The following is a 57671-nucleotide window of genomic DNA, read 5'->3' as shown; positions in this document are numbered from 1 at the left end:
GTAGCCATTGGTTTAATTTTAAATCAAATCTTTATAAGTTCTGGATCGGCATTAGCCATTGGAAAAGAGCATCTGGTGAGTATTCCTATTCTTTCTGGTGAAGGCGGATTAACTGCTGCTTTAAAGTTTCCGGATTTTTCAGCTTTTTCTAACTATCAAACCTATGTTACCACTATAACTTTGGCAATAGTTGCTAGTTTAGAAACCCTTTTGAGTATTGAAGCGGTAGATAAATTAGACCCGCATAAGAGACACACTCCTAAAAATGCCGAGTTAAAGGCGCAGGGTATTGGAAACTTTGTTTCTGGATTAATTGGAGGACTTCCTATTACTGCGGTAATTGTGCGTTCATCTGCTAACCTAGATTCGGGAGCCAAAACTAAAATGTCTGCTATAATGCACGGTATTTGGTTATTATTAGCGGTTGCATTTTTCCCAACTTTCATGAACCAAATTCCATTGGCCTCTTTGGCGGCAATATTAATTGTGGTTGGATGGAAATTAACCAAGCCGTCGATTTATAAAAAATTATTGGCAGTTGGTCAGCAACAGTTTATCCCATTTGTAGTTACCATTTTAGCTATTCTTTTTACCGATTTATTAATTGGTATTATCATCGGTTTGGTAGTTGGAATTTTCTACATCCTAAGAGCTAACTATAAAGTTCCTTATAATTATTCCACGGGTGAATTTAAAACTGATGATGGGAGAGAGGCTATTAAAATAGAGCTGAGTGAGCACGTTTCTTTCTTAAATAAAGCCAGATTGCAAACCACTTTAGATGGGCTTCCAAATGGCTGCCATGTAATGATAGACGGTTCTAGATCTAAGGAAATTGAGTTCGATGCCATGGAGGTTATCGAAGAGTTTAGAATAAATGCTCCTGAGCGAGATATTGTGGTAAGTGTTAAGGATCTTCCTGGTGGAAAAGGAAGAATGGCCTAAAGCTTAAACGATAAATTAAAATTTCGGGGATAGATTTCATTAATTTTATCCCCGAAATTATTTTAGGACTTTGAATCAGATTGCAGAATTTTTTAGCAAGTTGTTTTCTACCGAATCCTGGCCACCGAGATGGAGATGTGGAGATTGGACGGCATTTGAAGGGTGGGTGCAAATAATCAGCGATTTATTCATTTGGCTTGCCTATTTTCTAATCCCGGTGGTTTTAGTTTTAATAATAAGAAACAGACCAAGTTTTAGATTTACGCCGCTAGTATGGTTGTTTGCAGCCTTTATCGTTAGCTGTGGGCTTACCCATTTAATGGATGCTATAGTGTTCTGGCACCCCATGTATCGCTTGATGGGCTTGCTAAAATTGGTGACAGCAATTACAAGTCTTCTAACTCTTGTTTATTTAATTAAAGATTTACACTTATTACTTCCCGATCTGGGAAAAGACCAAGACTCGGTTACCATCCCTTCAGAGGAATACAAAAGACTAAAAAACACATCCAAACAACTTAAGGATGAAAATGAAGTCTTAAAGGAAATTATCAAGGGGTATAAGGATGCTTAAAACCAGCCAAGCCAATAAATATTCGTGGATCTCATTTTTTGTGTTGCTCTTCATCCACGTTTTGCTTGTTGTTGGAATTTTTGTGGGAGACTTATTGATTGAAGAGATTCCCGCTATATCCGTACTGTACACAATCGCAGTATTCTATTGCTGGGTATATAAAAAGCGGTGGATTACCATGGTAACCGCATTGGTATGTACTCTTTTAATACTGATAACAGTTGGTTTGTCCATAAACCCATTAAAGCCTGATGATTTAGATCCCATATCAGCGGTACTCAGTATTCTTCCACTTTGGTTGATTACGGGTTTAATAATGTTCTCTACAAAGGCAATGGATGCTCTGGAGATGGCGAGAATAAACCAGCACCTCAAGGTTAGAAATAAAACCATACAGTTCAAAAAGTTAGAAAAGGAGTTTCACGAAATGTTAGATAGCATGGTGAAATCTTCTGTAATGCGCTTGAGCAAAAAGGGGATAGTAGAAACCTGGCCAAAAAGTGCTGAAGTAGCTACTGGCTACAAAGCCGAAGAGATTATAGGACAGTCATATGAAATATTTTTCCCAAAAGGTGACAGGGAACTTCAACTTCCTCAAAAGTTTTTGGCTCATGCTTTATTCAACAATAAATCTTTAGCAGAGGGGTGGATAGTTACCAAAGCAGGAGGTAGGTTTTGGGCTGCGGCGTCCTTATTTGCCATGAAAGATCAATTAGGCTATGTTTCGGGCTTTACCTTAGTTGTACACGACCTTAGTTATCGTTTAAAAAATGAGGAATTAAAAAGGCAAAATGCGGTTTTAGAATCTAGGCGAAAGGAGATGGGGCAGTTTGTATTTGTTGCGTCACATGATTTAAAAGAACCTCTTCGCAACCTTAAATCCATAGCCTTAACCTTGGACCGAAAGTTGGATGTTGCAGGTAAAGACCCCTTAATAGCGCAATTAATAAGCTACCTCAAGTCGGAATCGGAACGCGCAGAGGACTTAATAACAGGGCTTACGGAATACGCAAACCCAGGTTGGAACCAAAATGTAGAGCAAATAAATCTGGCTGAAATGGTTGCGCTGGTAATTACACAGGTGAATAGGCAATTTCATAAAACTGAGGTTAAAGTAATTGGCCTTGATACCTTACCTCATGTGGAGGCACCAAAGGCTGAAATTAAGACGTTATTCAATCAGCTTATTACCAATGCTTTCAAGTTTGGAGCTGTAGATAATATCTTAACCCTTTCATTTTCATCTAAAACCCTGGGTGATAAATGGGTAATTGGTATTTCGGATAATGGCCAGGGTATTGTAGAAGATGCAAGAGAAAAAATCTTTGCGCCTTTTCAAATTGCCAATAAATCTCGAAAAAACAAGTTGGGTAGAGGTTTGGGTTTAGCTATTTGTAAAAAAATAGTGGAAAATATGTTTGGGGAAATATGGCTGGACAGTACATACAATGAGGGGTGTAAAATAGTATTTAGCTTACCTGTAAATTTAAAATCGATTTATGCCTTTAACGAGGATAATGCTGGTAGATGATGACAATGTGGTGAACCTGATAAATAGGGTTTTACTCAATGATTTTCTGCCCAGTGCTGATATTCTTACTTATAATTCATCGGTGGATGCCATTGCATTTTTAAAGGCTAATTCCACTAAGCCTGAGGTTTTGCCACAACTTATATTGTTGGATCTTAATATGCCAGAAATGGATGGCTGGGAATTTTGTGTTGCCTTTGAAAAAATATTTCAGGATGACAGTGAGATTATACCAGATATAAAATTTTTATCCACTAGTTCCCATCCGGAGGATATGGTGAAATCCTTAAGATTTAAATCTGTTTCTGAGTACCTGATAAAACCGCTTTCTGTTGAAGAAGTTGAAAGAAGGTTTAAATAAAAAAGGGAAACCCAAATGGATCTCCCTTAAGCTTAAAAAGATTCCTTTTTCTATTGAATAACCAATTTACTTACCGCAGTTCCTAGCTGTACAAAATAAACACCTGGCTGAAGGGTTGAAACATCTTCTTTTCTGTTGGTTGCAATGTTTTTAACCAATTTCCCTTCAGCGTTAAGAATGAAGGCTGGTTGGTTTTTTCCGTCTTCAATAAGAATATAATCCTGAGCTGGATTTGGATAGACATTCACAGTCAAATCCTGCTTATCAAAAATTCCTACGCTTCCATTTTCAACGGTAAAATCGTCTATAGCAAAGAAGTAAGGGGTGTTAGGACCAAAGGATCCAACGTCGGTTGTTTCTAATGTAAATAATATGGAATCTGCATTCCCGAAATTAGTGAGATCTACCCATTCCCAATCCTTTAGGATGTAGTCTTGTTGGTTATCAGAAAAACGGTAGTCCGCTAGGTAAGCCACAACCGAATCGGCACCTAAAATTCCTTGAGAATATGCCTTAACCACTAACCTGAAATAATCTGGATCGTTTCCGGTATCTCCTCCAAATCGCTTTGAAAACTGGTTTCCGTCTTTAACTACGTGGTATGCATAGGTTGTGTTGGTAAGGTAAAAGCCTTTTACGGTTCTGTTTTGAGCTTCCCCTTTTATTTTAATTACACTGTTGTGTTTAGCTACAGCAAAGCTGTTTGACATGTACCCAGAACCCGTGATATTTCCATATAGATTTGAAAAATCACCTGTGCTGGAGTCGGATATGTTAGTAATAGCAAATCCGTTGCTCCAGTAGCCGCCCCAGGCTGTGTCGTAATAATTTGGAAATATGGCAGATCCAGATTCGTAGGTAGTTCCCAGAGGAGATTCCGATCCATTTAAAAGAGAATCGCCACTTAAAACGTCTTCGAAAGTGGAGATGGTTTGACCAATTAGCCAAAATGAGCACAGAAGTACAGCAAGAGTAAGTAGTACTTTTTTCATATGTGTTGTTTATTAATTACAAAAAACAACGCACTACCAAGCAACAGGTGCAAGTTGGTTTTTATCCCGAAAACCCCTTGTAATGCTAGAAATGGCAGGTCTTCTGACTTTCTTACTCTGCATGCCTTCCCGAGAAATCAGTGGCTTAAAAAATGCAGGCTTTTATTAAGATTACAGCAGCGGGAACTGTTGACGATTTTCACATCATTCCCTTTTAATCTCCATTGGAGAACCAAATCTGCCGCGAAAATAGAATTATTTCTTATCGGAAAGTGATTTTCCACAACGATGGCAATATTGCGCTTCGGGATTTATAATTTCTGTAGCACAACCCTTACATGTTCGTAGCAATTTGCGAGCATCTTGATTTTGACTTTGCCTTACAATATCAGCAGTCACCAAGCCGGTAGGAACAGCAATTACTCCGTAACCTAAAATCATTAAAATCATTGCTAAAAACTGACCAAGCGGAGTAACAGGGGATATATCGCCATATCCAACGGTGGTTAAGGTCACTACCGCCCAGTATACCGACCTGGGAATACTGGTAAATCCACTGTCTGCACCTTCAATTACGTACATGGTGGCGCCAATAATTGTGCAACTAATTAAGACGTAGCTGAGGAATACGGTTATTTTATTCATGCTAGCCTTTAGAGATCGTAGAAGATTGCTAGCTTCTCCAATAAATTGTACCAACTTAAGAACGCGAAATATTCTTAAAAGTCTTACTGCGCGTAGGATGGCGAATGCTGCAGCTCCAGATACAAACAATTCGAGATAGGTGGGGAGGATGGAGAAGAAATCTATTAGTCCGAAAAAGGAAAAGATGTATTTCTTTTTGTGTTCGCTAGCCCAAATGCGAAGAATATATTCCAGGGTAAACAAAATGGTGATTATCCACTCGATTGTGTACAGTACACCGTGATACTTTTCTGAAATCGTTGAAACACTCTCGAGCATAACAACGACCACAGATATTAAAATCGCGATGAAAAGCCCTATATCAAAAAGCTTACCCAATTTAGTGTCAGCACCAAATATTACGATGTAAATAAATCGTTGAAACTTTGATTTTCCTTCCTGTTCGCTCATCTATATTTCGGCGTTTTCAGATAGTAAAATGGCAATTTTTTTGGTACTTGGAAATGCGGCACAGGTAATAACAATCCCTACGGTTATCGGTACACTTAGTATCATTCCGGTAACTCCCCAAATTGCGCCCCAAAAAGTTAAGGATAATATTACCACCAGTGCACTCAAATTTAAAGAGTCGCCCATTACTTTGGGTTCCACAACGTTACCAACAATCACCTGAATAGCCCCAACAACACCTAGCACCAAAAACATTTGATTGAGGTCGTTAAATTGCAGTAAGGCAAAAAATGCTGGAAATAGCGTACCAATAAGAGATCCAATGTTAGGTATAAAATTGAGAAGAAAGATTAATATGGCCCAAAACATTGCTGCGTCTACCCCAATAAAGAGTAAGGCAAAATAACTCAATCCACCCGTGATTAAACTAACCACCGTTTTAAGGGAGATGTATTTTCCTACCGATTTATCTATTTTCCTTAAAATGTCTTTTATCCGTAAATAATCCTCCTTTTCTGGGTAAAGCGCCTTAATTTTCTTCTGAAATACCCGTTCCTCAAGTAAAAGGAAAGTTAGGTATAGGATAATAAGAACGGCATTGCTAATAATATCTGAAAGGGAATTAATCACCAGCTCTATAATTCCAGCAAAGTCAATTGAAGAGGCATATTCCGAAAGTGTGTTTTTGTAATCTACCCCAACGTATTTTTCTAGTTCTAAACCAATATTCTGTAACTCCTTTTCGTAATCAGGTAAAGAAGAGCTCAGGTTTTTAATATTGTGGATTAGAATTTTACCAGTAGCGGTTAAAACAATTCCTATTAACACACAGGCAGAAACACTTAATACTCCAGATGGAATGTGTTTTTTGACCCATGAAATTTCCTGCGCTGCTTCTCGCAGTTCCTTAATGATAAACCATAGTAATACGCTTAAAATGAAGGGGATAATTAAGGATTGACCATAAATTAAGGTGATTACAATAACTACAGTAGTAAGTAAAGCGGCAGCTACACTTTTAATATCCATGTTTTATAAGTATTGTTTTCTGTATACCAGGTAGTAATTGGGGTTCGGGGTAAGTGACTCTACCGCTTTTTCCAATTTCAACTTTGCTTTTTTGGTGCCAACTGTAATTTCATGAATTTCACCGTTTACCGTAAGTTTTAAAGGAATTTGAAAACCCTTTTCTACGTTTTTAAAGCTCAAAAACACCTTGTTTTTCTTAAATCCATAATGTAATTCTGGAATTTTTGTGGTCCTTAAATAGGTGTTGAAAAATCCCTCCAAATCTAAGCCCGTTTTTTCCGCTAAAAATTGTTCTACCTGATAGCTAGAGACCGTTTGATGATAGAAAGTTGCATTTAATTCCCGCAAAATGGACCTCCACTTTTCGGTGTCATTTACCATGGTTCTTAGAGTGTGTATAATGTTTGCACCCTTGAAATACATATCTCCAGAACCAGGCTCATTCGCGTTGTAATCACCGATAATGGGTTTGTCATTCGCTATTTTACTGCGTGTTCCAATTACATATTCCGCGCCCGCGCTATCCCCAAAAAAGTATTCTAAAAAAAGCGATTCGCTGTAGGAGGTAAATCCTTCATGAATCCACATGTCGGCACGGTTTTTATGCGTTATGCTATTGGCAAACCACTCGTGCCCGCTTTCATGGATAATGATGAAGTCGAATTTTAACCCCCAACCAGAGCCACTTAAATCTCTACCCAAATATCCATTTTTGAACTGATTTCCATAGGTAACACAGCTTTGGTGCTCCATGCCCAAATAGGGGACTTGCACCAGTTTGTAGCCATCTTCATAAAATGGATAAGCACCGAACCAGTATTCCAATGCTTCTATGGTTCTTTGGGCATCCATAAACTGAATTTTCGCCTTTTCGATGTCTCGGGGAAGTACGTAGTAGGTGGCATCTAATGTGCCTTTCTCGCCTTTTAGGTCTTCTTTGAAATAAGTGTAATTACCCACACTCAAATTAACCCCGTAATTATTGATAGGGTTGGTTACTTTCCAAGTAAATTTCCTTTTGTTATCAGGGAGATCCTCAACCGTAGTTAACCTCCCATTAGCCACACCGGTATAAGGTTTCTTACAAATTATGGATACAGTAACTGAGTCTGCCTCATCGAGGGGGTGATCTTTGCAAGGCCACCATATACTGGCGCCTTTGTCCTGACAAGCAGATGCAATCCAGTCGTAACCTTCTTTATCCTTTGTAAATACGATGCCAGATTCCCATGGAGCTATTTTTGGCACATGCGGTTTTCCATTAAATTTTAATTCCAAATGGTTTAAACCAGGTTTAGCTTCGAAATTTATGAGGTAGTGGTCATCCACACGCTTAGGAAGAACAATCTTTTCGTTGGCCTTAACCTCTGTAATTTGCATAGGTTCCTGCAAATCTATCTGTAGGGTTTGCATCCCAACCTTACTTCCGGCATCAAGCGTTATAACATTGATTCCACTAATGCTGGAATCGCTCGGAAAGGCTTCAACGGTTAAATCGTAGTGCACCACATCCCACCAAGATCTATATTGATTATAGGTGGGATCTTTAGGTTCTTGAGCAAATAGAGTGGAGCTCAGTAAAAGAAAAAGGGGTAAAAAGGCTTTCATACATTTACTTTCTACGGTAAATGTAAGACCTCTTAAAATATTTGTCCCGGAAAATATTTAGAAACTAAACCGCTTAGTTTGGATTTGGACAAGGGTTTGCTGATGAATGCCTGAATTTCTGGTTGTTCAGCGGCTCTTTGCCTGTCTTGTGGGTTATCGCTTGTGGTTAGCATAACAACCACGCTGCCCTCGGTTAAATTTTTAGGAAGACGTTTAAACTGCTCAATGAATTCCCATCCATTCATCCGTGGCATGTTGATATCCACAAATATTAAATCGGGTTTATCGTGGCTGGCACCTTGAAACATTCCTGTCTTCGAGATATAATCTAAGGCATCCTGGGCTTTAGCAGCCACCTGAATGTGCGCTGTAATTCCAACCTTTTTGATGATGGTTCCATTTAAGAAATTGCTCGCCGGATCATCGTCGATCAGTAATATACTCCCTAGTTTATCGCCTGCAGTCATTGTGTTCAAAATGGTTTTAACTCACTAAAGTGTGCAAACCCTAATTGAATTTGCAAAATGTTCGACCAAGCTAAAAATTTTTCGATTGAAGTATGACCAACAGTCGCTATTCTTTACCTAGACTCCCAATTTCTGATGCATCTCAACAACTAGGCCCTTCAAGCATCAACCACTTTAGTTGATTAAAGCCCCTGCAAGAAACAATCTAAGCCATCGGTTAACATGTGTAGCGACAAGCCTAGGCCAATTAATCGAGTTTTAGGAAGTAGGAAAAGAATAACATAAATAGGAAATGCATAGTAGCTATGTAAGGGATGAAAATTTATAGAACAACGGTTTGGATCGAAAATGGGTGAAGCGAGTAGGTGGTCTAAATCTACCAGCATGGTTGAAAGCAATATTAACCACGCATTTTTCCAGATTTTGGACCAGAAAATTCTTGCTAGAATTCCAGGAAATAACAGGTGAAGAAAGTAGTGAATAAGGGTAGCGAGCACAATTGAAGCTTTGGGCAAATATAACTGGCTTATAGCCTATTAAGCCAGTAAGACCGGTATTTTCCGTCTGGATCGTAGTGTGCAGCCTGCCATTCTATATCGAAAATTTTCTTTTTTCCATCTGAAAAAACTCCAGCTATATATTGCCAATTCCCCCAATTAGCGCTAGGGTCGTAGTCAATTAACTGCTTCTCGAAATAAGCAGCTCCAGCGTCCCAGGGCTGCCCCAATTCGTGAATTAGGAAACTTGCCACATTTTGTCGCCCCCTGTTACTCATAAATCCAGTTTGATTCAACTCAATCATGTTGGCGTCCACAAAATCATTACCGGTTTCACCTTTGCACCACTTTTGAAATAATTTTTTGTTCCATTTTGGGTTTAATTCTACACCTGAAACTCCTTGTGAAACAAACATTTTACTGCCATATAATTCTGCGCAATACCTGAAGTATTCTCGCCAAACCAGCTCGAAAAACAACCAATAAGTTGATTCATTCGCTTGATTTTCTTCCTCGTATTTCTTTAACTCGTGGTAAATTCTCACGGGTGATATATTTCCAAAAGCAAGGAAAGGAGAAAGTTTAGAGCTATAATCCTCGCCGAGCATTCCGTTTCGGGTTTGCTTATAACTGCTCACTTTTTTAGAAGCATGTAGATAGTAGTGCAGGCGCATTTGAGCGGCAATTTCACCTCCTGGTAAAGAGAGCGCTCCGTATTTTGCACGACCCATGGTATCTGGAAAAGGATCTGACTTTAATTTTTGATTATTTCCAGGAAATGAGAGAGGAGTAGAAAGAGTAGGACGAATGTTTAGATGTCGCTCCACCTTTTTTCTAAATCCACTGAAACCCTTCGGGAACATATCCATGGAAAAGGGAAGTTGATCTATTAAATTCCCATCTCGTCTTTGGTGTATGGTAAGGGTTTGACCAACTTCTTGAAGCTCATTTCTTTCCCAAATTGCAGGTTCTGAACTGCAAACCAATTCTCTGATCCCGAGTTCTTTACAGGTAATTGGAATGATTTCTGAGGGTTTCCCTATTTTAAAAGTAAGCGCTGCACCTTTATTATTTAATTCAGTTTGAAGCGTTGTAAGGGATTCAACCAAAAAGGCTAAACGCCAAGTGCCCATTCTCGGAAAACTCCATGCGGTATCTTCAAATTGACTTGGGTCTAAGACATAGATGTAATGGAGTTCATCATAGTTATTTACCGCGAAATTTAGAGATGGATTATCATCCAACCTGTGGTTATTTCTAAACCAATACAATCCTTTTTTCATAGGGATTCAATGTTTTTAAGGTGTAATTCAGCTTGGTTTAGAATGTCTTCCTGGTTTTCCATTTTGTTCCAAACCTTGTACATCATACCCATCCTTGGGTTGTTCTGTAGTTTATCTTGGTTTCGGTTTATAAAGTGCCAGTAAAGACTGTTAAAAGGGCAAGCTTTATCACCAATTTTAATCTTCCTATCGTATTGGCAGTTTACACAGTGGTCGCCCATTTTATGCATATAGGATGCGCTAGAAACATAGGGTTTAGTCCCCACAATTCCACCATCGGCGTATTGGCTCATGCCGCGCGTGTTGGTGATCTCCACCCATTGAAAAGCATCCATGTATATGCCTAGGTACCAATCATCAACCTCGTCGGGATTTATGCCCGCCAAAGCGCAGAAGTTACCCGTTACCATAAGGCGTTGGATATGGTGCGCATAGCCATGCTTTAAAGATTGATTTATCGCCCTTTTTAGGCATTGCATCTTTGTTTTACCAGTCCAAAAATATCTTGGGAGCTTTCGCTGAGCGCTTAGGTGGTTTAAGCTTTCGTATTGAGGCATTTCTCTCCAGTATATACCTCTCATAAACTCTCTCCATCCTAAAATTTGGCGTATAAATCCTTCAGCTTGAGATATGTCAATGGTATCCTGGTTGTTTCTCCAGTGGCTTTCAATCCGTTTTAAAATCCATTTTGGAGAAAGCATTTTTAAATTTAGAGAAAAGGAAATCCTGCTGTGATAGATACTCCAGAACTCCTCGCTAAGTGCATCTTGGTAATCCCCAAAATGAGGTAAAAGGTATTCTAAAAAGTAATCGAATAATTGTATCGATTCTTGCTTATTAATCGGCCAGCTAAACCGTCTGGGGTCGATTTCACCCAGGGTTTTAACATTCTGTTCTAGAACTTCCTTATAAACCTGCTCCACATTATGCTCGAAAAGAAGTGGAGGTGGAGGGGTATGCTTTTTGGGCAATTTCTTGCGGTTGTATGCATCGTAGTTCCATTTACCCCCAGCCGGATTCTCACCATCCATAAGTACTTGATGTTTGTTTCTCAAGTGTCGGTAAAAGGATTCCATTAAGGTTTGCTTCTTACCTGCAAAGAATTCTTTTAGCTCGGTCTTTTTAGTTATAAAGTGCTCTGAATCAAAAAAATGGATATTTTTATTTAAAGTAGATTTTAGATTAAGAAAATATACTTGTAATCGGTACTCATCAGGTTCTTGTATTTCAATCTCCTTTATTTTAAACCGGTTGATTAGGAACCTTAAATTTTCTCCAAAGTCTTGTTTATTTATGGAGTCGCTAATTTTTAGGTAGACAACCTTGTGTCCAGCATTTTGGAGTTGTTCAGCAAATTGTCTCATGGCGGTGAAAATTCCCACCACCTTTTGGATGTGATGTTTTACATAGTCCGTTTCGGAACGGATTTCCATTAAGACATAAAGGTTATCTGCATTTAATTCTTTGAACCATGAATGGTCCGCATTTAATTGATCGCCGAGGATAAGTCTAAGCTTAGTATGCTTGCTTTTTATGTCGTCTACATTTTTCACTGCAATACTTTATCTCCTCCCAAATCTTTTCCCACTTCTTCCGCCATTGAAATGGCCTATTGCAAATGGGGCACATTTTGGTGGGAAGATGTTGTTTTTTCATCAAGTGATTTTATTGTTGCTAATTGCCCTTTGTCGACTGCATTTAAATCTACCCTCAACAAAGGAACGCTTAGCCAAATGTTTTGTATTTCGTCCACTTACACGTTTTCTCCATAACCTAAAGCTAGATGGCTTTAGGTGTTTACGCATAAGCTTTATCACCTCCTTTTCATCTATATCAAATTGGAATGCGATGGCATCAAAGGGAGTTCTATCTTCCCAGGCCATTTCTATCACTCTATTCAATTCTCTTTCAGACAATGGCTTCATGGTAATTGAATTCTGGAATTTCTGTAGGTCTGGCATACGGGAAAATCGCTCCTTTATCTGTGTTATGGTAGCGATTTAGCCCAGAAATAGTTTGGATATCCATTCTTGCTAAATCCAGCATTCCATTGCTGTGCAAAAAGCTATCGTCGATTATGATTTTTTCAACTTCTCCAACTATCAAACGAGTACTGTTTGCTTTAATGAGTATATCGTCCTTTAGGCTTAGTGCCATTTTTATCGGGGATTCTCTAACAAAAGGTGCTAGAAAGTCCTGTGAAAACTCTCTGCCAAAACCACAGGTATCAAATTCCGATTGGTATTTTTCGAATTTAGCCGAGGTGAAATGAGCTCTAGCCTTCATTTCATTTGTAATGGCGTTAATAGTGTATTTACCCGTTTCCAGAATGTTTTGATAGGTATGCCGGGGTACCACATTTGGACGTACGATAAGGCCTACAAAAGCTGGGTTGGAACCTAGGTGGGTAACTGAGGAAAAAACAGCCAAATTATCCTGGCCATTCTTGTCTGTGGTTCCTACCAAATTTGCCGATTTAAAACCGGTAACACTGTTAATGAGATTTAGTCTGAATATCTTATTCATGTCTTTAATCTCCGAGGAATCTATGGATCTGGTCATACTAGAGTTTAATTGTGGATAGGCCACCATCAACTCTCAGTGTCTGTCCGGTTATATTTTTTGCTTTAGATGAAATTAAAAAGGCAGCTAGAGCGGCAATTTCCTCACTTTGGATAACCCGTTTCATTGGATGTCTAGCACCTAATTTCTCGTAGGCTTCTTCATTCCGTAGGAGGGAAGAGGCTAATGGAGTATCTGTAACTGTTGGAGCAATCGTGTTTACCCTAATAGTAGGGGCAAATTCTGCGGCCAAAGACCTGCCCAATCCTTCAACCGCAGCTTTGGAAGCGGCAACTGATGCGTGGAAAGGCATACCCTGTGCCACCGCCACTGTGCTAAAGAGCAGAATGGAGCTGTTTTCTCCCTTCTTAAGTGCCTTGAAATAGTGTTTGATGGTTTTTACCGCGCCCAGTACATTGATTTCAAAATCAGCTTTAAAGTCTGCTTCATCTAAACTTCTGATAGGCTTTAAATTGATAGAACCTGGACAATAAATCAAGGCGTCTAGCTTTGAAATTTCAGGTAGTTCGTCCTTGATTATGTCCAACTTGTGATGCGTCGAATCACCCAGATATTCGGGTTCCTCTCTACTTATGGTAATAACTTCGTACTCTTCCTTTATTTCATTGAAAATAGCAGCACCAATCCCGTGGGAGGCCCCTACAATGAGTAGTTTTTTCATGTGGACTTAAATTTTTTGATTAATACCTGTGTTCTGTATTCAAAAATTTTCTTCAACTGAGGTTTGATTAGCAAAGGATGAAAAAGTCGTCCCAAAGCCCCTAAAGGCAGTTTGTACGACACTCGGTCGGTCATTAGAACTCCATTTTCGTGTTCCTCAAAATGGTGCTCGTGATGCCACATGGCATAGGGACCAAATCTTTGTTCGTCTACGAAAAAATTGGGTTTACTGACATGAGTTATCTCCGTAACCCAGTTGCTTTTAATTCCCGGTAGTAATCCTATTCGGTAGGAAATAATTTGTCCTGGAAACATGGACTCCGTTATTTTGGAGGTGATTTTAAAACCCATGTGTTCAGGGGTGATTTTAGCGAGATTTTTCGGTGATGAGAAGAATTCCCAAGCTTCATCAATGGAAATTGGAATAACAAGTTTCGTTTGCAGCGTGTAAATTCCGGAGTGTGAAGAAAACTGAATCATTGGTAATTGTTGTACCTACATGAAACAGTGGGTTTAGGAAAATGTTCTTAGGTCTTTGGAATGGTAAAATAAAAGGTCGCGCCTTGGTTTTCGGACGAATCAACCCAAATATCCCCTTTGTGGTGGTGTAGAATTTTTTTACAAATGGATAAACCTATACCGCTTCCATCGTATTCTTCGTTAAGATTTAACCTCCTGAAAACCTCAAAAATACGGGTATGATATTGTGGAGGAATTCCGATTCCATTATCACGTATGAAAAACCTGTAATCGTGAGGAGACTCGTTGTAGCCAATTTCTATAACCAGAGGTTTTTTATTATCGGAATATTGAAGGGCATTTCGAATTAATTGAAGCCAAAGAATTTCCATTTCATCCTTAAAACCATGAATAACCGGAAGTTCACTTAAAATAACTGAAGGAGCCATTTCTTCAATTTGTCTTCGTAGTTTAACCATGGTAACCTGAACAATTTGAAACATATCGACTTGGTCAAATTCTACATTGTTTCCTATTCTGATGTATTGTGCCAAGCTTTGCACCAAATCATGCATTTTGTTTACATGAGCATTCACAAATTTTAGGTAGGTTCTAGCATTCTCCGAAATTCTGGCATTTTCCTCAGTTCGGATGAGGTCTACAAAGCTCCTTATGGTTCTAATAGGTTCTTGGAGATCGTGACTAGCGGCATAAATAAATTGTTTTAACTCACTATTCTTAACCTCGAGTTCCTTGTTGTACTGCTGTATGGTTTCCTCTGCACTGTACAACTGTTTCGATTTTCCAGATAATTCTCTTCTTGCAAGTGTGCTTATTCCAACGGAGATAATTATTCCCATAAGGAGGATAATAAAACCAATAGAATTAAATATAGAGGAAGGATAAATGAATTCTAAATTCCAAATCCTTCCCTTTAAGGGAATACTTTTCGAAAAGCGGACCCCTCCGGTGATATTACCCCGCTGAACCTGGGTAAGGGTGTCAGTAATTCCATTTGTAATGTCTTTAATGGTTATTTTAAAATCATCGGGTAGGGAGAATCTGTATAAGGAGGATTGTATAAGTTTTTCTATTGGGACTACAGCATTAACTGTACCCGTCAGGCTGTCGTTATTATCCTTGATGGGCGAAACTAGAATAACCGATTTTTTGGTCAAGTCATCCTCCTGAACTAGGATAAGAGAAGGAGTAAGTGTGGCAGACCCGGTTTTATCTGCTGTTAAAATAGCCTGCCGCGTTTGAGGGCGGGAACCAATGTCATATCCCCATGCTTTTTGATTATCCTCCGTTGGATATATGTAGTACACAGGGAAGTATGGAGCTGCGTTTAAATTAGGAGAGAAAGAACCATCTTTATTTCTTTTAAATACTCTAAAACTTGTATCCAGTTTTTCTGCCCTTATTTTTTGTTGCTCACTTAATTTTTTAATCCAAGAAAGTGCAAATATGGCGCCAGATCTAGCTATTAGTCTTTTTGCTTGCTGCTCAAATTCCCCATAAGTTATCGTGTCAGCTTGTTTAAATTGATAGGTGAGAAACTCCAATGTTTCCCCGCATAATTTCATTTCACGTTGTATGGATGATATTATTTCTCGACCCTGGCTATCTGCATTTTGGACTTTGGAAGCATATTGGTTTTTCCAGTAATTGTTTACTGCTATTACGGAAAAAGATATCCCAGCAATTAATATAAGTCCGGCTATTATGTAGGGTGAGTATTTAGCAAAAAACCACCTAATTTTCCTGTATTGTAATAACCACGCTATTAATATTAACATGAATATAGTAAGGGGGATAATAACCTGAAATAACAGGGATATATTCTTGTTTTCCTGAATTTGATCGATGCGCCGAAGTACTTCGGAGTTTTGAAACTCATTATGGAATGAATTCCAAGGAAATAGCCTTTTGCCAGTTTTTTGGTCGTAGTACCATGCATTAGCAAAGTCTTCGTACTTTACTAACTCCCCGCTATCCTCATCTACCCAAATCTGAAGGAAAACATCCAGGTTAACGCCGTATTTGTCCGGCACATGTGGTAATCCAGTTAAATCCTTGGTTTGATCTGCCTTAAAGTAGGCCTCATACCGCTTAGCAGGGGTCTCGAATACATTTTCCGTTTTAACGTAATGCATCCAGATTGGCTGATTGTAGTTTACATGCCAGTACAAGAAGCTATCAGCCATTAGGTTCTTGGGTGGACCGAATACATACCCAACATCCCCACTATTAAAACTAGGGCTTAGTCGACCGTTACCATTTACAATGTATTCCTTGGTTTTTGAAAAAATGGGGGTGTCATTCGGAAGGTAAACTTGAAACTTTGAGTTGACGGTATACAAGGAATCGTTGAACTCCTTGCGAGTATAGGTTAAGGAGGATCTCGAAATTATTTCCCCATTAAACTGTCTGGATTCTGTGTTAAATAGGTTGTCTATTGAAAATAACTTAACCTCCAGGAATCCAGAAGGGCCCAGTATTAGCTCTTTTTTGTTTCCAATGGTCAGCGAAATAATCGCCATTAATAATGCGATGGTAGTACCGAAAACAAGACTCGTGCGACTGGATCTTTTGGTTAACAATGGGGTGCTTTAAGAATTAATATGCCAATTACCTCTTTAGGTTGCGTAAAATAATGTTTTATCGATTAAAGGAGTCATTTTCTTGACCATAGACAATTAGTTGGGTTTCGGAAAACCAAGAGTGCTGCCAATGCGTTGATGTTATACCATTAGGGTTTAAAACTTTATGTTATTATTACCCTTAAAACTAATAGATGGATAAGTACTACGACCCCAAGGACCTTAAAAAGTTTAAGGATATAGCAGAATTTGAGCCAGAGCTGGCTGAGAAGTTTTTTGATTGGTATGGATCTGTATTTAAGCCAGGAGCGTTAACAGCGAGGGAGAAATCACTAATTGCATTAGCGGTTGCTCATGCCGTGCAATGTCCATACTGTATTGATGCCTATACCGATTCATCCCTTCAAAAAGGAGCAACTGAAGCGCAAATGATGGAAGCGGTGCATGTTGCCGGAGCCATTAAGGGTGGAGCAGCTATGGTACACGGGGTTCAAATGATGAAAAAAGTAAAATCACTGGAGATGTAATCCAGCCAAAAAAACGATATGATCAAATCTCTTTCTGCAAGACAACACGAATTGGCAAGAGCCATTAAGCAAGTTGGTGTATTGTCTGAAAACAAATCTAAAATGACGCCTTTCGAGCTCAAATTGGGTGAACAGGGATTGTTTCCTTTAAAACCCACTGAGTTAGAAATATTTCAAATGAACCTTGGTAAAATGTGCAACCAGGTTTGTGCCCACTGCCACGTGGACGCGGGTCCAGATCGCAAGGAAATAATGACCAAGGAAACCATGGATCAGTGTATTGAGGTGCTTAGAAATACCAAGGTAAATACGGTGGATTTAACTGGAGGGGCTCCGGAAATGAATCCAAACTTCCGCTACTTGGTGGAACAAGTGTCAGACCTTGGGATTCACATCATAGATCGTTGTAACCTTACCATCATAGTTGCAAACAAGAAATACCATGATTTACCTGAATTTCTTGCGAAACACAAGGTAGAAGTGGTGTCGTCTATGCCACATTATACACCAGGCAAGACGGATAGACAGCGTGGAGATGGTGTTTTTGATAGATCCATAAAAGCTTTGCAAATGCTTAATGAAGCTGGATATGGAATGGAGGGTAGTGGTTTGGAATTAAACTTGGTTTACAATCCAAGTGGAGCCTTTCTTCCAGGCGACCAGGATGAAATGGAGGCTGAGTTTAAACACAACCTTCGTAGAGATTTTGGAATAGAGTTCAACAAACTTTTTGCAATTACCAATCTTCCAATAAGCCGTTTTCTAGATTTCCTTTTGCAAAAGGAACTTTTCGAAGACTATATGGAGCGATTGATTGATGCGTATAATCCAGCTGCTGCGAATTCGGTAATGTGTAGAAATACCCTATCAATTAGTTGGGACGGGTATCTATACGATTGTGATTTTAATCAAATGTTAGAATTAAAAGTGGATTCAGAAGCGAATCACATTAGTAATTTTGACTTAAAATCGTTAAATTCGAGGGAGATCATTTTAAATCAACACTGTTACGGTTGCACAGCTGGGGCAGGTTCTAGTTGTGGTGGCCAAACAGCTTAGTAAGATTTTACGGCTCCCTCTATATTCCTCAGACCCCGCGCAGCGGCGGGGTCTTTTAGTTTCTATCTACTCTGTCCTTTACAAACTCAACCTTAGTTTTTCCATGAGGCGCAGGATTTCCCTCCTCATCTAGATTTACCATTACCAACTTTTCTATGGTTAGTATAGGTTGTCTGGAGACCATGTTTCTTACTTCGCATCTCAGCGTTATAGAGGACTTTCCAAAGGTGGTGGGAACAATACCAATCTCAACGATGTCGCCTTGTTTAGCCGAACTTATAAAGTTTATTTCCGACATAAATTTGGTTACAACCCTTTTGTTCTCAAGCTGAACAATTGCGTATAAGGCCGCCTCTTCATCTATCCATTGAAGTAATCTTCCCCCAAATAAGCTTTCATTGGGATTTAAATCCTCTGGTTTTACCCATTTTCTGGTGTGAAATCTCATGTTTTTCTTTTTAGTCCAATTCGTCTATTGATCGCTCAAGAATTCTATCGTCCATAGACTTGGAGGTTTTTGCACCTAATTTTTTGAGGCTTTCCGCCTTTTTAACCAAGTTTCCGCGGCCTTCGGTAAGTTTATTCATTGCTTTACCGTATTCTTCTTGTGCGCCTCTTATTTTATGTCCTACGTTTTTTAGATCCTCTACGAAGCCAACAAATTTATCGTACAGTAAACCACTTTCCTTAGCAATTTTTGCAACGTTTTTTTGCTGATTGTCTTGTTTCCAAATAAATGCTATGGTTCTTAAGGTCGCCAAAAGGGTAGAGGTGGTAACTAGAACAATGTTCTTTTCTAAGGCTAAATCAAATAAACGTGGATTTTCTTTTAGCGCCAGTGTTAATGCCGGTTCAAGGGGCACAAAGAGCATTACATAATCTGGCTGAGTAACATCTAGGTTCTGATAGTTTTTTGCCGAAAGACTGGTTATATGATTGGTTAAACTGGTAAGGTGGTCTTTTAAATGCGTTGCCCTTTCAGATTCGTCAGAGTTAAAATACCTTTCGTATGCAGTTAAAGAAACCTTGGAATCTAGGATAAGATGTTTCCCTTCTGGAAGTTTTATCAAATAATCAGGACGAAGGTTTTTCCCATCTTCGCTCTTAAGATTAGATTGCGTTTCATAATGGGTGCCTTTTTCTAATCCTGCTCGTTCTAAAATTAGCTCCAACTGAACTTCTCCCCAGTCTCCCTGAATTTTACTGTCTCCTTTTAAGGCATTGGTTAACCTTTCAGCATCCTGAGACATCTTTCTATTCATCTCAACAATCTTGTCAAGCTCAGCTTTTAGAGTGGCCTTTTCTCGAGTTTCATTCCTGTAGGCCTCATTCACCTGCTTTTCAAAATGCTGAATTTTCTCCTTAAGAGGCTCAAGGATAGATCCAATTTTCTCATTGTTGATGTCTACAAATTTTTTGCTTTTTTCCTCAAGAATCTGATTGGCTAATACCTGGAACTCATTTTTAAACCTCTGATTTAAATCGCTTAGTTCTGACTTTTGATCCTCAAGTTTTTGAGCTAGGGATTTGTTTGTAGCTTCAAGAGTGGCCTTTTCTGCGGTAAGGGCTAAGTTATTTTCTCTTAGGAGATTAACTTCATTTTGGATGGTTTCCACCTGCTGCTCTGCCTTGCGCAATAATTCCTTTTCAGCTGTATTGTCTGGAACTACAAATTTATTAGCGAGTAAAGCTTTAGCTAAAAAATACCCACCAACAATTCCGATGGCGAGGCCTATTAGGCCAACAATAAACATTTCCATATTGCAATTTTAGGCAAATAAAAGAGGGATGCGCGTAATCTATTTGAGGTTTAGATTTTACCTAAATCCTGAGATTTTATCCAGCCCATATTGCCATTGGCTATTTTTATCTCTACCCAGCCATCCAAATTAGAACTTATGCTCACTTTGGCTCCTTCGTGTAATACAAAAGCAGTATTAGCATCTGCTTTGGGTTCGGTTTTTATATCCACTTTTTTAGTAAGGATAATACCTTCTGGAGATCGATTGGTATAGGTAGCTGCAGAAATGCTGAGGAAAACGAAAAGTCCAAAACCTATAAATGAGACAATTCCCAATGCAAAGCCAGTTTTTCGACTTGAAACTGATTTTCCTGTGATAAATAAGAAAATGCCCAACCCAATTAAAACAGAAAATAATATTGCCACAAAAGCAAAGCTTCCAGAGCCAATAGATAAGAGGAATTTATTCCACTTATTGTAAAATGCGATACTAGGACTACTTTCAACTCTGTCGGCAACTCGAGCATTTGCAAGTTTTAAATTGTATGCTGCTTTTTCGTAATCCGGGTTAAGCTTTAGTGCTTTCTCATAATACAGGATGGCCTTTCCTAAGTTTTGCGTTTTATAATAGGAATTACCAAGGTTGTAGAATAAAGCAACATTATTGCTTTGGTCTTCAATAAGCGACTCGTATGCTTTTATGGCTTCACTGTATTCCTCGGTTTTATATAAATCATTAGCCTCCTTAAATCGTTCATCAGCAGATTCACCGGCAAAAAGCAAAGGCAGACATAAATAAAAGGCGACTAGGCTTGTAATTTCTCTAACCATTGTAAAGTAGCTTTTGCTCGTTCGTACGTAGATTCCATGTTAACATTGGCCGATGGCGCATAACGTGCCATATCGCAATCATCTATCAACTCTTGTAATCGATTTATTTCTTCCTCCGCTGCTCCTTTAGCAAGGAGTTTTTCTTTGAGGGTATTCCTTGATAAGTCGGTTTTGCTAAACCCAAACTTATCTTGGATATACCCGTGAATGGCAGAAATAATCTCTATATAGAAACCAGCTTGGTCTTTTTGTGACAAATGCTTTTTGGCTTTTGCAAGTTTTTTATCCGCAAGCTTGCTAGCCTTTTTACGCTTGTATTCTTTTTGGTTTTGTTTGAGTGATTGGTCTTTTTTGACCTTTAAGGCAATTAGCAAGAAGATTAAGATTATCGCTGTGCTTAGAATCCAGAATAGGCCTCTAGTTGCCCCAAATTTCTGTTTTACAAAATTCGAATCCCAATGAATGTCAATAAATCTTATGTCTTCATTCAATAGGGCCACATCGGTTTTTGGATTCACAACCGTTCCATTGGTATTACTTATAGCCGAACCTTCAACCAATAGGTCTATCTCGCTAGTGCTGATTGTTTTATAGTTTTTGCTATTTAAATCGAAATAGCTAAAACTTACTTTAGGTATTTTGTAATCTCCAGGATACCTTGGGATTATTATGTATTCCCATTCTCTATAACCTGAAATACCATCCGCGTTTACTCTTATATTATCATTGGTTTTAGGTTCGTACACCTCAAAATCTGAAGGGAAATTGATTTCTGGTGGGTTGAGTAGTTTAAGATTACCTTGTCCACTAATTTTTAAGGTGTAGGTAACAGCCTCGTTAACATCAACCTTCTGATTGGAAATACCAGAGACAATTCTGAATTTCCCAGATATATTTGAGAAATTACCTGGTGCACTGGAGGGGTATGGCTTTACCCTAATTTTAACCGCGTTACTATTAGCACTTACTCTACTTCCAGGATTGAAAAAAGAGCGATTAACGACCACATTCTGTGTAAAGGATGGAATTTCAAGTTCTCCGGATCGCTGTGGGTAAAGAAGTTGTTTTTTTATAACCGCTCTTCGGTATTTGTTGCCGTTAATGGTGGCTAAATTATCATCCCACTGTACCGACCCCAAATTGATGTTTTCGACCCAAAACCCCGAAAGGGCAGGGTAATCTGTTTCGCCCAATTCAAGTTGACTATATCTGGAATATAAAATGTAGCTTACGGTTATGGGTTCACCTATATGTGCTGTGGTTTTGGATGGTGCTATTTGAATAATAACATTTCCATTTCCTTTTACAGAAGGCGTTTGCGAACTACTCTGAGGTTTTGAGGAGCTGCTTTGAGCAGTGTTGTTGTTGCCCTTTACAACTTCAAGTTTTATGGGGTCAGTTTTTAGCACCCCGTCTTTAGTATTGGCGGTTGCAGCAGGAATGGTGAAGGTGCCTTCTTCCTCAGCCAACATTACGTAGGAGATGGTAGTTGTTCTGCTAGACTTACCATTAATGAATGAAAAATTACTCGATTGGGAAGGGCCGAAAATGATGCGAAAATCCGAAATAGGGGGTGGTGTAATTTCACCGGAGGTGTTTTCTAGGGTAAAACTCAGGGTAAACCTACTTCCAACTGAAACAGGATTTTGACTTACCGAAGCCCTGAAATCCTGTCCAAAACCCAGTTGTCCTAACAAGAGGGTGAAAAGTATAATCGAATATTTAAATATTGCCCTCATCACTACCAATCTTTCTCAATATTAACTTTAGCAGACTTGCCTTTAGCCTTATTTACTTTTCTCTGAACACCTTTTTCTTGTTGATTTAAGGCATCTAACAGATTTTCAGCATTTTTTCTCTTCATCTGCTGCTGTTGCTGTTGCTGTTGCTGTTGTTGCTGCTGTTCTTGTTGCTGCTGTTGTTGCTCTTCTTGTTTTTGGTCGTTATCCTGCTGATCCTGTTCTTTTTGTTGGTCTTGCTGTTCTTTATTCTCCTGGTTTTGATCCTGATTTTGCTCCTGATCTTTTTTCTCTTCTTCCTTTTTTTCCTGCTCTTTATTTTGTTGCTGTTGCTGTTGCTGAAGCAATTTCTTCACCAAGCTGTAGTTATATCGAGCGTCCTCGTCGTTTGGGTTTAATTTTAGTGCCTCCTTGTAGGATTTAAGGCTTTCCTCCAGCTTTTTCATCTTTAACTGGGTGTTCCCCAAATTGTAATAGGCTTTTGCCTTTATATTTTTATCTGAAGCTTCGCTTGCAGCTGCAGTAAAGGCGGTTGAGGCGTTTTCAAAGTCTTCTTTCTGGTAAAATGCATTTCCTTTATTAAAAGCTGCTGCTTCCGCAACTTCATCTACCGTAGAAAGTGAATTGTATTGGTCTAAGGCCTTGTCAAAATCTCCAGACTTATATGCCTCGTTTCCCTTTTTTAATTCAAATTTCGGGGTTTGGGCAACTCCAATAAAGCCAAGCAATTGTAATCCGATTAACAGTAAGAATTTACTTTTCATGGCTAAATAAGTTTAAACGGTTTAACCATTTGTTTTTTCTACTTCCGAGTAATGCGTCTATTAGCAATAAGAGAACCGACGGAAGTAAAAACCATTGGAATCTGTCTTCGTAATCTTGGTATACAACGGTATCCAATTCTCCTTTTTCCATTTGTTGCAACTCCTCAATTAGTGCTTTGGTTGCCTGTTGAGAATTCGAAGCATAGATTGCAAGTCCATTTCCTTTATCGGCGATTTCCTCAATCAAAGCGGCGTTTAATTTAGAAACCACAATTTCGCCAGAATTGTCTCTTTTAAAATCTTTTTTGCCTTTATTAACGGGTATAGGAGCCCCGGCAATAGTTCCCATTCCCACTCCAAATACTTTAATGCCGTTATCATTGGCATATTTAGCTGCAAAACCTGCGTCATCCTCGTGGTTTTCACCGTCGGTAATTACGATAATGGCTTTTCCTACGGGTGATTCTGGATCGAAAGACTGAAAAGCTAAATCGATAGCAGAGCCAATGGCTGTTCCTTGGGTTGGTACAACATCTGGACTAAGTGATGAAAGAAAAAGGCGGGCCGCACCGTAATCTGTTGTTAAGGGTAGCTGAACAAAAGCTTCTCCAGCAAAAACCACTAATCCAATTCTGTCCCCGTTTAACTCGTCGAGTACCTTTTCTATCATCCTCTTTGCCTTTGAGAGCCTGTTGGGCGTTAGGTCTTCAGCTAACATCGAATTGGATACATCCAGACAGAAAACAATGTCCATTCCCTTGGTTTTGCCTTCGGCTAAGCGGGATCCAATTTTCGGGTTAATACAGGCAAAAGCTAGTAGGAAAAGCGCAACACGAAACAGCCAAAATTTAATGCTATGCTTACTTATAGAGTAGGGTTCTACCACCGCATTAAAAAGCTCTAAATCAGCAAACTTGTTAATCGCTTTTGCCTTCCATCGGGTGTAAAAAAAGTAAGCGAAAGTGATAAGTGTCCCAATTGGAATTAGGATAAAATATTGCTTATTGTCGAAACGCAAACCGGTAATCCACCTTTCTCCAAATTGAAATAATAGGAAAGCAACGCCTAGGAAAATAATTTCCATAACCAAGGCGAAGGCAATGAACTTACCAGGCGAATATGTTTTTGTTTTCTCCATTATGGAATACTTCTAAACCAGGTGCTTTTTAATATTATTTCGATACATAAAAGGGCCAAAGCAGCAAGTATAAAGGGGGCAAACTCCTCATTTCGCTGGGCATATTCGGTTACTTTTATTTCCGTTTTCTCCAGTTTATCGATGTTGTCGTAAATCTCACGCAGCGCAGCCTCAGACGTTGCCCGATAGTATTTACCTCCAGTTTGGAAAGCAATCTTTTCTAAAGTAAGCTCATCGATTTTCACGTCTATATACTCGTACTTATACTGGCCATTAGGATAAATAGAAACAGGGGATAGGGCTTTGCCTCGAGAACCTACACCAATGGTGTACACTTTAACTCCGAATTCCTTTGCTAACTCTGCTGAGGTTATAGGATCTATTTCTCCTCGGTTATTTACCCCATCGGTCAAAAGGATAATCACCTTGCTTTTAGCATCACTTTCTCGCAGTCGGTTAACAGATGTTGCCAATCCCATTCCTATTGCTGTTCCACCTTCTAATAGTCCCGTGTTTATTTCCTTTAGCATGGAATTTAACACGCGGTGGTCTGTGGTAATAGGACACTGGGTAAAAGCTTCGCCTTCGTACACAACCAACCCAATTCTATCGTTGGTTCGTTTAGAGATAAAATCCATAGCCACGTCCTTAGCGGACTCAAGTCGGTTTGGGGTAAAGTCCTTTGCCAACATAGAGGCGGATACATCCAGAGCTATAATTATATCTATCCCTTCTGTACTAACATTTCGATAAGAATCTTTGCTCTGTGGTCTTGCCAAGGCAATGATTAACAGGGTAAGGGCTATCCATTTAAAACCGTGTAGGCTGGTCCTGAAAAATCCTTTACTAAAGAGATTTTCCTTGGCTATAAAATTAAAAGAGGGGAGGTTTACCTTGGCAATTTGCTGGTTTTGTCGCCAAACGAAGTGAATGGCGAGCAAGGGAATTATTGGTAAAAACCAAAAGAATGCTCCATGCTTGTATTCAAATCGGTGGTAATAATATTGCCACAGTATAAAGCAGAGTAGCACACCAATTAGTGCAAAAACAATATTTCCAATTTTAGACTTACCCATTAATTTCTTCTTCGATTGGAGTGGTGCGTTTTACTAATTCAATTGCCTTTTCAACAGCCTCTTTCGCAAAAGCCTCACCGGGCTTTTCTTTAGCGTATTTGGCCATATCACTGAGGTTTAAAATGTAGGAGAGGTCTTCGTGCAAGGACTTAGGTTGAAGCTTGTACTGAAGTAACTGTGAGATTTCTCCACTGGTTTTTTCTAGGGCATGTATGTTATACCTTTTGCCTAAATAGCCTCTAATTATCAAAGAAATTTCGGTGTAAAATACCTTGTCACCCTTTATTTTCCAGATTTCCTCGTTCTGCAGTTTTCTAAGTTTTTCAAGAGCTTCTACATGTGGTGGGATAACTGGCTTAGGACTTTCTTTTACAGGAATGGTGTCAGTGTTTTGCTTTCTCTTTTTCCACCATCTATAAATCAGGTAGGCTAAAATAACAAGGATAGCCAGGGAAACAGGGAAATACCAATAGGCGGCAAGGTAATCTCTAAATCCAAGAGGTAACTCCTGAATGGCCTTTATAGGTTTTTCGGTAACCGAGGAATCGATTTTAACGGGGTAAACCGAAACACCAATGGAGTCGCTCACTAAATTTTTATCACCAAGTCCTAATGAAAAGGGACCAACAAAAAAGTGTCCCGAGTCGAAGCCGGAAATTGAGAATTGATACCGATAGTTAAATTGGAAATCATTTTCCGACTCGTTTACAACGGTATCAATAACCAGTTTGTCCAATAGCTCAAGTCCTCCAAGAGATTCCTCAAAGCTCTTATTAAAAAGGATTTCTCCCTTTTTATCCTTTGCATTTACCTTAACAATCAGCTGTCCGTTAATTTGCTCTCCAAATCTAATTTGCTGTTTATCCAGATTGAGTTGAAGCTCTTGGGCGTGGAGCGCAAAGCCAACAGTAATCAACGTTATTACGGCGCAAATTTTCTTAAGCATGTAAACTGCGTTTTTTGAAAAGGTTGATTAATGGAGCTACGTACGATCGATTGGGATAAAGAGAAACAAAATCCACCCCAGTCTTTTTAAAAAGTTTGTGGAGCGATTCATTCCATCTTGCTGCTTCTTGCTTATAAGCATTTCTCACCTTTTTGCTGGAACTATCCATCCATTGCCATTCGCCTGTTTCTGGATTAACCACAGGAAGCAATCCTACATTGGGAAGGCTTTCTTCTCTTTCATCCTTTATTTGCAGGGCAACAAGATCATGCCTTTGATTCGCCAACCTCAAACCATCTTTAAAAGGATGATCGTCCATGAAATCGGATATTAAAAAGGCTATTGCTCGTTTTTTAATGGCGTTATTTAAAAAAGTAAGCGCTTCAGAAATATTTGTGCCCTTAGACTCTGGTTCAAACTCTATTAACTCTCTAATGATGCGGAGAATGTGGCTCTTTCCCTTTTTTGGAGGGATGAACTTCTCCACCTTATCTGAAAAGAAAATTACCCCGATTTTATCATTGTTTTGAATAGCTGAAAAAGACAGAACCGCACATAGCTCGGTAATCAGGTTCTTTTTAAGCTTTTCCTTGGAACCAAAATTGTCCGATGCCGAAACATCGACTACCAAAATTACTGTTAGCTCTCTCTCTTCCTCGAAAATCTTTACGTAGGGCTGGTTAAATCGTGCTGTAACATTCCAGTCTATGGTTCTTATTTCATCACCAGGCATGTACTCGCGCACCTCGCTAAAAGCCATACCCCGCCCCTTGAAAGCCGAGTGATATTGACCGGAGAAAATCTGGTTGGAGAGGCCTCTGGTTTTAAGCTCAATTCGGCGGACCTTTTTTAATATTTCAGAAGTACTTTCCTTTTGCATACTGTGCTAAAACCTATGGTACCTCTACGCTATCTAAAATGATATTTATTACTTCGTCTGAAGTGATGTTTTCAGCTTCGGCTTCATAGCTAAGGCCTATTCTGTGTCTTAAAATTCTATGACAAACGCTTCTAATGTCTTCTGGAATTACAAATCCTCTTCTGTTAATAAAGGCTAGGGCCTTTCCAGCTATAGCTAAACTGATGCTCGCGCGAGGAGAAGCTCCAAAATTTATCATACCCTCAAGTTGGCTAATACCATTTTTAGCAGGGAATCTGGTTGCATCAACTATATCCACGATGTACTGCTCAATTTTCTCATCTAAGTATACTTCGCGAACAATCTCTCTTGCATTTAGGATGTCCTCTGGCTTCACCACTTTATCGGGAGTGGGGTAAGCTGCTTTAGAAATGTTATTGCGGATAATTAGCTTTTCGTGCTCCTTTTCTGGATAGGTAAGAACCACTTTTAACATAAAACGGTCTACCTGCGCTTCGGGTAAAGGATAGGTTCCTTCTTGCTCTACTGGGTTTTGCGTAGCGAGAACTAAAAAAGGTTCTTCAAGTTTAAATGATTCGGATCCTATCGTTACCTGGCGCTCTTGCATGGCTTCTAAAAGTGCCGATTGCACCTTAGCCGGAGCACGGTTTATCTCATCGGCCAAAATGAAGTTGGAAAAAATTGGCCCCTTTTTAACCAAAAATTCCTCTTTCTTTTGGTTGTATATCATGGTACCGATAAGATCGGCAGGTAATAAATCGGGTGTAAATTGTATTCTACTAAATCCTACGTCAGTAGTTTTGGATAGTGAATTAATAGCCAGGGTTTTAGCTAAACCAGGCACCCCTTCAAGTAGGATGTGTCCATTTCCTAATAATCCAATGAGTAAGCTTTCAACCATTTCCCTTTGTCCAACAATGGATTTATCCATTTCCTTGAAAATCAGGTCGATAAAGCTGCTTTCAAGCTTTATTTTCTCATTCAGCGCTCTGATGTCAGTATCCGTAGCGGAATTTGTTAATTCCATGATTAATTTATTTTGCGGTTGAAACTAGTTATTTGGTTGGTAAAATACCGCACAAATGTGCACTTTGCGCGATAAAGCAACCAATAACATTGCAGTTAAAGAATGTTAACCCTTAACATAGTTTTATGACAGAAAAATTGAGTATCGATGAGGCTTTGAGCATGGTGGAGGAATTTCACAATGCTTTTGGAATAGAAAATGGCGATAAGCCTACGAAACAGTTGACCGCAGAAGAGGTTGCTTTGCGATTTCGATTGATGGCTGAGGAAAATGAAGAATATAAATCTGCCGCAATTGATAACGATACCGTTGAAATAGCTGATGCCCTTGGCGATATGCTGTACATACTCATGGGTACCATTTTAAAACATGGTATGGGCCATATAATTGCGCCGGTATTTAGAGAAATCCAAGCAAGTAACATGAGCAAGTTAGGAGCGGATGGCAAACCTATTTTGCGAGAAGATGGAAAAGTTTTAAAGGGTCCCAATTATTTTAAACCCGATATTGAGTCCATTATCAAAAAAGCATAGCACATGAACCTTGAGAAACTGTTTGTAGGTGTCAAAAAGGGAGGGTGGGGCTTAACCAAGTTAAATCTTGCCCTTTCCATTGCCATTCCTTTTAATAAACCGCATGGAATTAAAGTTAAAGAACTAGGTGATAATCATGTAAAAACCTTTGTCCCATACAAAAGGAGGAATTTTAACCATATTAAAGGTATTCATGCTTGTGCATTAGCAACCGTAGCGGAGTTTTGCTCCGGGTTACTGCTTTTATCCCGCGTGAACCCTAGAAAGTATAGGATAATAATGCAGGAGCTTAAAGTAAATTACTCTTACCAAGCAAAAAGCGATACCATTGCACACTTTGAGCTTTCGGAGAACGATTTGCAGTCGGAAATAATGAAACCCTTAAAAGAAGACGGTGTGGTGCTTTATCCAGCTAAAATCACGCTAAAGGATAAGGATGGAAATTTGGTTGCCGAGGCGGTGACTCTGTGGCAAATAAAGAGCTGGGAGAAAGTTAAATTGAAGGTAGATTAACCTCGAGGAATAATTTCGTTGAAAATAAAAAAGGCTGCTCCTAAAGGGCAGCCTTTTTTGTATGAGTGATTTATTTTAAACCCAAAGGTTTCTTCTTAATGCTGCCATTTTCAATGCAGCAATAGCACATTCAATTCCTTTATTTCCGTGCTTTCCACCCGATCTTGCAACGGCTTGCTCATGCGTGTTGTCTGTTAATACACCAAAAATAATCGGAGTATTTTCAGAAAGGCTAACATCTTTAATTCCAAGTGCACAGGCCTCGCAAACAAAATCGAAATGTTTGGTTTCACCCTGAATAACCGATCCAAGGGCGATTACAGCGTGTGGACTATGTTGTTGGATAAGCCATTGGGAGGCAAGGGGAAGCTCGAAACTTCCAGGCACCCACTTAACGTGTAATTTGTTTTCCTGAACCCCATGTTTCTTAAGGGTTTCTACAGCTCCTTTTAACAGAGCTCCAGTTATTTCATCATTCCATTCAGAAACAACAATCCCGATGGTAAAATCCGAACCATCGGGAATGCTATCCTTATCGTAATGAGATAAATTTTTTCCTTCTGTTGCCATATTATCCAGCAAAAGATGAAGCGCGAGCGATATACTTATCTATATCTTGTGCTTCCGCACTTTCAGGGTATTTAGACTTTATTTGCTCGTAAGCTTTTAAGGCTTTATCAAATTGTCCCATTTCCTCTAAAAGGGTTGCCTTTTTCATCAGGTATAATGGAGCAGAAAAACTGTTGTCGCTGTGGCTGATCGCCTTGCTGTAATAGTCTAAAGCCTTATCGAAAACTCCTAGCTCTACGTATGCATCTCCAATTCCACCTTTAGCAATAGCACCAACGATTTTATCATCTAGGTCAGCTGCCTTTAAATGGTCAATAGCCATCTCGAATTGAGATTTTTTTAGGTAACTAATCCCTAGGTAATAGTGTGCTAAATTACCAGAAGGAGTCCCGCTGTATTCAGAAGCTATGTATTCGAATCCAAAATTAGTTCCGTCTCCTTGAATGGCCTTGTCTAATGAGTCTATTTCAAAGTAGTACTCTGCCTTCCACATTAGCTCTTTTGCCTCTTCAATCCTTGGTTTTTGATATAGGTTTTTATACGCTAAGAAAATCCCAAGAATGGCAACTAAAACACCACCAACTAAGGTGATTTGCTTTTTGTTCTTCTCAAAGAAATCCTCAGATTGTGAGTAAACCTTATCTACGTCAACTATCTTTTCTTCTGGCTTGTTATCTGACATACTAAATAATTATGGCTGCAAAAATAGATTTTTTTCGCAGTTGAAACAGTCCGTTATTTGCAGCGTTAAATTCTATCCTTTTGAAACTTTCAAAGCTAAGTATAATCAACTTTAAAAATCATCTCGAAGCAGAGTATGATTTGGGCGATCGTATCAATGCTTTCTGTGGGGAAAATGGAGCGGGAAAAACCAATGTATTAGATGCGATTTATGCCCTTTGTTACACCAAGAGCTTTCTTAATACTATTGATTCTCAGTTAGTTAATTTTGAAAGCGATTTTTTCCTGATTCAAGGAGGAATAGAAAAGGATAATGCCCAATACCCAGTTTCTCTCGGGTTTAAAAAAGGTCAAAAAAAGGTTCTAAAACTGGTAGGCAAACCTGTTGAAAAGTTCTCGGAATATGTTGGATTTTTTCCTGCAGTGGTTATTGCGCCTTCCGATCGAGACTTGATTCACGAGGGCAGCGAATTTAGAAGAAGGTTTATCGATGGCATCATAGCGAATTATGATAGGGCATATTTAGAAGCACTATTGAAATACCAGGGTGTAGTAAGAAATAGGAATGCCCTATTAAAACAAATGCAGACTGGTGGCAAGAGAGATTATGAATATTTGAGTGTATGGGATGAGCAGCTAGTGCAACTCACCGATCAAATTCTTCCCAAACGCCATGCGTTACTGGAAAAATTCGCACCTATATTTAAAGAATATTACAGGCAGATTTCGAATGCGAACGAGGAGCCAAACATAAAATATCAACCAGGTATTAGTGAAAATGGTTTAGCGACTGATTTAAGATCTAACCTGGAAAAAGACTTGCGATTGGGTTACACTTCTGTTGGATTACATAAAGACGACTTTACTTTCAGCCTGAATAATAAACCCATCAAAAAATTTGGGAGTCAAGGTCAACAAAAAACCTATTTATTGGCCTTGAAACTCACTAACTACCAAATTTTATCTGATAACGCAGGGGTTCTACCTTTTTTGCTTTTAGATGATATCTTTGATAAGCTTGATCAAAACAGGGTGTCTTACTTGTTGAAGTTGATCGGAGAAGGCAATTTTGGACAAATATTTATTTCCCATACTAACCTTCAGGAATTGGAGGAAATACTGGGCAACGCTAAATTAGAAGCTAAATTCTTTTCACTTTGAGTATAAAGAGACAAAATTCAGAACCTCTGGGAGCAGTTATCAAACGACTGTTGAAGGCCTATCGCCTAAACGATAAATACTACAAGGTTGCAATAGAGGAGGAGTGGAAGCAACTTATGGGGCCGCTTATTACTAAACACACCGAATCTATCTACTACAAAGAGGGGAAACTGGTAATAAAATTGTCCTCTGCTGTTTTAAGGCAAGAGCTTTCTTTTGGAAAGGAAAAAATAATGCGTTCCATCAACAAAGCTCTTGGAGAACCGATTATAAAAACTGTAGAGCTTCGTTAAATCCAAATTTCACAAACTCATAAGATCTAGTTTACAGAAGGCAAGGAGCGTTTAAAACTGGGTTAATATCCCAGGGTTTCATTTGCGGTATTATTAAACCATACCAAATGAAATTCAACTTATTACTCTTGTTATTCCTTGTAATTAATGGCTTTTTGTGGGGCCAAACCGATTCTGAAATCAGACAGATTAGGTACTCTGCGGCAAATGACGAACTAGTTTACATCTCAGAAATGGCGCCATTTTATCATGGTGTTGCCTCGGGAGACCCCACGCATAACTCGGTAATTCTTTGGACGCGAATTACGCCAACACACAAAGCAGCACAACTTAATGTCATTTTTGAGGTTGCCACTGATATCTCCTTTTCAAATATTATCTCAAGAGGAAGTTTAAATACCAACGCGGAAAAAGATTTTACCGTAAAATTTGACCAGCAAGGCCTTCAGCCCAATAGCTTTTACTACTATAGATTTATTCATAATACGGATACATCGATTGTGGGGAGAACTAAAACGATGCCCATCGATGACGCTGAAAACATAAGGTTTGGCGTGGTTTCCTGTTCCAATTTTCAAGCGGGACATTTTAATGCCTATCGATTTGCTTCGCAGCGTACGGACTTAGATTTCATTCTACACCTAGGAGACTATATTTATGAGTATGGTGAGGGAGGCTATGGGTACAATGAAGATACCCAAAGGGGGCACGAGCCAGATCACGAAATGGTTACCCTTGAGGATTATCGCTTGAGGCATTCTTTTTATCACTTAGACCCCGATTTGCGTCGCGCACATCAATTATTCCCTTGGATAACCACCTGGGATGATCACGAAAGCACCAATGACTCCTATAAGGATGGTGCCCAAAACCATACCGATAGTACCGAGGGAGATTGGGAAATAAGAAAAAATGCAGCGGCGAAGGCTTATTCAGAATGGATGCCTATCAGAAATCCCGACCCCATTAATCCTGTTAAGATATGGCGGGCATTCGATTACGGAAATTTGATGGACCTGATTATGATAGATACCCGAATATGGGGAAGAGATAAACAAGTAAGATCTACGAATGATGAGAACTACGGTGATCCGGAAAGAACCATTTTGGGCAAAGATCAATTAAGTTGGTTTAAGGATAGGCTGTCCCGCTCAAACTCACAATGGAAAATAATTGGTAACCAGGTTCAAATTATGTTGGTGCAAACTGGCCCAAACCAACCTTTTAACCTAGATCCATGGGATGGATACCCAGCGGAAAGGGATACGGTATTGAGATTTATCCGAGACAATGAAATAGACAATGTGGTCTTTCTTACAGGAGATATTCATACAACCTGGGCAGCAGATTTGGCCTTGGACCCTTTTAATACAAAATCTTCGCTTAATCCTGACGGTTACACGGCTTTAACCCAAGATGGTGCTATTGCAACGGAGTTTGTAACCCCATCAGTTACCTCGGATAATCTTAACGAAATTTTGGGTGCGCCAGCTGGATCTAGTACGGGATTAGAAGCAGCTCTTATGCAAACCAATCCTCAAATTAAATACATAGAATTGGATGACCACGGTTTGATGATTTTTGATGTAAATAAGGATAGAGCCCAGGCGCAATGGTACGTTGGTGAAATATTGGAAAGGGATACAACCCCAGAATTATTGACAGCCTATAAAACCGATAGTGAATCGAATAGGATAAGCCCAGCTCTATTAGAGTTATTCGAGGATGATGAAAAAACTCCAGAGAATCCAGAAGAAATAAAGAAAAAGTACCGCACCGATATTGGTACCAAAGAAATTGGAGTTGTTTTTAATGCTTTTCCAAACCCTTGTAACGATTTTGTACGAATTCAATTTGGAATTGAAAAAGCTATTAAAGGAGAAATTTATCTGATAGATGCTCAGGGAAAAACCATAATAAAAGAAGCACTGAAATCATTTAATAGCGGGGTTTACGAGTATACTCTCAATACGAGCCAATTAAAATCAGGTATTTACTTCTTCCAATTAAAAAGTAGAATTGGTAATTTAAGCTACCAAATTGTAAAAAGTTAAACCTTTTATTGTTGCGTAAAGGGGGGATTCCAATAAGGGGTTTCCCCTTTTTTACGTGTATAATTTAAGAAGGTGGAGGAATAAATCTCGTCTTATATTTTCAGCTCCCATAAAGCGCAGATGAGAGGTTTCTTGTTGGCAATCTATCAGTCTTATCTCATCAATGAAATGGGTGCAGAGAAGCACCAGGGCAGCCTTAGAACCGTTTGGAATTTTAGTAAACATGGATTCCCCAAAAAAGACCTTGCCCAACTTTAACCCATATAAACCTGCCATTAGTTCACCTTGTTTCCAAACCGAAATAGACCATACAGCTTGCTTTGCTGCCAATTGGGAATAACTTGAAATTATATCTTCAGAAATCCATGTGCCATCTTGGTTTTCGCGAACCTGTTCACCACATGCCCTTATTACTTGGTCGGTTCTATGATTAACCAAATAGTCGTATTCTTTTGATTTCAGCATTTTTTTAACATCCTTCTGTATTCTAACCTTCTCGGGGTATAAAACCATTCTAGGATCTGGACTCCACCAAAGTACCGGTTCACCCGGGTTAAACCATGGAAATAAACCCTTTTTGTAGGCTCTTAGAATGTTTTCTGGATCTAAATTACCACCAGCTGCTATCAAACCAGGATGTACCTCATTAACCGTGCTTGGTTCTGGAAAGTCGATTTGCTTTTTATTTTCAAGGGTAATCATGAGGGATTCTTTCCTCTAAGTTCAATAAAAAAAGCCATGACCAAAAAATGGCCATGGCTTTTTTATAAAATTATTTCGACGAATCTTAGTGACGCTCTCTTTCTGAGAAAAAGAAGTTTCCTTCAATTGCAGCGTTCTCATCGCTATCAGAACCGTGAATTGCGTTAGCAGCAATGCTCTCTGCAAATCTTTGACGGATAGTACCTTCTGCAGCTTCGGCTGGGTTGGTAGCACCGATAAGGGTTCTAAAGTCTGCAACTGCGTTGTCTTTTTCTAAAATCGCAGCATAAATAGGTCCAGAAGACATGTACTCTACAAGCTCTCCATAAAATGGACGCTCTTTGTGCACTGCATAAAATGCCTTAGCATCTGCATCGGTAAGTTGCGTGTACTTTAACGCTACTACTCTAAATCCAGCTTCTAAAATTTGATCTAAAATTTTTCCTGCGTGCCCATTCCCTACAGCATCGGGCTTAATCATTGTAAAGGTTCTGTTACCAGCCATTGCATTCTTGTTTTTCGGGTGCAAAAGTAAAAAATAACATTACCCTTTCTAAGCTTTTAGCATCTTTGTGCCTTATGGAATTATTAAGAGATAAGACAGAGCTTCTTTTGGCGCTAAAAATGCACCTTAAGGAGGTTAAAAATATAGCCATTACCACACATATAAACCCCGACGGTGATGCAATAGGATCCACCATGGGGCTTATGTTAACTCTTAAATCTCTAGGATATAATGCTAAGGTTATAACACCAAATGCTATGCCTGCATTTCTAAATTGGCTAGACCCAAATAATGAAATTATTAATGCGGAGGAACAAAAGGATTTGTTTCAAACAACCATAGAGCAGGCGGAATTAATTTTTTGTCTTGACTTTAACACTTTAAAGCGAATAGAGCACGTTGGGCATGCAGTTGAAAAAACTACTTGTAAAAAGGTGCTTGTCGATCATCACCAACAACCCGAAGAATTCGATTATATGTTCGCCTTCCCAGGGGCAAGCTCAACCTGCGAAATCGTGTTCGAAATGCTGAAGGCTCTTGAGTGGAAAAAGTATATAAATTCTCATGCTGCCAACTCCTTGTATACCGGATTAATGACCGATACAGGTAGCTTTAGGTACAAGGGTACAACCGCCACAACGTTGCGTGTAGCATCAGAACTTGTTGATTTAGGAGCTGATCCCGCAGCCATTAACGAGCGGGTTAACAATGCATCTAGTTTAAACCGCCTTAAATTGTTGGGTTTTTCTCTTAATGAAAAACTGGAAATTATTTCTGGTAAGGGCGTAGCTTTTATTTATCTCAGCAAGGAGGATCTGGCGGATTTCGATTATCAGCCAGGGGATACCGAAGGACTGGTTAATTTCCCATTGGGTGTGGATGAGATAAAGGTGAGTGTCCTGATCAAGGAGCAAGACAATAAAATTAAATTCTCGTTTAGGTCTAAAGGAGATATTTCGGTTAACGATTTCGCCCGTACATATTTCGATGGTGGTGGGCATGTTAATGCTGCCGGTGGAGTTAGTTTCGATTCGTGGGAAGCAACAAAAACAAAATTTTTAAATGCAGTTAATGAATTTTTCTAAAGCTATATTTTTTGCGCTAGCGACACTGATGGTTGTAAGCTGCGGCAACAATAATGGAACTACACAATCCACAAAAAAGAAATATACCAAGCAAGAAATTGAGGATTACAACCGATTAATGGCAAAAAAAGAGGCCAAAAGAATTTCTCAATATGTCGAAGAAAAAGGTTGGCCTGCAAAAGAAACTGGAACTGGATTACACTACTACATTTATGAGGATTCTAGTGGTCCAAAACCTGTTGAAGGCAATAAGGTAAAGGTAAATATTACTATATGTTACCTCAATGGAGATACCGCCTATAGCCATGTTCGTTATGGCGCCGAAACCTTCGAAATAGACAGGACTAATAAAGAGTCTGGATTAAATGAAGGAGTGCAATATATGCCGCTTGGAGCTAAGGCTAAACTTGTTATACCAAGTCATTTAGCACACGGGGTAGTGGGTGATCAGGCTAAAATTCCTCCCAGAACTCCTTTGGTATTCGATGTCGAACTTCTGGAAATTTTCTAGTTAAACTCCAAAAACAAAAATGGTTGGCACTTTGTGAATGCTGGGTTCTGGCTGTTTGGACCAAGCTGACACCTTTTGTGTCTTAATCCATTCCGTTTTCTGAGTAAGGTTAGATGCAACACCAAGCTGAAAGTTATTAGGTAAATTATTACACAGCGCTTTAAAAAGCTTTAGGTTACGGTAAGGAGTTTCCATTACAATTTGGGTAACTCCCTGCTGGGCTGCAGCAATACACTGGTCTAACTTTCCTTTTAATTCCTTCTCGTCTACAGGCAAGTAGCCATGAAAAGTAAATTGCTGACCGCCGATTCCTGTAGCTATGAGAGCTAGTAGGATAGAAGAGGGACCTACAAGGGGAACCACTTTAATATTGTTTTGCTGGGCAATACGAACCATATCAGCTCCAGGGTCTGCTATACCAGGACAACCCGCTTCGGAAATTATCCCAAGATTCTTCCCAGATTTTAAAAGCGAAATATATTCGCTGCGTTCAATATCAGAAGTCCGCTTATTTAAATCGTAATAGTCAAAAGACTGAAGTGGTTTTTCTAGATTAATAGATTTTAAGAAAGCTCTGCAAGATTTTGGGTTTTCAGCTAAAAATCCATCTAGCTTGTTGCAAACAATCCTAACCTCAGGATTTATGGTGTTGTCCCTAGCGTCTTCGCCTAAATGACAAGGTACGAGGTATAGGGTTCCTTGTTCCATTAAATGCTTTGTAAGAAGTTCTCGCTTGCTTCATTTAGCATGCGATATACATTTTCGAAACCTTCGTCACCACCATAATATGGATCGGGCACTTCTTTGTTAGAGTAGCTTGGCGCGTAATCCAAGAACAGTTGCACCTTGTTTCTTTCTTCATCAGAGTTTGCCAATCGAACTACATTTTGGTAGTTGGATTGGTCCATAACAAAAATGAAGTCGAATTTATTGAAATCGCTTGTTGTAAACTGTCTCCCCCGTAGGTCAGAAATGTCTATACCATGCTTTTTTGCTACTTCGATAGATCTTATATCGGGTTGTTCGCCAACATGATAGTTGCTAGTACCGCAAGAATCTATTTCTAAGTCTACCCCTTTTTGCTGGGCCATGGACCTCAATATCCCCTCAGCAAGTGGAGAGCGACAAATATTTCCAAGGCAAACAAACAGCACTTTAGTCATTACGCTAGCGTAAGCTTTTTGTCAAGATCTTCGAGGTACTTTCTGAATTGCTTATCCGTTTCAGATAAGTTGTTTACCGTTCTACAGGCGTGAAGTACGGTTGCATGATCTTTTCCTCCACAATGCATCCCAATAGTAGCTAATGAGCTCTTGGTCATTTTTTTAGAGAAGAACATTGCAATTTGTCTAGCCTGTACAACCTCTCTTTTTCTGGTTTTGCTTTTTAACAGCTCTATGGGCATGTCGAAATAATCGCAAACCACTTTTTGGATGTAATCGATAGATACTTCGCGAGCAGTATTTTTCACGAACTTATCTATCATTTGCTTCGCAAGATCTAAGGTAATTGCCTTTTTATTCAGCGAAGACTGAGCGATTAGGGAAATTAGAGCCCCCTCAAGCTCTCTTACATTAGTAGTAATGCTGTAGGCAAGGTATTCAACAACCTCAGATGGAAGCTCAATACCGTCGGCATACATTTTCTTTTTAAGAATGGATATACGAGTATCTAGCCCCGGTGCTTGAAGATCTGCACTTAATCCCCATTTAAAACGAGAAAGCAGTCTTTGCTCCATGCCTTGCATTTCCACTGGTGGCTTGTCTGAGGTCATGATAACCTGCTTACCAGTTTGGTGAAGGTGGTTAAATATGTGGAAAAATACATCCTGAGTTTTTTCCTTACCAGCAAAAAACTGGACATCATCCATAATAAGCACATCTATCATTTGATAGAAATGCGAAAAGTCATTAATGGTATTGCTTTTTACTGCATCAACGAATTGGCTGGCAAAACGATCTGAAGTTACGTATAAGACAGTAAGTTCTGGGTTCTGATTTTTAATTTCAAGACCAATAGCGTTAACCAAGTGCGTTTTACCCAATCCAGATCCACCATAAACTAAAAGAGGGTTAAATGCAGTTCCACCTGGCTTGTTTGCCACAGCAAATCCAGCCGATCTTGCCAAACGGTTACAGTCGCCTTCTACAAAACTGTCGAAAGAGTAGTTTGGGTTAAGATTAGACTCCACGTTGATTTTACGTAGTCCTGGGATTACAAAAGGATTTTTAATGGTAGCCGACCCCATATCTACGGGCATCGACATATCCGGATTCTTTACCGCCTTTTGGTTATTGGTAGGTATATTAACTGTGTAGGGTTTGTCCTCCGAATTCTTATCCATAATAATTGAATATTCTAGTCGCCCGTCTTTCCCAAGCTCCTTTTTAATGACCTTCTTAATTAAATCAATATAATGCTCTTCTAGCCATTCGTAGAAAAAATTAGACGGCACCTGTATAGTAAGGACATTACCCGCCAATTTTAAGGGTTTTATAGGGGCAAACCAGGTTTTAAAACTATGTCCTGAAATGTTGTCCTGGATAATCTGTAGACAGTTATCCCATACTTCTTCGTGTGTGCTTTTGGTGGCGATCATAAAACCTTAAATACTTGTAAATCTTCTAGTTATGGTCAGGTTGGAATCCTGTAGAGAAAATTCGCTGATTTTCCCAATCGGATACGGGACAAATATTCGTTGAAAAAAGAGAAAAAAAAAATGAAAAAGGGGTTGATTTTTAAAAAAGATTTTCCTTGAGGTGAAATCCATGAATTTCGAAAAAGCCCGTAAATATTAGGGATTCCAAAGTTATGAACAAATGATTAACGAAAAGTTGGGGATAAGTAATTCTGAGAAAATGTTTTTTGCCCTATGGTCCAATTTCATCACTGACTATCACGCTGTTAGGAATAGCTATTATTGAAATCCTAAAATATAATATTTGAGTGATTCTTAACCAAAAATTAAGGATTGACGAAGGTCAGTTTAACGTAAAACACAGGTCATATTTCTCTTAACCTACTGTTGTCGAAGCGTTCTAGCCATTCATCGAAAATTTTCCTTTTCGATAGAGGAACTTGTAATTCCAAAACCACTCCTTTTTCCGTGTGTTGCTCGATTAGTTTATCTAGACCTAAATTTTCTTTAAGCTGATAAACTTTAAACGACTCATCGAATGGTGAAAGTATAGTTCGACTCTCAGTCAGCTCTGAAACAATGATATCAGCAGTTTCAAGAGCAATTTGTGCAGAAGTTCGATAAGCTGAGATCAATCCTCCGGTTCCTAACTTGGTTCCTCCAAATATGCGAGTGACGATAATTCCGCTGTTGATAACTTCTTTTGATTGTAACTGACCCAAAATGGGATTTCCCGCTGTTCCGCTTGGCTCCCCGTCGTCATTCGCGCGCTCGTAAATTTCTAATGGGTTAATTCTGTACCCGTAGCAATGATGACCTGCACTTGGGTATTTTTTCCTTTGCTCTTCAATATGCTGCTTTAATTCCTCTTCCGACTCCATTGGAAATACCAATCCATAGAATTTACTTCCCTTTTCCTTGAAAAGAATTTCATGAGCACTTTTAATTGTGTGATACTTTCCGAATTCCATTAAACCAGATTAAGTATTAATACGGCTAATACGGCAAAAACAAGCCCCAACATTTTTACGTAGCTGATCCTTTCCCTAAAGAAAATTAGCCCCAAAAGGGTGGATAGCCCCACTATTCCAACATTATTAACTGGGAAGATTACACTCGCCTCAACTCCTGGACTGGATAAAGACTTTAACAGATAGTATATAGAACCGTAGTTAACTACGCCTAAAACAACTCCAAACCGAAGGGTTTGTCGGTTTATTTTTACCTGCCCCTTGGTTTGGATGGCATGAACGATCAGACCAAAGGCTCCAGCCAAAAAAAACAGACTTGCTACAAAGAAATCACTTGGGTTTCCTGAAAAGTATTTTTCCTCAGTATATTTTAATGCGGTATCGATAACTCCACTCCCTAAAAAGAGAATGATGGGCAACTTCCAATCCGCACCTTTATTTTTTTCTATTCTGTTTTTCTTCCGGTAGGTGAGCAGGAGGACACTTATAATACCTAGAGTGATTCCAATTACCTTCATGGGATACACGCTATCGTTAAATATGAGTATGGCGACCAAAACCGGTATTACAAGTGACATTTTACTAGCGACCGAAGCCGTAGCTAAGCCAAACTTTTGAGTAGTTTTTGCCATCACCATAAATATGGAAATGAAAAGCCCTCCAAGAAATAATGCTACGGGCCACCATTCAAAACTTGGGTTATTAGAAGATTGAAGACCACGGGACAGGGCAACAAATCCAGCCACCAAATAGTTGACAATTAAAACGGGAAACAAAGGAGTGTTTCGCTTTCCCACCAGGCTAAAAACAACATAGATAAGCGAGGAAAATAGTATGCTGAGCGCTAAGTATATCATGAATTGTTTAGGAGTATCTTTAACATGTCCCCGTTGGCAAGGTGCTGTTCTCGGTGGCTAGTTCCACTTAATAAAGGAGCTTTTTTACCTGCAAGGCGCCCACTTCCAATTAGAATCCGGGCTTCATCCCAGGTGTTTTGTTGGATAAAAGCATTTAAAATCTGCAATCCACCTTCGATAATCACACTTTGTATTTGGTTTGCATAACACCAATTTTGAAAACTACTAAGCAAATTATCCTGATAAGAAATGGCCCCTGGAATTTTATTTGCTATTAATTGGTGCGCAAAAATTACGCAGTCATCTTTCTGCCATTCATCCAAATGCTCCTTGTTGGGAAAAGTAGAATTACCAACAAACAGAACTTTTCTTGGAGATTTTCCAGACCATGCTCTAGGGTTTAAGGAAGGCTTGTCGGTATTAAAGGTATTTACCCCTACAGCTATTGCTTGCTCCTCCGTACGCCATTTATGGTTGGTAATTTGGGTTTCTGGCTGGGTAATCCATATTTGCTCCTTGCTATTTTCAGAGCAAAAAACTCCATTCTTAGATTCTGCCCACTTTAATATTAAATAGGGGCGTTTGTTTTTGTGGAAGGTAAAAAAGCGTCGATTCAACCAGTTTCCTTCCTTTGAAAGCACACCTGTAATAACTTCAACTCCGTTTTGTCTTAATTTTTCTACTCCTTTTCCAGCCACTTGCGGATTGGGATCTAAATTGGAAATTACAACCTGCTTTATGCCGTGTTTTAGAATTAAGTCAGCGCAGGGAGGGGTTTTCCCATGATGAAAGCAAGGCTCTAAGTTTACGTACAGTGTGGAATTATTGAGAAGGCTTTTATCCTTAACTGAATTAATGGCGTTTACTTCTGCGTGCGGTCCCCCAAACACACGGTGATATCCTTCTCCAATAATCTTGTTTTCGTGAACAATTACAGATCCAACCATTGGGTTTGGGGCGACATTTCCCAATCCGTTTTCTGCAATTTTTAAACAACGTCTTATGAAGAATTCGTGCATCGGCATGCCGCGAAAATAACTTAATTTGCCACCAAAAAATAAGCTTTATCTCGCCAAAAAACCTAGCCGACTATAAGTATCTATTTCAACGGGAATTAGATGAGCTATATCCTAAAAGTGAAATTCTTTCGCTCTACAAAATCGCTGTAGCTGAGATTATGGATATCCCTTTTAATCGGGTTGCAATCGAACAACATAGGGAGCCCAATTCATATCAACACAAAAAAATAGAAGGGGTTTTATTACAGTTAAAGCAACAGAAACCTATTCAATACATATTAGATAAGGCGTATTTTTTGGATTTACCCTTGTTGTTAAATGAAAAGGTGCTGATTCCCCGACCCGAAACAGAGGAGTTAGTTTTAAAAGTGATAGAATCATTGGGATATGATTTTTCTGGTAGCATAATAGATGTGGGTACAGGGTCGGGTTGTATTGCACTTGCGCTCAAGAAATTTATGCCTGGTGCAAAAATTACTGGCGTGGATAAAAGTGCCGAGGCGATAGAAGTAGCCAAGAAAAATGGGATTGAAAACAATATTGATGTTCAGTTCTTATCCCTTCCCGTTGAGGAAGTCGATTTGAATGCTTTTGATATTATAGTTTCTAACCCGCCCTACATAGGTTGGGATGAGCAAAATGAAATGGGGGACAATGTGTTAAAATACGAGCCCGGGATGGCGCTATTTTCTGATGATCCTAACTACTTTTATAAATACATAGCCAAGCAAATAAACCCCTTGAAAAAAGGTAAATGCCTTTTTTATGAGTTGAACCCTAAATACGCAGAAGAGGTTAAGGAGTTTGTAAGCACGTGCGGATTTAAGGATGTTGAAATCGAGTTGGATTTATCAGGTAAGAAAAGGATGTTAATCGCAGGGAATTAAACATGGAAGAAGTTGAGAGATTAAAGGAGTTAACGAAAAGTCTCCATTGGCACAACTACCTTTACTATGTAAAGAATAAGCCGGAAATAAGTGATTATGACTTCGATATTTTATTGAAAGAGTTAGAATCATTAGAGGCGAAATACCCTCAATACGCATCTAAAAATTCTCCAACAAAAAGGGTGGGAGGAGACATTACCAGGAAATTTGAGGTGGTTAACCACAACTACCCAATGTTATCACTGGCTAACACTTATTCCAAAGATGAATTGGAGGCCTTTATTGAGCGCTGCGAGAAGGGATTAGGAAAATCTCCAGAATATATATGTGAGTTAAAATACGATGGGGTAGCCATTTCATTGAGATATAAGAATGGCGAGTTAGAAAAAGCAATTACCCGTGGCGACGGGACAAAAGGTGAAGATATTACCAACAACGTCAAAACGGTTAGAGCTATACCTCTGAGCATCTCAGGTGATTATCCAGATGAATTTGAAGTGCGAGGCGAAATCTTCATGCCACTAGATGCCTTTCAGCGATTAAATGAAAGCAGATTGGAGGCAGGAGAGGACACCTTTGCAAATCCAAGGAATACCTGTGCAGGAACTCTTAAAATGCAGGATTCCAAGATAGTTGCGGAACGTGAGTTGGATAGTTATGTGTATGGATTTCTAAGCGACAAGCAGGGGTTTATTGCCACACAGTTCGAAGCATATGAAAAGCTGAACAATTGGGGCTTTAAAGTCCCACAAAAGCATGACAATAAAGTTCTCGTAACCGATAAACCCCAGGAGATATTCGATTTTATTAATTATTGGGATAAAAATCGTGGGCAACTCCCGTTTGAAATTGACGGGATCGTAATTAAAGTAAATCGTTTTTCGGATCAAGAAGAATTGGGTTACACCAGCAAAACCCCAAAATGGGCTGTGGCATTCAAGTATAAGGCGGAAGAAATTTCTACCGAATTGTTGGATGTCATCTACCAGGTTGGAAGAACTGGGGCTATTACGCCGGTGGCTATTTTAGATCCAGTTTCTTTGTCGGGCACTACGGTAAAAAGAGCTTCGCTGCATAATGCCGACCAGATAGAAAAACTAGACCTTCACAAAGGCGATTATGTATTCGTTGAAAAAGGCGGGGAGATAATTCCTAAAGTCACCAAAGTTGATATAGAAAAACGAAAGGGGAGAAACCTAGAAAAAATCAACTTCATTTCACAATGTCCAGCCTGCAATGCTGAATTAAAAAGGGTAGAAGGAGAGGCTCAACATTTTTGCGATAACAGCCTTAATTGTTCTCCTCAAGTGGCTGGAAAGCTCATTCATTTTATTTCCAGAAAAGCAATGGACGTTGAAGGAATCGGCGCTGAATCAATTGAGCAGTTTATTCATGCCGGGTTGATAAAACTCCCTAGTGATTTGTATACGCTAGAATTCAGCGATTTAATAAAATTAGAGCGTTGGGGTGAAAAATCGGTTGAAAATGCGCTAGAAGGCATTGAGAAATCCAAAGAAATTCCATTCCAAAGAGTTGTTTTTGCTTTGGGAATAAGGTTTGTGGGAGAGACGGTTGCCAAGCGATTAGTGAAACATTTTGGAGATATAGATAACTTAATTTCAGCTTCTCGAGAAACCCTTGAAGCCGTGCCAGACATAGGCCCTAGAATTGCTGAAAGCCTCCGAAATTACTTTGATAATCCCCTGCATATTGAAGAAATCAATCGTTTGCGTAGCTTTGGCCTGAAATTTCAGGTTGAAGAGAGCGAAAAGAAATTGGAAAACGCCGTTTTCGAAGGATTAAATATGGTGGTTTCCGGAACCTTTACCTCATTCGATAGAAATGAATTAAAAGCGCTAATTGAAAGGCACGGTGGCGTAATTAAAAGCGGTGTCACTTCTAAGGTGAATGTTTTGGTTGCTGGTGAAAATATGGGGCCATCGAAAAGACAAAAAGCCGAAGGATTGGGAGTTGAAATTTGGACTGAACAGCAGTTTCTAGAAAGATTGGATAGGCGTGATTAAATGGTTTAAAAGAAAAGTTGGGTTTTACCGTATGGCTAAAACCCTTCAGAATGAAAATAGAGAGGTTGAAGCAATAAATATTAACCAAGCACGAAAGCTTGGTTTATTGTTCGATGCAACCCATGCTGAACAGCTTGAGCAGGCCCGTCAGTTAAAAAATGAGTTTAAATCCAAGTATCCAAATTTGGAGTTTATCGCCCTCGGATGGTATCAAAAGGAAATTCCGAAAACCGTTGAAAAAGAAGCTGGCTTTTCATTTTTCAATAAATCGGATTACAGTTTTTTCTATAAACCGAAAGAGTCAAGTAAATCCATTAAGAATTTTCTAACGAATAAATACGATATCGTCCTCGATCTTACGATGGATTTTAATTTTCCAATCAAACGGATTATTGTCGAGACCGACGCGAAATTGCGAGTTGGGGTTTTCTCCAAATACAACGAACCCTTTTTCGACTTATTTATAAACACAAGAAAAAACGTAAAAGAATTCGCTCAGCAAGCAATCTATTACCTGGGCGTGCTTAATAAATAACACAATGGACGGAAGTATTTTTAAAGGCCTTGGGGTTGCAATGGTTACCCCTTTTAAAGCGGATGGAAGTGTAGATTTTGAAGGGCTTAAAAATTTAACTTCACACCTGGTAGATGCACATACCGAATACCTTGTGGTAATGGGTACTACCGGTGAATCTGCAACACTCACCAAAGAAGAAAAACTCGAAGTACTCGAGACGGTAAAATCGGTAGCTAAAGGCAAATCGAAGATTGTTTGGGGTTGTGGAGGTAATAATACCGCCGTGGTGGCAAAAGAAATTGCTGGGGTTGAAAAATTAGGAGTAGACGGAATTTTATCTGTTTCTCCAGCCTACAATAAACCTACGCAGGAGGGTATTTACATGCATTACGCAACCCTTGCGAAAGCTACCAGCTTACCTATTATCCTTTATAATGTACCAGGAAGAACGGCGAGCAACATGTTGGCCGAAACTACTTTAAAACTTGCTATTGACTTTAGTAACATTGTGGCAATTAAGGAAGCTAGCGGTAACCTGGAGCAAATAGGGGATATCATAAAAGCAAAACCCGACCATTTTGAAGTGATTTCTGGAGATGATGGGTTAAGCCTGCCTATTCTTGCAATGGGAGGAATTGGAGTTATTTCTGTAGTAGGAAATGCTTTTCCTACAGAGTTCAGAGAAATGATTCATGCTACAATAAATTCTGATCTTGAATTAGCTAGAGAGCGTCACTACCAATTACACAATATGATGCAGCTTTTATTTAAGGAAGGAAATCCAGGTGGAATAAAAGAAGCATTAAGGCTTAAAGGAATTTGCGAAAACTACGTAAGACTTCCTTTGGTGCCGGTATCTAAATCACTATCTGATAAGATTAGAGAAAATATTTTAAGTGAAGCGCTTTAGATATTTGTAAATCAAAATATTATAAGTACTTAAGACCGCCAATTGGCGGTTTTTTTTATGCTACTTATGATGTGAAATAAAAAAGGGATAACCATTATGGTCATCCCTTTTAAACTTACTACTAGCCTGCAAATTATGCCCAGCTAACAATTTTATCAGAGTGGTATTCTCCAGCTTGTAATTTCTTCTGAACCTTTTTAAAAGTTTCGATGGTGTACTCTACATCCTCTAAAGTATGTACAGCAGTTGGAATTAATCTTAGTAAGATAACATCCTTAGGAACTACTGGATAAACCACAATTGAACAGAAAATATTATAGTTTTCTCTTAGGTCTAATGTGATGTTTGTCGCTTCTCCAAGAGTACCTTTAAGGTATACCGGAGTTACAGCAGAGTCGGTAACACCTAAATCAAATCCAGCCTCTCTAAGACCCGACTGAAGTGCGTTAGCGATTTCCCAAAGCTTGTCTTTAAATTCAGGAGAAGACTTAATCATCTCTAAACGCTTGCGAGCTCCAATAACCAATGGCATTGGTAAAGACTTTGCAAAGGTTTGAGACCTCATGTTATATCTCAGGAACTCAATTACATGTTCGTCGGCAGAAACAAACGCTCCGATAGAAGCCATTGCCTTTGCAAAAGTTCCAAAGTATACATCGATTTCATCTTGAACTCCTTGGGCAAAACCTGCACCTCTACCATTTTCACCTACCGTTCCAAATCCGTGTGCATCATCAACGAAAAGTCTAAAACCGTATTCCTTTTTATAGGCTACTATTTCTTTCAATTTCCCTTGATCTCCAGCCATACCGAAAACACCTTCTGTAAGAACTAGAATTCCTCCATCGGTTTTGTCAACGATTTTCTTGGCGCGCTTTAATTGCTTTTCAAAGCTTTCCATGTCGTTATGTTGGAAAACAAAGCGATTTCCAAGGTGCATTCTAACACCATCTAACATACATGCATGACACTCTGAGTCGTATACAATTACGTCATTACGATCTACCAAAGCATCGATAGCAGACATACATCCCTGATAACCGTAGTTAAGTAGGAAAGTATCCTCCTTGCCAACAAACTTAGATAACTCCTCTTCTAAAGCTTCGTGCTGAGCGGTCTGACCACTCATCATTCTAGCCCCCATCGGGTAAGCTAATCCCCACTCACGAGTTGCCTCTTCGTCTACCTTTCTTATTTCCGGATGGTTCCCTAAACCTAAATAATTGTTTACTGACCATACCAATACTTCTTTTCCTCTAAAGAACATCTTGTTGGAAATAGGTCCTTCTAACTTTGGAAAAGTAAAGTAACCGTGTGATTCCTTTGAATGCTGACCCAATGGTCCGCGATTGTTCTTGATACGTTCGAAAATGTCCAAACCTTATAGTTTTTAAAACAGACTGCAAATTTAACTAATAATGAATCGCGCTCAAAATGAACCGCAAAATTCACCGTTAATCCTTCTACATTATTCTATATTTGCACCCGATTTATGAAGCGAATTCTATTTTTCCTAATCACTGCAATCACTTTGTCCTCTTGTAGTGAGTACATGAAATTGCTAAAAAGTTCTGACGCTGAACTTAAATTTAATAAGGCAAAAGAATTTTACGAGGAGGGGAGTTATGATAAGGCAATTCCGCTATGTGAAGACGTAATTGGAGCCTTTAGAGGCACAAAAAGGCACGAAGAGGTTTATTTTATTTACGCGTCGAGTTATTATGAGCTGGGGGATTATTTTTTCGCTGAAAATTATTACCGCCAGTTTGTTAAAACATTTCCCCGCTCTAAGTATGCCGAAGAATGTGCATTTAAAGCGGCACTTTGCTCGTATCAGCTTTCCCCGAAATATAGTCTAGACCAGTCATACACTTTTAAAGCGATCGATAACTTGCAGCTTTTTATTGAAGCATATCCAGAGTCTTCTAAGCGAGATACTTGTAACAAGCTAATGACCCAGTTAAACCAAAAACTGGAGCTAAAATCATACGAAAACAGTAAGCTTTACTTTAAAACCTTGCATTACGAGTCGGCTGTAATTTCTTTAAATAATACCTTAAAGGATTTCCCGAACTCCGCTTATGAGGAAGATATTCGATTTTTAATACTGAAATCTAGCTACGAACTGGCGATTAACAGTGTGGTAAAAAAGAAAAAAGAGCGTTTAGAAGCTACCGTTGAGGCGTATCAAAAATATATTGATAAATTTGCCGACTCGAATAGAGCCGGTCAAGCCGAAAATCTATACGAAAACACGATTAAAGAACTAGAACGATTATAACATGGCTGTTGATTTTAAAAATTCTAATGCAGAAAGAACAACTGTAACAAGAAACCTTGTAGATCTTGAAGATAAAACTGGAAACATCTACGAGTCAATTGTTGTGGTTAGTAAAAGAGCCAATCAATTAAGTAAAATCCTTAAGGAGGAGCTTACTTCTAAGCTTTCTGAGTTTGCAACTACTTCTGATAACCTAGAAGAGGTTTTTGAGAACAGAGAGCAAATTGAAATTTCTAGATTTTACGAAAAACTTCCTAAGCCTCATTCAATTGCATTTGAAGAAATGCTTGAAGGGAATACTTATTTCAGAAAGGTAGAAGAAGAAGAGGAAAAGCCGAGTATAGAGCTTTAATCTGCCTTTTTATTCTCAATTTCGAAACCCCGTTATGGGGTTTTTTTATTTTTAGTGCCTATGGATTTTCGTGGTAAGAAAATATTGTTGGGAATTACAGGAGGAATTGCAGCCTATAAAATTCCTCTTCTAATACGGCTGCTCTTAAAAGAAGGGGCTGAAGTAAAAGTTGTTATTACCAAGTCAGCTGAAGACTTCGTTACCCTTAAAACATTATCGGTTCTGACAAAGGGGGAGGTTTACAAAGATTTTTACGACAGTAACAATTCCTGGAATAACCATGTAGAGTTGGGGCTCTGGGCGGATGTTTTCTTAATTGCTCCGTGTACGGCCAATACTTTGGCTAAAATGGCACAGGGAATATGCGATAATCTATTGCTAGCCACCTATTTATCTATGCGAGGGAAAGTTATGGTAGCTCCTGCTATGGATTTAGACATGTGGGAACATCCTAGTACTCAAAACAATCTAAAAACACTTAAATCATACGGAGTTGAACTAATAGACCCGGCTTCTGGCGCACTTGCTAGTGGATTAAATGGTAAGGGGAGATTGCCAGAACCAGAAAGTCTTTTAAAGCAATTAGCTGAGTTGTTTTCAACGGATAAACCTTGGTCCGATAAAAAAATACTGATCACCGCGGGACCAACTTATGAGGACATCGATCCTGTTAGGTTTATTGGAAATCATTCAACAGGGAAAATGGGTTACGCGCTGGCTGAAAATTTCGCTAAAAATGGGGCCGAGGTTACTTTGGTTTCTGGTCCTACTCACTTGGAAGTGAAACACCCAAGAATAAACTGCATATCAGTACGGTCTGCTACACAAATGCTAGAAGAATCAAAAAAACATTTTTCAGACTGCCATGTAGCTATTTTCTGTGCTGCCGTTTCCGATTATAAAACGGCTCAAACAGCAACGGATAAAATAAAGCGCGAAAAACAGGGTGAAATGACACTTGCCTTGGTTCAAAATCCGGATATCGCTAGAACGCTTAGCGAAGGAAAAAAAGACCAAATTTGCGTTGGGTTTGCTTTAGAAACGAGTGCAGAGGTGGAAAATGCCAAAGGCAAGTTAAAGCGTAAAAACCTCGACGCCATTGTATTAAACAAACAAGATGTAAATGCTGGCACTGGGTTTGGCAGCAATACAAACAAAATATTTATGTTTAGCTCGGATAATAGAGTTTTCGAATCCGAGTTAAAGAGCAAAGATCTTATTGCGAATGACATTCAAACTACCCTTAAAGACTGGTTTTTTACTTAGCATTCTCGCATTTACATTGTTTTTACCCCACATTGCGTGGGGACAAGAATTAAATGCCACCGTGCAAGTTACCTACGAAAGAGTAAAAGCCCAGGCTACGAACCCCAGAATTTTTGAAACATTAGAGCGTACTGCTCAGGAGTTTTTAAACAATACCAAATGGGGAGGAGACGATTTTCAACTAGAAGAAAGGATTCAATGCTCTTTCCTTTTTACCATTGATAAAATATCAGGAAACACATACGAAGGAAGTATACAGGTAACCTCAAGTCGTCCGGTATTTAATTCCAACTACAGTACTACCTTGTTAAATCATAAGGATAACGACTTTACTTTTTCCTACACGGAAAATGCGCCAATTATATTTACCCCTAACCAATTTAAAGACAACTTATCCTCCGTACTGGCCTATTATGCCTACTTGGTGCTTGCCATGGACTACGATAGTTTTAGTCGTGAGGGTGGAAAAGCCTATTTTACTTTGGCCCAGAGGGTGGTAGCCAATGCTCAAAATGCAGGATTCGATGGCTGGAGAAGTTCCGAAGGAGTTAGAAACAGATTTTGGATAGTAGACAACGCCCTCCAAGAAGCATTTAAACCTATTAGAGACTGTGTGTATGAGTACCACAGACAAGGGTTGGATCAAATGTATTCTAACACAGAGGATGCGCGAAAAACAATAATCGAAGCGTTAAAGAAATTAGAACGGGTGCATGCGGTAAAACCCCTAAGCATAAACATGCAAATCTTTTTTAATGCCAAAAGTCAGGAGATCATTAATATTTTTGATGCCTCCCCAGCGCAAGAAAAAGAATCACTTTTATCTCTGCTGGGCAAATTGGATCCATCCAACCTAAGCAAATACCAAAAACTGGTTGATTAATGCTCAAGCATCTTCACATTAAAAACTTCGCTTTAATCGAGGAAGCGAAATTAGATTTTAAGAAGGGGTTAACTGTTATTACCGGTGAAACAGGTGCTGGAAAATCGATTATGCTAGCGGCTCTTGGACTTATTACCGGGAATAGAGCCGACCTTTTAGCCATTGGGAATAAGGAGGAAAAATGTACTGTAGAGGCTCATTTTATGCTATCTAAAGAGCATAAATCCATATTTGATGAGGAAGATTTAGATTTTGAGGTAGATAGTATTATCCGCAGAGAGTTACTTCCTTCTGGAAAGAGCAGGGCCTTTATCAATGATACCCCCGTTCAATTAAAAGTACTTAAAGAAATTACTGCCCATTTGGTAGATATTCACAGCCAGCAAGACAACCAGTTGCTGCTTGATCCAGCGTATCGAATAATGCTGCTGGACCAGCTTTCTGAAAACGGATTAATCAAGCAGGATTACCAGGCTATCTATGCGGAATACAAAGAGAAATTATCTCTTTTAAAGAGTAAAAAATCCAAGGCAAATCAATTAAAGGAGGCTTTAGATTTTAAACAGTTCCAATTAAATGAGTTGCAGTCGGCAAATCTTGATAATCCCTCGGAGCTTGAGGAATTGGAGGAGCGCCAGCAGTTATTCGAAAAATCAGAGGAAGTAAACGGGACCTGTAAGGAGATTTTAGGGTTAAATGAGGAACCTGCCGATGTTATTGCCCTGATATCGGGTATAGCAAATAAGCTGTCTAAGCTGTCGGAATCTATAGGCTCTTTTGAAGAAATGGCCGAACAGGCCATAGACGTAGAGGAGAAGCTAAGGGATTTAACCTTTCAGGCTTCTAAAATTCTCGATAGCTCAGATTTTGATGAAGCTGAATTAAAAGCAAATACAGAGCGTTTAGATGTTTTAAATGAACTGATTAGCAAATATCGGGTGGCTTCATTGGAGGAGTTAATCATCAAGAAGCAAGAACTAGCATCCGAAGTTGCGGATACAGAAAATATAGATGAGGATATAGAGCAGTTGGAAAAAGAAGTGAAGGATTGTTCTCAAAAACTACTCGCTTCAGCTAAGGAGCTCAGGTCTGAAAGAAAAAAGGCAGCTCAAAAGCTAGAAAAAGAAATATTGGCGGCACTACCTTTCCTTAATATTTCGTCAGCTCAATTAAATTTCACTTTTTCAGATCTTCCGCAACCAGACGAAAGCGGAATGGATGAAGTGGAGATTATGGCGAGTTTAAACCCCGGTTCTCCTGTGGCGCCATTAATTCGAATCGCGAGCGGGGGAGAATTATCGCGAATTATGCTTGCTCTTAAGTTTGCCATTGGGAAAAAGCTAAACCTTCCCACCATGATTTTCGATGAAATAGATACGGGATTAGGTGGAGAGACCGCAAGTAAAATGGGACAGTTGTTAAAGGAAATGGCTCATTCTACCCAGTTAATTTCAATTACTCATTTGGCGCAAATTGCCGCGAAAGGCGCCCATCATTTAAGGGTTGTAAAGGAGTCTGACCAACAGGTCACGCAGACGATAATAGAGGAGTTACCCGCTTCCGAAAGGTTAAACGAAGTAGCTCGAATGATTAGTGGAGAACATATTACGCCAGAAGCTTTAGCAAATGCTAAAGTGCTACTGAATTAAAAAAATATATTTGCCCAATAAATAACGCAGTTATGACAAAGTTACTGGAAGGAAAAAGAGGGATAATCTTTGGAGCCCTTAACGATAAATCTATTGCTTGGAAAGTTGCCGAAAAGGCAGCAGAACAAGGCGCAAAGTTTACGCTTACCAATGCGCCAATCGCCCTAAGAATGGGTGAGATTAATGCACTGGCAGAAAAAACTGGATCAGCAGTAATTACAGCCGATGCAACGGACATGAACGACCTAAAGGCCTTGTTCGAGAAAAGTCAAGAAGAACTAGGAGGGAAGCTAGATTTTGTTCTGCATTCGATTGGAATGTCTCCTAACGTGAGAAAAGGGAAACACTACACTGGATTGGATCATAACTTTTATGCTAAGACGCTGGATGTTTCTGCAGCTTCTTTTCACAAAGTATTGCAAACTGCCTATGAAATGGACGCTATCAATGAATGGGGGTCTGTTCTTGGCTTGACATACATCGCAGCGCAGCGTGTATTCCCAGACTATAATGATATGGCAGACGCTAAAGCGCTTTTAGAATCTATTGCTAGGAGTTTTGGTTACCACTATGGAGTGAAACGCAAAGTTAGAGTAAACACCATTTCTCAAAGTCCAACACCAACTACAGCAGGTACGGGTGTTAAAGGATTCGACAGCTTCATTAATTACGCAGATAGTATGTCTCCACTTGGAAATGCCGATGCTTCAGCATGTGCTGACTATTGTATCTCAATGTTTTCAGATTTAACTCGTTTTGTAACCATGCAGAACTTATTCCACGACGGAGGATTCTCCTTTACTGGTGTAAGCGAAAAGGTTATGGAAAAATTCTAGATTTTAATAACAACTTAATTTGAAAAGAGCCGTCCGACCAAAGACGGCTTTTTTGCGTTAATTTTAGCGCCTATAACCTCTTTACGCATATGCGATTAGTACTGAAAATCTTTTTTGCACTTATTGTTTGTCTGCAAGCACCCCAAATAAAAGCTCAAAACCTTACTGGGACAGATTTCTGGTTTATGATGCCAGAAAATGGTGGTTTTACAGGCTTTGGAAATGGCGGTGTAAATGAAATCTTTATTGTATCTCAATACTGCATAGATTCTGCCTACATCGACATTTTTGCATACGATCAACGCATTTATTTTTCAGTAGAACCGGGTAATTTTAACCGAGTTGAAATCCAACCCAGCAGGTTTGGCGTAACTTCCTATCCTCGTGTTGGGGATAACTCCGAATTAAATACCACGGTTAGAAAAGGGGTGCACATTAGCTCACCCTTACCCATATCTGTTTATTTCTCAAGTTCCGACCAGGCATCTTCGGACGGTGAATCAATTATTCCATTATCAAAGCTAGGAACGGATTACGTTATTTCATTTAGAAACTCAGGATCACCTTCGGGAGGATGTAGAACCCCTACAAATACTTATGGGCATGTTTTAGGAATAGAGGATAATACGGATGTTACCATCAACACTTGGGATGTTTTTGGTCCCGTTACTTATTCGGTACAGCTAGATGCGGGAGAAATCTATTCCTGGCGTACCAATAATGAATGTGGAGACGACTATCCAAACCCCATCCGCTGTAGGGGGTTAAGTGGAACCCGAGTTACGGCTAATAAAAAGGTCGCCACCTATGGATCCAATCCCTGTGGGGTAGTCGGTACCGGTGGAAATTGCGATGTTATGTTTGCCTCCTTTTTGCCGATCACGGAGCAAACCGATAAATATGTAGTAGTGCAAACCCAACAGCGGGGACCTAAAGTAGCCAACTCCACCATAGGTGGGCAATCCTGTAGTAATAACGGTTTATTAGGGTCGGGAGATTATGTAGAAATTACCGGTAGGATAGGAGAGCAGGTTCAAATTACGTCTCGTTTAGGGGTGGAAATAGTAAATATCCCTCCTCCCGCTGGAACCACTTCCAACTATGGATACGGCTCCATTATTAAAGAAATTCCAGAAGCGCTACCAGGCGATATAGGCGAGGCTAATATGCTTATTGAAGGGGAAGGTCCTCTCCAAGTTGTGCAGTACAATAAGGGTAGACATGCCGATGATACGGATATCGATCAGTTAGACCCTGCCGATCCCGAAGCATTATTAGTGTTACCGCCAAGCTTGTGGGAGAGCTCCTATTTCTTTTATCCTATTCGAACCCCAAATGCAGAAACTCAAGAGTTAGTTGTCGTGGTAGAGGATATCGGGAATCCATCTCCTATTACATCCATTGAGGTTAATGATCAGAATATTGGTGCAACGGGATGGACAACAGTTCCGAACACTTTGTTCAAGTTTAAGCGCGTTTCTTTTCCCACTTTCGAGGCATCGAAGGTGGTATCTACAACAGGAGCTAAATTCGGTTTGTATTTCTTTGCAAGGGGGACCAGGGAAACAGCCTTTTTCTCGGGTGGATATGGCCCTATTCAAGATTTAAATCTTTGTGACCAATGCGGTGAAATTGATATCACCATTAATGGCTCAACCTGTTTTGGATCCGAAATTTCTTTTGAACCAAGGATCTACTCCTTTACAAGACCATCCAACCTTAATTTTCTGTGGAATTTTGGGGACGGAACCACAAGTATTGATGAATTTCCGAGCAAAACCTACGACAATACGGGCGTTTACGAAGTTACCTTGCAAGTTTCAGGTACTGGTGGATGCCTACTTGAAACCAAAAAAACGGTATATGTAAATGAGGTTGAGTTAACTCCAGAAGCCAATCCCGATACAATTTGCCTTGGTGAAACTTCTACTTTAAATCCCAATTTCCAATTAATTCCTGGGGGTAAACAAATTGTTCAGTATAGAAATATTGAAACTGATACATTATTAATTCCAGATGCAGGTGTTTCAACCTTTTGGGATGGTTCTGCTGGCGGATTTAACACCTACCTAGAATCTGAGGTTAACGTAGATGGTATTTATCTTACCCCTGCTAGAATCGATTCGGTATGTATCAATTTAGATCATGAGTTAATAACCGACATTAACTTATTCTTGGTTTCTCCATCGGGCATTTTATACGAATTGCTTACTTCGCCTCAATCAGATGGTAGAACAAACCTGAGAAAGACCTGCTTTACGAACTCGGCTTCGGTAAACATTGTAAATGCTTTACCTCCTTATACTGGGAGTTACAGACCAGAGGGAGGGAGTTTCCCTCTCGGAGGTGTTGGAGCTGCCGTTGCTGGAACTTGGAAATTAAGGGTGGGAGATGAGAGAATCAATTTCAGAGGACGCCTGGTGGATTGGTCCATTTATGTTTCTGCAGATATCGGTGTTCAAAGTTTCGACTGGAATCCAAAGGATGTATCAAACCTAAATCCAGAGTCTGGTTCTGTACAAATTAACCCGCAAGAAGTAGGTGACTACAATTATAAAATTGCGGTTACCGATTTCTCAGGATGTATGGATCTTGATTCGGTTGATGTTAACGTGCAACGACTTCCGGTTACTCTCTCTCACCAAGATACCCTGCTTTGTAACATCTACGAAGACTTCGATTTAAATCAACTCATTACCGATTCGCTGAAGCTTACTAATGGCGTTTGGACCATCCTCAACGGTAACCCCGCTAATCTCTCGGGCTCTCTTTTCGATAACCGCGGGATTCCTGCCGGTGATTACCAGTTTCTATACACCCAAGATATTTTCTGTGGAAAAGACTCCGCTCTGGTGAATGTTACCGTGACCGAACTTCCATTTTTAGGTCAAAATGCCATTGACACGCTCTGCGATACCGAAAATCCTCTGGATCTATTCCCATACTTAGGAAATGATGTTACTTCAGGTGGATTCTGGACCAACTACGACGGAGTACCAGAAGCAGCTTTTGCCGGCAATACCGGAATCGTTGATCCTAGAAAAGTGAGCGAAGGCAATTACTTTTTCTACTACAAAGTTCCCGTTGCAGGCTGTCCAGCCGACTCCTCCAATGTCAACCTTCAAATCAACCACCAACCCGATGCAGGTTCTAACGGAGATACCATCATTTGTGAATCGGGGATTCCCCTTACCCTGCTCACGGTACTTAACGACAACCCAGAATCGGCTGGTACCTGGACCGATTTAGATAACTCAGGTGGATTAGATGGACAGTTGTTCCGTGGAATTGACACGCCCAACAATCCTAACGAACAGACTTTTACTTTCGACTATACCATAAAAGGTAAAAAAGCTTGTATCGATTCTTCGGCATTGGCTACCGTTCGTGTTATTGCCGCTCCAGAGCTTACCTTTGCTGCAGATTTTCCCATTCTTTGTAAAGATTCTGCTGTTACCATTACCGCTACTATGGTTGGAAACGGTCCTTTTGATCTTGAAATCTCCGATGGCAACGGAAATACCTATCCTGCGCTTAACGAGCTACCGGTAATTAACT

Annotated in this window: 59 protein-coding genes and 1 riboswitch (1 of these 60 running past the window's edge); of the genes, 24 read left to right on the top strand and 35 right to left on the bottom strand. The window is 39.5% G+C overall.

The features are described from left to right. From FRX97_RS10665 to FRX97_RS10650, 4 genes are all read left to right on the top strand, one after another. A protein-coding gene (locus tag FRX97_RS10665; protein ID WP_147015206.1) for a SulP family inorganic anion transporter crosses the window boundary here: on the top strand, positions 1–945 show its 3' portion. It extends 615 nt beyond the left edge of the window; 945 of the gene's 1560 nt are visible here — the last part of the coding sequence; its start codon lies beyond the left edge, outside the window; the stop codon is at positions 943–945. Positions 946–1015: 70 nt separating this feature from the next. After that, positions 1016–1519 (top strand): hypothetical protein, encoded by a 504-nt coding sequence (locus FRX97_RS10660; RefSeq protein WP_147015205.1) that lies wholly within the window; start codon positions 1016–1018, stop codon positions 1517–1519. Continuing rightward, positions 1512–3050, top strand: coding sequence for a sensor histidine kinase (locus FRX97_RS10655; RefSeq protein WP_147015204.1), 1539 nt, complete (start codon positions 1512–1514; stop codon positions 3048–3050). The genes FRX97_RS10660 and FRX97_RS10655 overlap by 8 nt, the downstream gene beginning before the upstream one ends. Beyond that, complete coding sequence (locus FRX97_RS10650; RefSeq protein ID WP_147015203.1) at positions 3019–3411, top strand: response regulator; 393 nt, start codon at positions 3019–3021, stop codon at positions 3409–3411. The genes FRX97_RS10655 and FRX97_RS10650 overlap by 32 nt, the downstream gene beginning before the upstream one ends. A gap of 50 nt (positions 3412–3461) precedes the next feature. On the opposite strand, the gene FRX97_RS10645 is transcribed toward FRX97_RS10650, so the two are convergent. The 14 genes from FRX97_RS10645 to FRX97_RS10580 form a co-directional block, all read right to left on the bottom strand. Continuing rightward, positions 3462–4403 carry a DUF4465 domain-containing protein gene (locus tag FRX97_RS10645; RefSeq protein ID WP_147015202.1) on the bottom strand — a complete coding sequence of 314 codons (942 nt, stop codon included), beginning with the start codon at positions 4401–4403 and terminating at the stop codon, positions 3462–3464. A 76-nt stretch (positions 4404–4479) separates the two neighbouring features. After that, positions 4480–4655: riboswitch (cobalamin riboswitch) on the bottom strand. A 3-nt stretch (positions 4656–4658) separates the two neighbouring features. Then, positions 4659–5498, bottom strand: coding sequence for an ion transporter (locus tag FRX97_RS10640; RefSeq protein ID WP_147015201.1), 840 nt, complete (start codon positions 5496–5498; stop codon positions 4659–4661). Continuing rightward, entirely contained in the window at positions 5499–6527 is a 1029-nt protein-coding gene (locus tag FRX97_RS10635) for an AI-2E family transporter (protein WP_147015200.1), read from the bottom strand. Positions 6528–6530: 3 nt separating this feature from the next. After that, on the bottom strand, positions 6531–8135 hold the full coding sequence (locus FRX97_RS10630; RefSeq protein ID WP_147015199.1) for a M1 family metallopeptidase: 1605 nt from the start codon (positions 8133–8135) through the stop codon (positions 6531–6533). Between the two features lie 32 nt (positions 8136–8167). Beyond that, on the bottom strand, positions 8168–8602 hold the full coding sequence (locus tag FRX97_RS10625) for a response regulator (protein ID WP_147015198.1): 435 nt from the start codon (positions 8600–8602) through the stop codon (positions 8168–8170). A gap of 182 nt (positions 8603–8784) precedes the next feature. Continuing rightward, positions 8785–9099, bottom strand: coding sequence for a DUF6122 family protein (locus tag FRX97_RS10620; RefSeq protein WP_147015197.1), 315 nt, complete (start codon positions 9097–9099; stop codon positions 8785–8787). A 29-nt stretch (positions 9100–9128) separates the two neighbouring features. Then, positions 9129–10382, bottom strand: a complete 1254-nt coding sequence (locus FRX97_RS10615; RefSeq protein WP_147015196.1) for a DASH family cryptochrome — start codon at positions 10380–10382, stop codon at positions 9129–9131. Continuing rightward, positions 10379–11935 carry a cryptochrome/photolyase family protein gene (locus FRX97_RS10610; protein WP_223266616.1) on the bottom strand — a complete coding sequence of 519 codons (1557 nt, stop codon included), beginning with the start codon at positions 11933–11935 and terminating at the stop codon, positions 10379–10381. Before FRX97_RS10610 ends, FRX97_RS10615 begins: the two co-directional genes overlap by 4 nt. Further along, positions 11898–12038 (bottom strand): DUF2256 domain-containing protein, encoded by a 141-nt coding sequence (locus FRX97_RS10605; protein ID WP_147015195.1) that lies wholly within the window; start codon positions 12036–12038, stop codon positions 11898–11900. Before FRX97_RS10605 ends, FRX97_RS10610 begins: the two co-directional genes overlap by 38 nt. After that, positions 12038–12307, bottom strand: a complete 270-nt coding sequence (locus FRX97_RS10600; protein ID WP_147015194.1) for a TIGR03643 family protein — start codon at positions 12305–12307, stop codon at positions 12038–12040. Before FRX97_RS10600 ends, FRX97_RS10605 begins: the two co-directional genes overlap by 1 nt. Beyond that, positions 12291–12944 (bottom strand): flavin reductase family protein, encoded by a 654-nt coding sequence (locus FRX97_RS10595; protein ID WP_170227111.1) that lies wholly within the window; start codon positions 12942–12944, stop codon positions 12291–12293. The genes FRX97_RS10600 and FRX97_RS10595 overlap by 17 nt, the downstream gene beginning before the upstream one ends. A gap of 1 nt (position 12945) precedes the next feature. After that, positions 12946–13626, bottom strand: a complete 681-nt coding sequence (locus tag FRX97_RS10590; RefSeq protein ID WP_147015192.1) for an SDR family NAD(P)-dependent oxidoreductase — start codon at positions 13624–13626, stop codon at positions 12946–12948. Beyond that, entirely contained in the window at positions 13623–14105 is a 483-nt protein-coding gene (locus tag FRX97_RS10585; protein WP_147015191.1) for an SRPBCC family protein, read from the bottom strand. Before FRX97_RS10585 ends, FRX97_RS10590 begins: the two co-directional genes overlap by 4 nt. Before the next feature lie 47 nt (positions 14106–14152). Further along, a complete protein-coding gene (locus FRX97_RS10580) occupies positions 14153–16627 on the bottom strand; it encodes a CHASE domain-containing protein (protein ID WP_147015190.1) in 2475 nt (824 codons plus the stop codon). Positions 16628–16881: 254 nt separating this feature from the next. Here FRX97_RS10580 and FRX97_RS10575 point away from each other — a divergent pair, with 254 nt between their 5' ends. Together FRX97_RS10575 and arsS are read left to right on the top strand one after the other, a co-directional pair. Further along, entirely contained in the window at positions 16882–17214 is a 333-nt protein-coding gene (locus FRX97_RS10575; RefSeq protein WP_147015189.1) for an arsenosugar biosynthesis-associated peroxidase-like protein, read from the top strand. An 18-nt stretch (positions 17215–17232) separates the two neighbouring features. Further along, positions 17233–18273 carry an arsenosugar biosynthesis radical SAM (seleno)protein ArsS gene (gene arsS, locus FRX97_RS10570; protein ID WP_147015188.1) on the top strand — a complete coding sequence of 347 codons (1041 nt, stop codon included), beginning with the start codon at positions 17233–17235 and terminating at the stop codon, positions 18271–18273. Positions 18274–18328: 55 nt separating this feature from the next. On the opposite strand, the gene FRX97_RS10565 is transcribed toward arsS, so the two are convergent. From FRX97_RS10565 to FRX97_RS10520, 10 genes are read right to left on the bottom strand one after another with little or no spacing between them, the layout of a single operon-like run. Beyond that, positions 18329–18721 carry an acyl-CoA thioesterase gene (locus tag FRX97_RS10565; protein WP_147015187.1) on the bottom strand — a complete coding sequence of 131 codons (393 nt, stop codon included), beginning with the start codon at positions 18719–18721 and terminating at the stop codon, positions 18329–18331. A 10-nt stretch (positions 18722–18731) separates the two neighbouring features. Beyond that, a complete protein-coding gene (gene rmuC, locus FRX97_RS10560; RefSeq protein ID WP_147015186.1) occupies positions 18732–20033 on the bottom strand; it encodes a DNA recombination protein RmuC in 1302 nt (433 codons plus the stop codon). Positions 20034–20083: 50 nt separating this feature from the next. Beyond that, positions 20084–20845 (bottom strand): tetratricopeptide repeat protein, encoded by a 762-nt coding sequence (locus FRX97_RS10555; protein ID WP_147015185.1) that lies wholly within the window; start codon positions 20843–20845, stop codon positions 20084–20086. Continuing rightward, positions 20821–22542, bottom strand: coding sequence for a BatD family protein (locus FRX97_RS10550; RefSeq protein ID WP_170227110.1), 1722 nt, complete (start codon positions 22540–22542; stop codon positions 20821–20823). The genes FRX97_RS10555 and FRX97_RS10550 overlap by 25 nt, the downstream gene beginning before the upstream one ends. Before the next feature lie 44 nt (positions 22543–22586). Then, positions 22587–23348 carry a tetratricopeptide repeat protein gene (locus FRX97_RS10545; protein ID WP_147015183.1) on the bottom strand — a complete coding sequence of 254 codons (762 nt, stop codon included), beginning with the start codon at positions 23346–23348 and terminating at the stop codon, positions 22587–22589. After that, on the bottom strand, positions 23338–24486 hold the full coding sequence (locus FRX97_RS10540; protein WP_147015182.1) for a VWA domain-containing protein: 1149 nt from the start codon (positions 24484–24486) through the stop codon (positions 23338–23340). Before FRX97_RS10540 ends, FRX97_RS10545 begins: the two co-directional genes overlap by 11 nt. Then, positions 24486–25562 (bottom strand): vWA domain-containing protein, encoded by a 1077-nt coding sequence (locus tag FRX97_RS10535; RefSeq protein WP_147015181.1) that lies wholly within the window; start codon positions 25560–25562, stop codon positions 24486–24488. Before FRX97_RS10535 ends, FRX97_RS10540 begins: the two co-directional genes overlap by 1 nt. After that, complete coding sequence (locus tag FRX97_RS10530) at positions 25555–26508, bottom strand: hypothetical protein (protein ID WP_147015180.1); 954 nt, start codon at positions 26506–26508, stop codon at positions 25555–25557. The genes FRX97_RS10535 and FRX97_RS10530 overlap by 8 nt, the downstream gene beginning before the upstream one ends. After that, positions 26501–27388, bottom strand: a complete 888-nt coding sequence (locus FRX97_RS10525; RefSeq protein ID WP_147015179.1) for a DUF58 domain-containing protein — start codon at positions 27386–27388, stop codon at positions 26501–26503. Before FRX97_RS10525 ends, FRX97_RS10530 begins: the two co-directional genes overlap by 8 nt. 13 nt (positions 27389–27401) lie before the next feature. Next, complete coding sequence (locus tag FRX97_RS10520) at positions 27402–28415, bottom strand: AAA family ATPase (RefSeq protein WP_147015178.1); 1014 nt, start codon at positions 28413–28415, stop codon at positions 27402–27404. A gap of 143 nt (positions 28416–28558) precedes the next feature. On the opposite strand from FRX97_RS10520, the gene FRX97_RS10515 reads away from it, so the two are divergent. Together FRX97_RS10515 and FRX97_RS10510 are read left to right on the top strand one after the other, a co-directional pair. Beyond that, the gene (locus tag FRX97_RS10515; RefSeq protein WP_394348733.1) at positions 28559–28948 is read left to right on the top strand and encodes a pyrophosphohydrolase domain-containing protein; all 390 of its coding nucleotides are present in this window, start codon (positions 28559–28561) and stop codon (positions 28946–28948) included. Between the two features lie 3 nt (positions 28949–28951). Next, positions 28952–29461: a DUF4442 domain-containing protein gene (locus tag FRX97_RS10510; protein ID WP_147015176.1), complete on the top strand. Its 510-nt coding sequence runs from the start codon at positions 28952–28954 to the stop codon at positions 29459–29461. Positions 29462–29536: 75 nt separating this feature from the next. Here FRX97_RS10510 and ribH read toward each other — a convergent pair whose 3' ends face one another. Then, positions 29537–30031, bottom strand: a complete 495-nt coding sequence (gene ribH, locus FRX97_RS10505) for a 6,7-dimethyl-8-ribityllumazine synthase (RefSeq protein WP_147015175.1) — start codon at positions 30029–30031, stop codon at positions 29537–29539. 1 nt (position 30032) lies between these two features. Next, the gene (locus FRX97_RS10500; protein WP_147015174.1) at positions 30033–30713 is read right to left on the bottom strand and encodes a YfgM family protein; all 681 of its coding nucleotides are present in this window, start codon (positions 30711–30713) and stop codon (positions 30033–30035) included. 80 nt (positions 30714–30793) lie between these two features. On the opposite strand from FRX97_RS10500, the gene recF reads away from it, so the two are divergent. The 3 genes from recF (at position 30794) to FRX97_RS10485 (ending at position 34220) form a co-directional block, all read left to right on the top strand. Then, positions 30794–31873 carry a DNA replication/repair protein RecF gene (gene recF / locus FRX97_RS10495; RefSeq protein WP_170227109.1) on the top strand — a complete coding sequence of 360 codons (1080 nt, stop codon included), beginning with the start codon at positions 30794–30796 and terminating at the stop codon, positions 31871–31873. Next, positions 31870–32166, top strand: coding sequence for a DUF721 domain-containing protein (locus tag FRX97_RS10490; protein ID WP_170227108.1), 297 nt, complete (start codon positions 31870–31872; stop codon positions 32164–32166). Before recF ends, FRX97_RS10490 begins: the two co-directional genes overlap by 4 nt. A gap of 107 nt (positions 32167–32273) precedes the next feature. Continuing rightward, positions 32274–34220: an alkaline phosphatase D family protein gene (locus FRX97_RS10485; RefSeq protein WP_147015171.1), complete on the top strand. Its 1947-nt coding sequence runs from the start codon at positions 32274–32276 to the stop codon at positions 34218–34220. Between the two features lie 51 nt (positions 34221–34271). Here the strand turns inward: FRX97_RS10485 and aat are convergent, their stop codons facing one another. Then, the gene (gene aat, locus FRX97_RS10480) at positions 34272–34922 is read right to left on the bottom strand and encodes a leucyl/phenylalanyl-tRNA--protein transferase (protein WP_147015170.1); all 651 of its coding nucleotides are present in this window, start codon (positions 34920–34922) and stop codon (positions 34272–34274) included. A gap of 85 nt (positions 34923–35007) precedes the next feature. Next, on the bottom strand, positions 35008–35427 hold the full coding sequence (locus FRX97_RS10475) for a nucleoside-diphosphate kinase (RefSeq protein ID WP_147015169.1): 420 nt from the start codon (positions 35425–35427) through the stop codon (positions 35008–35010). A 74-nt stretch (positions 35428–35501) separates the two neighbouring features. Between FRX97_RS10475 and FRX97_RS10470 the strand changes: the two genes are divergently transcribed. Both FRX97_RS10470 and FRX97_RS10465 read left to right on the top strand, forming a co-directional pair. Further along, positions 35502–36512 carry a DHH family phosphoesterase gene (locus FRX97_RS10470; protein ID WP_147015168.1) on the top strand — a complete coding sequence of 337 codons (1011 nt, stop codon included), beginning with the start codon at positions 35502–35504 and terminating at the stop codon, positions 36510–36512. After that, on the top strand, positions 36499–37023 hold the full coding sequence (locus FRX97_RS10465) for an FKBP-type peptidyl-prolyl cis-trans isomerase (protein ID WP_170227107.1): 525 nt from the start codon (positions 36499–36501) through the stop codon (positions 37021–37023). The genes FRX97_RS10470 and FRX97_RS10465 overlap by 14 nt, the downstream gene beginning before the upstream one ends. Here FRX97_RS10465 and FRX97_RS10460 read toward each other — a convergent pair whose 3' ends face one another. The 6 genes from FRX97_RS10460 to ribD all read right to left on the bottom strand — a co-directional run bounded on the left by FRX97_RS10460 (position 37024) and on the right by ribD (position 42514). After that, a complete protein-coding gene (locus FRX97_RS10460) occupies positions 37024–37731 on the bottom strand; it encodes an SAM-dependent methyltransferase (protein ID WP_147015166.1) in 708 nt (235 codons plus the stop codon). After that, positions 37731–38186: a low molecular weight protein-tyrosine-phosphatase gene (locus FRX97_RS10455; protein ID WP_147015165.1), complete on the bottom strand. Its 456-nt coding sequence runs from the start codon at positions 38184–38186 to the stop codon at positions 37731–37733. The genes FRX97_RS10460 and FRX97_RS10455 overlap by 1 nt, the downstream gene beginning before the upstream one ends. Further along, positions 38186–39622, bottom strand: coding sequence for a chromosomal replication initiator protein DnaA (gene dnaA / locus FRX97_RS10450; protein ID WP_147015164.1), 1437 nt, complete (start codon positions 39620–39622; stop codon positions 38186–38188). The genes FRX97_RS10455 and dnaA overlap by 1 nt, the downstream gene beginning before the upstream one ends. A 404-nt stretch (positions 39623–40026) precedes the next feature. Next, the gene (locus FRX97_RS10445) at positions 40027–40632 is read right to left on the bottom strand and encodes an IMPACT family protein (protein ID WP_147015163.1); all 606 of its coding nucleotides are present in this window, start codon (positions 40630–40632) and stop codon (positions 40027–40029) included. Next, positions 40632–41489 (bottom strand): EamA family transporter, encoded by an 858-nt coding sequence (locus FRX97_RS10440; protein WP_147015162.1) that lies wholly within the window; start codon positions 41487–41489, stop codon positions 40632–40634. Before FRX97_RS10440 ends, FRX97_RS10445 begins: the two co-directional genes overlap by 1 nt. Next, positions 41486–42514: a bifunctional diaminohydroxyphosphoribosylaminopyrimidine deaminase/5-amino-6-(5-phosphoribosylamino)uracil reductase RibD gene (gene ribD / locus FRX97_RS10435; RefSeq protein ID WP_147015161.1), complete on the bottom strand. Its 1029-nt coding sequence runs from the start codon at positions 42512–42514 to the stop codon at positions 41486–41488. The genes FRX97_RS10440 and ribD overlap by 4 nt, the downstream gene beginning before the upstream one ends. On the opposite strand from ribD, the gene prmC reads away from it, so the two are divergent. From prmC to dapA, 4 genes are read left to right on the top strand one after another with little or no spacing between them, the layout of a single operon-like run. Then, entirely contained in the window at positions 42499–43395 is an 897-nt protein-coding gene (gene prmC, locus FRX97_RS10430; protein ID WP_317129541.1) for a peptide chain release factor N(5)-glutamine methyltransferase, read from the top strand. The two genes, ribD and prmC, sit on opposite strands and share 16 nt — an antisense overlap. Before the next feature lie 2 nt (positions 43396–43397). After that, positions 43398–45419 carry an NAD-dependent DNA ligase LigA gene (gene ligA / locus FRX97_RS10425; protein WP_147015159.1) on the top strand — a complete coding sequence of 674 codons (2022 nt, stop codon included), beginning with the start codon at positions 43398–43400 and terminating at the stop codon, positions 45417–45419. Then, complete coding sequence (locus tag FRX97_RS10420) at positions 45412–45954, top strand: DUF6913 domain-containing protein (protein WP_394348732.1); 543 nt, start codon at positions 45412–45414, stop codon at positions 45952–45954. The genes ligA and FRX97_RS10420 overlap by 8 nt, the downstream gene beginning before the upstream one ends. 4 nt (positions 45955–45958) lie before the next feature. Continuing rightward, a complete protein-coding gene (gene dapA, locus FRX97_RS10415) occupies positions 45959–46846 on the top strand; it encodes a 4-hydroxy-tetrahydrodipicolinate synthase (protein WP_147015157.1) in 888 nt (295 codons plus the stop codon). Positions 46847–46979: 133 nt separating this feature from the next. On the opposite strand, the gene FRX97_RS10410 is transcribed toward dapA, so the two are convergent. Continuing rightward, entirely contained in the window at positions 46980–48224 is a 1245-nt protein-coding gene (locus FRX97_RS10410; RefSeq protein ID WP_147015156.1) for an aminotransferase class I/II-fold pyridoxal phosphate-dependent enzyme, read from the bottom strand. Positions 48225–48338: 114 nt separating this feature from the next. Between FRX97_RS10410 and FRX97_RS10405 the strand changes: the two genes are divergently transcribed. The 7 genes from FRX97_RS10405 to FRX97_RS10375 all read left to right on the top strand — a co-directional run. Next, the gene (locus tag FRX97_RS10405; RefSeq protein ID WP_147015155.1) at positions 48339–49127 is read left to right on the top strand and encodes an outer membrane protein assembly factor BamD; all 789 of its coding nucleotides are present in this window, start codon (positions 48339–48341) and stop codon (positions 49125–49127) included. 1 nt (position 49128) lies between these two features. Further along, entirely contained in the window at positions 49129–49479 is a 351-nt protein-coding gene (locus tag FRX97_RS10400; protein WP_147015154.1) for a DNA-directed RNA polymerase subunit omega, read from the top strand. Positions 49480–49539: 60 nt separating this feature from the next. Continuing rightward, positions 49540–50745, top strand: a complete 1206-nt coding sequence (gene coaBC, locus FRX97_RS10395; protein ID WP_147015153.1) for a bifunctional phosphopantothenoylcysteine decarboxylase/phosphopantothenate--cysteine ligase CoaBC — start codon at positions 49540–49542, stop codon at positions 50743–50745. Beyond that, the gene (gene porD, locus FRX97_RS10390; protein ID WP_147015152.1) at positions 50705–51628 is read left to right on the top strand and encodes a type IX secretion system protein PorD; all 924 of its coding nucleotides are present in this window, start codon (positions 50705–50707) and stop codon (positions 51626–51628) included. The genes coaBC and porD overlap by 41 nt, the downstream gene beginning before the upstream one ends. After that, positions 51628–53277: a DNA repair protein RecN gene (gene recN, locus FRX97_RS10385; protein WP_147015151.1), complete on the top strand. Its 1650-nt coding sequence runs from the start codon at positions 51628–51630 to the stop codon at positions 53275–53277. Before porD ends, recN begins: the two co-directional genes overlap by 1 nt. A 32-nt stretch (positions 53278–53309) precedes the next feature. Next, on the top strand, positions 53310–54113 hold the full coding sequence (locus tag FRX97_RS10380) for an enoyl-ACP reductase FabI (protein ID WP_147015150.1): 804 nt from the start codon (positions 53310–53312) through the stop codon (positions 54111–54113). A gap of 89 nt (positions 54114–54202) precedes the next feature. Continuing rightward, positions 54203–57671: PKD domain-containing protein (locus tag FRX97_RS10375; protein WP_147015149.1), on the top strand; the 3469-nt coding region annotated here is incomplete at its 3' end.

Source organism: Luteibaculum oceani, assembly GCF_007995015.1.
Classification (GTDB): Bacteria; Bacteroidota; Bacteroidia; order Flavobacteriales_D; family Luteibaculaceae; genus Luteibaculum; species Luteibaculum oceani.
The sequence above is the reverse complement of the archived record's forward strand: the minus strand, read 5'-3'. Positions and strand labels throughout refer to the sequence as shown.

Bases quoted from the DNA above. Each gene is read 5' to 3' on its own strand.
- ribD (WP_147015161.1), bottom strand. From the start codon at position 42,514: ATGCCGATGCACGAATTCTTCATAAGACGTTGTTTAAAAATTGCAGAA.
- FRX97_RS10635 (WP_147015200.1), bottom strand. From the start codon at position 6,527: ATGGATATTAAAAGTGTAGCTGCCGCTTTACTTACTACTGTAGTTATT.
- FRX97_RS10655 (WP_147015204.1), top strand. From the start codon at position 1,512: ATGCTTAAAACCAGCCAAGCCAATAAATATTCGTGGATCTCATTTTTT.
- dapA (WP_147015157.1), top strand. From the start codon at position 45,959: ATGGACGGAAGTATTTTTAAAGGCCTTGGGGTTGCAATGGTTACCCCT.
- FRX97_RS10520 (WP_147015178.1), bottom strand. From the start codon at position 28,415: ATGGAATTAACAAATTCCGCTACGGATACTGACATCAGAGCGCTGAAT.
- FRX97_RS10460 (WP_147015166.1), bottom strand. From the start codon at position 37,731: ATGGAACAAGGAACCCTATACCTCGTACCTTGTCATTTAGGCGAAGAC.
- FRX97_RS10585 (WP_147015191.1), bottom strand. From the start codon at position 14,105: ATGATTCAGTTTTCTTCACACTCCGGAATTTACACGCTGCAAACGAAA.
- FRX97_RS10465 (WP_170227107.1), top strand. From the start codon at position 36,499: ATGAATTTTTCTAAAGCTATATTTTTTGCGCTAGCGACACTGATGGTT.
- FRX97_RS10440 (WP_147015162.1), bottom strand. From the start codon at position 41,489: ATGATATACTTAGCGCTCAGCATACTATTTTCCTCGCTTATCTATGTT.
- FRX97_RS10650 (WP_147015203.1), top strand. From the start codon at position 3,019: ATGCCTTTAACGAGGATAATGCTGGTAGATGATGACAATGTGGTGAAC.
- FRX97_RS10535 (WP_147015181.1), bottom strand. From the start codon at position 25,562: ATGGGTAAGTCTAAAATTGGAAATATTGTTTTTGCACTAATTGGTGTG.
- porD (WP_147015152.1), top strand. From the start codon at position 50,705: ATGACATTCAAACTACCCTTAAAGACTGGTTTTTTACTTAGCATTCTC.
- FRX97_RS10595 (WP_170227111.1), bottom strand. From the start codon at position 12,944: ATGACCAGATCCATAGATTCCTCGGAGATTAAAGACATGAATAAGATA.
- ligA (WP_147015159.1), top strand. From the start codon at position 43,398: ATGGAAGAAGTTGAGAGATTAAAGGAGTTAACGAAAAGTCTCCATTGG.
- FRX97_RS10590 (WP_147015192.1), bottom strand. From the start codon at position 13,626: ATGAAAAAACTACTCATTGTAGGGGCCTCCCACGGGATTGGTGCTGCT.
- dnaA (WP_147015164.1), bottom strand. From the start codon at position 39,622: ATGATCGCCACCAAAAGCACACACGAAGAAGTATGGGATAACTGTCTA.
- FRX97_RS10530 (WP_147015180.1), bottom strand. From the start codon at position 26,508: ATGCTTAAGAAAATTTGCGCCGTAATAACGTTGATTACTGTTGGCTTT.
- recN (WP_147015151.1), top strand. From the start codon at position 51,628: ATGCTCAAGCATCTTCACATTAAAAACTTCGCTTTAATCGAGGAAGCG.
- FRX97_RS10500 (WP_147015174.1), bottom strand. From the start codon at position 30,713: ATGTCAGATAACAAGCCAGAAGAAAAGATAGTTGACGTAGATAAGGTT.
- FRX97_RS10640 (WP_147015201.1), bottom strand. From the start codon at position 5,498: ATGAGCGAACAGGAAGGAAAATCAAAGTTTCAACGATTTATTTACATC.
- FRX97_RS10615 (WP_147015196.1), bottom strand. From the start codon at position 10,382: ATGAAAAAAGGATTGTATTGGTTTAGAAATAACCACAGGTTGGATGAT.
- FRX97_RS10575 (WP_147015189.1), top strand. From the start codon at position 16,882: ATGGATAAGTACTACGACCCCAAGGACCTTAAAAAGTTTAAGGATATA.
- FRX97_RS10630 (WP_147015199.1), bottom strand. From the start codon at position 8,135: ATGAAAGCCTTTTTACCCCTTTTTCTTTTACTGAGCTCCACTCTATTT.
- FRX97_RS10445 (WP_147015163.1), bottom strand. From the start codon at position 40,632: ATGGAATTCGGAAAGTATCACACAATTAAAAGTGCTCATGAAATTCTT.
- FRX97_RS10555 (WP_147015185.1), bottom strand. From the start codon at position 20,845: ATGGTTAGAGAAATTACAAGCCTAGTCGCCTTTTATTTATGTCTGCCT.
- FRX97_RS10580 (WP_147015190.1), bottom strand. From the start codon at position 16,627: ATGGCGATTATTTCGCTGACCATTGGAAACAAAAAAGAGCTAATACTG.
- FRX97_RS10485 (WP_147015171.1), top strand. From the start codon at position 32,274: ATGAAATTCAACTTATTACTCTTGTTATTCCTTGTAATTAATGGCTTT.
- FRX97_RS10400 (WP_147015154.1), top strand. From the start codon at position 49,129: ATGGCTGTTGATTTTAAAAATTCTAATGCAGAAAGAACAACTGTAACA.
- FRX97_RS10545 (WP_147015183.1), bottom strand. From the start codon at position 23,348: ATGAAAAGTAAATTCTTACTGTTAATCGGATTACAATTGCTTGGCTTT.
- FRX97_RS10540 (WP_147015182.1), bottom strand. From the start codon at position 24,486: ATGGAGAAAACAAAAACATATTCGCCTGGTAAGTTCATTGCCTTCGCC.
- FRX97_RS10645 (WP_147015202.1), bottom strand. From the start codon at position 4,403: ATGAAAAAAGTACTACTTACTCTTGCTGTACTTCTGTGCTCATTTTGG.
- aat (WP_147015170.1), bottom strand. From the start codon at position 34,922: ATGATTACCCTTGAAAATAAAAAGCAAATCGACTTTCCAGAACCAAGC.
- FRX97_RS10470 (WP_147015168.1), top strand. From the start codon at position 35,502: ATGGAATTATTAAGAGATAAGACAGAGCTTCTTTTGGCGCTAAAAATG.
- FRX97_RS10600 (WP_147015194.1), bottom strand. From the start codon at position 12,307: ATGAAGCCATTGTCTGAAAGAGAATTGAATAGAGTGATAGAAATGGCC.
- FRX97_RS10525 (WP_147015179.1), bottom strand. From the start codon at position 27,388: ATGCAAAAGGAAAGTACTTCTGAAATATTAAAAAAGGTCCGCCGAATT.
- coaBC (WP_147015153.1), top strand. From the start codon at position 49,540: ATGGATTTTCGTGGTAAGAAAATATTGTTGGGAATTACAGGAGGAATT.
- FRX97_RS10455 (WP_147015165.1), bottom strand. From the start codon at position 38,186: ATGACTAAAGTGCTGTTTGTTTGCCTTGGAAATATTTGTCGCTCTCCA.
- rmuC (WP_147015186.1), bottom strand. From the start codon at position 20,033: ATGGAAATGTTTATTGTTGGCCTAATAGGCCTCGCCATCGGAATTGTT.
- FRX97_RS10380 (WP_147015150.1), top strand. From the start codon at position 53,310: ATGACAAAGTTACTGGAAGGAAAAAGAGGGATAATCTTTGGAGCCCTT.
- FRX97_RS10475 (WP_147015169.1), bottom strand. From the start codon at position 35,427: ATGGCTGGTAACAGAACCTTTACAATGATTAAGCCCGATGCTGTAGGG.
- FRX97_RS10605 (WP_147015195.1), bottom strand. From the start codon at position 12,038: ATGAAAAAACAACATCTTCCCACCAAAATGTGCCCCATTTGCAATAGG.
- FRX97_RS10510 (WP_147015176.1), top strand. From the start codon at position 28,952: ATGAACCTTGAGAAACTGTTTGTAGGTGTCAAAAAGGGAGGGTGGGGC.
- ribH (WP_147015175.1), bottom strand. From the start codon at position 30,031: ATGGCAACAGAAGGAAAAAATTTATCTCATTACGATAAGGATAGCATT.
- FRX97_RS10625 (WP_147015198.1), bottom strand. From the start codon at position 8,602: ATGACTGCAGGCGATAAACTAGGGAGTATATTACTGATCGACGATGAT.
- FRX97_RS10405 (WP_147015155.1), top strand. From the start codon at position 48,339: ATGAAGCGAATTCTATTTTTCCTAATCACTGCAATCACTTTGTCCTCT.
- arsS (WP_147015188.1), top strand. From the start codon at position 17,233: ATGATCAAATCTCTTTCTGCAAGACAACACGAATTGGCAAGAGCCATT.
- FRX97_RS10565 (WP_147015187.1), bottom strand. From the start codon at position 18,721: ATGAGATTTCACACCAGAAAATGGGTAAAACCAGAGGATTTAAATCCC.